This window comes from Acidovorax sp. LjRoot117 (assembly GCF_964252695.1).
GTDB lineage: Bacteria > Pseudomonadota > Gammaproteobacteria > Burkholderiales > Burkholderiaceae_C > Acidovorax.
The window spans coordinates 114,028-169,548 of sequence record NZ_CAXUPO020000002.1 but is presented as its reverse complement, the minus strand read 5'-3'; the positions used below and the strand labels follow the sequence as shown (position 1 = coordinate 169,548).

The window sequence follows — 55,521 nt, the reverse complement described above, 5'->3', positions numbered from 1 at the left end:
GGCTCCCCCAGCCACCCGTCGATGGCCAGGGCCAGCACGGGCACCCAGACCAACACGCGCAGGGCGTCCCACTGCGTGGCAGGAAGAAGCAAGACCAAAACGTCCATGGAATGTGCGGGCGAGCAAAAAGGCTCAGGATACCGACGGCGGCAGGCGCACCACGATGCCGCTGCGCAGGCGCTCGGGGCGTTCGTTGCGGTGGAGCATGCCGTCCACGGCCGTGGCATGCATCGCGCCGCAGTCCAGCACGTGGCGGGCGGTTTCCTCGTCGGGCTTCAGGTCGCCGAACACGAAGGTGTGCTTGCCGGCCGCCTGGAAGGCCACCGAGCAGGCGCGCGAGCAACTGCTCAGGCAGGCCACGCCGCGCACGCGCACCTGGGCCCAAGTGCCGGCATCGTCGCCCAGCTGTGCGGCCTGCACGGCTTCGAACAGCAGTTCGCCGTCGGCCGGCAGATCACGCGATGCGCCCGCCGGGCGGCAGGTGGTGCAGACGATCACGTCGGTGGTGTGGGAAGGCGTCAAGGCAGCAGCGTCGGACATCGGAAAAAGCTCGTTCATGGATCTAGGAAGAAAGGGGTTCAGGCAGGCGGTGCTCGGCCTGCCAGCGTGCGGCCCAGGCCGCGCAGCGGCCCACGGGGCGCAGCGGGTCGTCGAAATCCACGACCACGACGTGCGCGGCAGCGCCCGGCGCGGCGGGCTGCTCGAGCGTGCGGCCATCGGTCAGCAGCCACAGGCACGAGGGCGCGCCCGCGCCCCGCTGGCGGCGCGCCATGCGCAGCAGCCGTTCGGCCTCGGCCAGGCCTGCCACCAGGGGCGTGCCACCACCGCCGCCCAGCGGGCGCACGCGGGCCGTGCCAGCCGTGCGCGCAGCGCTGGGGGGCAGCAGCAGCTCCACCCCCTGGCCGCCAAAACACAGCAGGGCCACGTGGTCGCCGGCGCGCGCGGCCTGCTCGATCAGGCGCGCGGCATAGCCCTTGGCCCAGGCCAGGCGCCCGCCCTGGCGCATGGAGCCCGAGGTGTCGAGCGCAATCAGGTGCAAACAGGGCTGCACGGCGCTGGCAGGGCGGCGGCGCAGGTGCGCAGGCTGCAGGCGCGCGGGGCCCTTGGCCACCAACGTGCGCAGCCAATCGACGCTGGCGCTTTGTGGGTCAGCGGGCCGGGCCATGGCCTGCGGCGTGCGCAGCCAGGCATTGCGGGGGGCTTGCCACCGCCAACCTGCGCTTGCCTTGCCTGTGGCCTGGGGCAAGCGCGGGCCGGGGTGGCTCAGGCTTTTTTTGGTGGCCACGCTCCGGTGCTGCGCACGCGCGCCATGGCTTGGGGTTCGGGCGGTAGCGCGCCCCAGTCGCCCTCGGGAGCATCCTGGGCAGAGCCCGCGCCCTGCCCGCTGGCGGGCGAGGGTTTGGACGGTGACGGCGATGAAAGCGAAGGAGGTTGTGCGGCGCCCGAGGGCGGTGCCGTGCCGGCCGCGCCTGCCGGGCCTGCCGAATTCTCACCACGGCGGTGCGCCAGCGCCAGTTCGGCCACGGCATCCACATGCTCCACGCGCACGCCGGTTTGCTGATCCAGCGCCGCCAGGGCCCGTGCGGCACGCAGCATCACCAGGTCGGCACGGATGCCGTCCACGCCTGCCGCCAAAGCCAGGCCCGCTGCATGCTGCACCACGGCGTCGGACCACTCCAGGCCCGCCAGCGCTGCACGCGCACGCACCACGGACGCCACCAGCACAGCCTGTGCAGCGGCATGCCGCGCCACCACGGCGGCCGGGTCGGCCTCGAACGCCAGCCGCGCCCGCACGATGGCCTGGCGTGTGCCGGCGTCGGCCGGGTTGTGCAGCGCCACCGACAGGCCGAAGCGGTCGAGCAGCTGCGGGCGCAGCTCGCCCTCCTCCGGGTTCATGGTGCCTACCAGCACGAAGCGCGCGGCATGCTGGTGCGACACGCCATCGCGCTCCACCGTGTTCACGCCGCTGGCGGCCACGTCGAGCAGCGAATCCACCAGCGCATCGGGCAGCAGGTTGACCTCGTCCACATACAGCACGCCGCCGTGCGCGCGCGCCACCAGGCCGGGCGCCAGGCGCACCTGGCCGTCGCGCAGCACGTCTTCGATGTTCAGCGTGCCCACCAGTTGCTCCAGGCTGGCGGCCAGGGGCAGCGTGACGAAGGGCGCATCGGGCAACAAGGCCGCCAGCGCGCGCGCCGAGGTCGACTTGGCCGTGCCCCGCGGGCCGCTGATGAGCACGCCGCCCATGCCGGGGTCGATGGCAGCCAACAGCAGCGCGCGCTGCAAGGCTTCGTGGCCGACCAGCGCGGTGAAGGGGAATGTGGTGGTTGGCACCGGGGCCAAAGAGACAGGAGTCATGTCAGTTATCCATAGCTATGTGAGCCGCCCAAGGTCCTTGAACCCGGCGCGGCCGAGGCCAGCGCCCCCGCGCAAGGGCCGCCCCGCCGCGCTGGGGGCGTCCCCCTCCCGACTCGCGCAGCGAGACGAGAGAGGGGGAAGGCGCGAAGCGACTCAGGGGGAGTTTCACTTCAGCGTCCTTCGCCCTGAGTTTCGAGGCGGTGTTCGAGCTCCAGCAGGTGCTCTTCGATGCGCTCGCGGTGCTCGCCGGGCTCGGCCCACAGGCCGCGCTGCATGGCTTCGAGCAAACGCTCGCCGATGCTGCGCAGGGCCAGCGGGTTGTGTTGTTGCAGAAAATCGCGCGTGGCGTCGTCGTGCAGGTAGGCGTCGGCCACCAGCGCGTACTGGTGGTCGCCCACCACGCCGGTGGTCGCGTCGAAGGCGAACAGGTAGTCCACCGTGGCTGCGATCTCGAAAGCGCCCTTGTAGCCATGGCGCTTCACGCCGTCGATCCACTTGGGGTTGACGGCGCGGGCACGCACCACGCGGGCGACCTCTTCGCTCAGCGTGCGGATGCGCGGCGCGCCGGGCGTGCTGAAGTCGCCGTGGTACAGCGCGGCCGGCGCGCCCGCCAGGTGCTGCACGGCCGCGGCCATGCCGCCCTGGAACTGGTAGTAGTCGTCCGAGTCGAGGATGTCGTGTTCGCGGTTGTCCTGGTTGTGCAGCACCGCGTCCACCGCAGCCAGGCGCTGCTCGAAGGCGGCGCGCGCGGCCTCGCCGTGGCCGCCCTGCCCGTAGGCGAAGGCGCCCGCGCGCAGGTAGGCCTGGGCCAGGTCGTCCGACGTGCTCCAGCGGCCGGTGGCCATGATCTCTTGCAGCCCTGCACCATAACCGCCGGGGCGCGGGCCGAACACGCGCCAGGTGGCGCGGCGCTCGGCCTCGTCGGCGGCCATGCCCTGCGCCTGGGCCTCGGCGGCCTCGCGCTGCACGCGAGCGCGGATGGGGTTCACGTCGTCGGGCTCATCGTCTGCGGAAATGGCCGCCACCGCACGCACGGCGGTGTCGAACAGGTCGATCACGCCCGGGAAGGCATCGCGAAAGAACCCCGACACGCGCAGTGTCACGTCGATGCGCGGGCGATTGCGGATCGCCATGGGTAGCACTTCGATGTCCACCACGCGGCTGCTGCCGGGCGCCCATCGGGGCCGCACGCCCAGCAGCGCAAAGGCCTGCCCGATGTCCTCGCCCCCCGTGCGCATGGTGCTGGTGCCCCAGACCGACAGGCCCACCGCGGTGGGAAAGCTGCCATGGTCCTGCAGATGCCGCTCCACCACGCGGTCGGCCGCCAGCGCGCCCATGCCATAGGCCGTGGGCGTGGGCACCGCGCGCGTGTCCACCGAGTAAAAGTTGCGCCCCGTGGGCAGCACATCGGGCCGGCCGCGCGATGGTGCGCCGCTGGGGCCGGGCGGCACGAACCTGCCCGCCAGGCCGCGCAGCAGCTGGCCCATCTCGTTCGGCCCGCAGGCATCGAGCCGCGGGGCCAGCACCGTGCGCATGCGCGCCAGCACCGGCGCGCTGTGCGGCCACTGCGTGGCGTCCATGGGCAGGCCCACGATGTGCCCTTCATCGTCCACCGCCAGGTGCTGCTGCACGCACTGCACGGCCAGCTTTTCGAGCCGCTCGCGCGTGTGGCCCACGTGGCGCCAGGGCTCGTCGCTCAGGGCCTGCAGCGCCGCGGGGCGCGGTCCGGTCCACGGTGCGGCCCACTCGGGGTTCAGCGGGTCGAAATCGCCCAGCTCCAGGTCGCGCGCCAGCGCCACCAGCAGGCTGCCCTGCCCTGGCGCCGAGCCGCCCGGAAAGCGCGCCAGCGCCACCAGCGTGTCGGTGCGCTGGCGATCCCGCGGCGAGCGGCCCAGGATGTGCAGGCCGTCGCGGATCTGCGACTCCTTGATCTCGCACAGGTAGGCGTCGAGCCGGCCGAGCAGCGCCTCGCGCTGCGCATCGTCGGCCGGGGGGGCAAAGCCCAGTTCCTGGTGCAGGCCGTTCTTCAGCACCTGGTCGAGGATGCTCTGGCGCAGCAGCTTGGCGCGGCGCGGGTCGAGCGACAGCGCCTCGTAGTACTCGTCCATGGAGCGTTCGAGCTGCTGCAGCGGGCCGTAGGTCTCCGCGCGCGTGAGCGCGGGCATCAGGTGGTCGATGATGACCGCCTGCGTGCGGCGCTTGGCCTGGCTGCCCTCGCCCGGGTCGTTGACGATGAACGGGTACAGGTGCGGCAGCGGGCCCAGGATGGCATCGGGCCAGCACGCGGCGCCCAGCGCCACGCTCTTGCCTGGCAGCCATTCGAGGTTGCCGTGCTTGCCCACGTGCACCACCGCGTCCACCGCGAACGCGCGGCGCAGCCAGAAGTAGAAGGCCAGGTAGCCGTGCGTGGGCACCAGGTCGGCATCGTGGTAGGTGGCCACCAGGTCCAGGTCGCGCCCCCGCGCGGGCTGGATGCCCACGAAGACGTTGCCCAGGCGAACACCGGGCACCATGAAGCGCCCGCTGCGCACGATGGGGTCTGCGCCGGGCGATCCCCACAGGGCGTTGACCGCTTCCTGGCTGGCCTTCGGCAGCGCGCCGAAGTCGGCCAGGTAGTCGGCCATGGCCAGGCTCTGGCCCGCGGGGCGGTCGGCGTTGGCGTCAAGGTTGTTGGTCACGCCCGCCACCAGCCGCGCGATCAGCGCATCGCCGCCCTCGGGCAGATCGCCCGTGGTGTAGCCCGCGTCGCGCAGCGCCTGCAAGATCAGCACGGTGGAGGCCGGTGTATCGAGGCCCACGCCGTTGGCCAGGCGCGCATCGTCGTTGGGGTAGTTGGCCAGGATGAGCGCCACGCGCTTGCCCGCAGGCGGTTTGCTGCGCAGCACGCACCAGCGGCGCGCCAGTTCGGCCACGAAGGCGATGCGCTCGGGCTCGGGCTGGTAGCGCACCACATCGACCTCGGTGCGCTCGCAGCGCCAGGCCAGGCCCTTGAAGCTGATGGCGCGCGCGCCGATGCGCCCGTCCACCTCGGGCAGCACCACCTGCATGGCCAGGTCGCGCGGCGCCAGGCCATGCGGGTCGTCCTGCCATTGCTCCAGCGAGCAGCCGGCGGTGATGACCTGCAGCACCGGCGCATCGCCCGCCAGGGTGATGGCCTGCGCGTCGTCGTCGTCACTGCCGTCTATGGAGGCCACGGCAAAGCTCGTGGCGTTGAGCACGATGCCCACGCCCTGCGCGGCGGCCATGGCCTGCAGCGCGGCCAGGCTCTCGGGGTTCTTGAGCGAGTCCACGCCCACGGCCAGGGTGTTGAGCCCGACGTCTGCCAGCGCCGCATGCACCGCATCGAACACCGCCGTGTTGCCCGACTGAATGTGCGCGCGGTAGAACACCAGCATCGCCACCGGCGCGTCGGGAATCCACGGCGCCGCGGCGGCCGGGGTGTAGGCCATCACCGGCGGCAGCGGCCGGGGTGGCGCCGGGCGCGGGCCGATGCCGAAGGCCGCATGGCCGATGAGCGCAAAGAACGCCAGCGCGTTGTCGCGCCCACCCTCGCGCAGGCAGCGCCACAGCTGGTGGCAGTCCTCCGGGCTGGCGGTACTGCGCATCAGAAGCTGAGGGTCTTCGATGTTGTCGCCCGAGAACAGGGCCAGCCACTGGCGGTGCTTGCCAGCCAGCGACATCGCTTGCTCCACCACATAGGCCCAGTCGCTGGGGCTGCCCAGGTGGTCGATGACGATCACGCGTGCATGGCGCAGCACGTCGTCCACGTACATGTCGGTGGACGCGGGCTGGCGCAGCCACATCAGGTTGGCCAGGCGCACGCTGGGGAATCCATCGCCCAGGCTGGCCGCCGCATCGGACAGCAGCGACAGCGTGGTGTCGGCCGCGCTCAGGATGACGATGTCGCCGGGCGTCTGCTCCACGCGCACCAGGCCCTGGCCCCCGTCCTCGACGTAGCCACCCGGGCGTGTGGAAAGCAGATGCATGGGTGTCGCCTCAGACGGTGGTGGCAGCGGGTTCGGCCAGTGCCGATTGCAGTTCGGCCTGCAGGGCCGCAGCGTCCAGGTGGTCGCCGATCACGACCAGGCGTGTGGCACGCACATCGCCTGCGCGCCAAGCGCGGTCGAAGTGGCTGTCGAAGCGCTGGCCCACGCCCTGCACCACCAGGCGCATGGCCGCACCCGGCAGGGCCACGAAGCCCTTGATGCGGTAGATCTCGTGGCGCTGCACCAGGGCGACCAGGGCCTCCACCAGGCGGGCGCGGTCGGTCACGTCGAGCGTGACGTGCACCGATTCGAACTCGTCGTGGTCGTGGTCTTCTTCCTCGTCGTGGTGGGTCTTGCGGTCATCGATCACGTCTTCCACCGCATGGCCCAGGCCCAGCAGCACGCTGGGGTCGATGCGGCCGTGCTGGGCGTGCACGAACTTCACGCCCGGCAGGGTCTCGCCGCGCACGATGGCTTCGACGCGGGCCAGGGCGTCGGCGTCCAGCCCGTCGGTCTTGTGCAGCACCACCAGATCAGCGGTGGCCAACTGGTCCTCGAACAGTTCGTGCAGGGGCGATTCGTGGTCCAGGTTGTCGTCGGCGCGGCGCTGGGCGTCCACCGCCACCGGGTCATCGGCGAACTGGCCGGCGGCCACGGCAGGCGCATCGACCACGGTGATCACCGAGTCCACCGTGAACACGTTGCGCAGCGCGGGCCACTGGAAGGCCTGCACCAGCGGCTTGGGCAGCGCCAGGCCCGAGGTCTCGATGACCAGGTGGTCGATCTGGTCGCGGCGCGCGGCCAGTTGCTCCATCACCGGCGCGAACTCTTCCTGAACGGTGCAGCACAGGCAGCCGTTGGCCAGCTCGAACAGCTGGCCGTTCTCCACCCCGTTCTCGTCGCAGCCGATGCCGCAGCTGCGCAGCAGCTCGCCGTCAATACCGAGCTCGCCGAACTCGTTGACGATGACAGCGATGCGCTTGCCCTGCGCGTGGGTCAGCAGGTGGCGCAGCAGCGTGGTCTTGCCGCTGCCCAGAAAGCCGGTGACGATGGTGGCGGGGATCTTGTGGACTTGTTGCATGGAGGTCTCCAGTCAGAAAATGGTGGGAGTCAGGATGTGTGGGTCAACGCAAGGCTTGCGGCAACCCTGAAAGGCAATCGACCAGCATGTGCGCCGCCTCGCCCAGGCGCGGGCCGGGGCGTGAGAGCAGGTCCATGCGGTCGGCATCGAGCTGGCAGACCTGGTGCTGGCGCAGCGCTCTCATGCCCGACCAGCCGGGCCGCTCCGCCAGGTTCATGAGCGAGGCGGCCGGGCCGATGACGAGGTCGGGTGCACCGCGCACCACCATCTCGGCGTTGACGCGCGGGAACAGCCCTAGGTCACCGGGCACGATGTTGACCAGCCCCAGCCGCGCGATGGTCTCGCCGATGAAGCTGGCAGCGCTGGCCGCAGTCGGCCCCACGCCCACCTCGACATACACGCTGCGCCCGCGCAGGTGGGCCGGCATGCGGCGCGCGGCAGCGTCGAGCTCGCGGTCGATGCGTGCCACCAGCTCGGCGGCACGGGCCGATTCGCCGAGCGATTGGCCCACGCTGAGCAGCATGCGCTGGAGGTCGGCATGGGTGCGCGCATCGAACACCTGCACGGGTACGCCCAGGGCCGACAGGCGATCCCCTGCCCTGCTGCGCGGGCCGAGCAGCACCATGTCGGGCCGGAGGGCCACGATGCGTTCGATCTGCGCATCCTGCAGGCCGCCGACCTTGGGCAGCTTGGCGACGGTGCCGGGCCAGCTGGAGTAGCGGTCGGTACCGACCAGCTCGGCGCAGTGGCCGAGGGCGCAGACGGTTTCGGTGAGCGAGGGGGACAGGGTGATGATGCGGTGTTGTTGTGACTGCTGCTGTTGTGCCTGGGCTGGTGCCATGGCGAAGCCGCCCAGCAGGCCGAGCACCGCCAGTGCCGGCACGGTGGGGTGCAGCAGGCGGGTGCGGGTCATGGGCAGGGGTATCGGCATGGGTGCGTGCACAGCGTTCGGCATCAGATCAGATCAGACCAAATCAATGCTTCATCAGTCCTCGATGCCGCGCTGGGCGGGCACGCCGGCCTTGAAGTGGTGTTTGATGAGGGTCATCTCGGTGACGGTGTCGGCCAGCTCGATCAGCTCGGCCGGTGCGTTGCGGCCGGTGAGCACGACGTGCACGTGCGACGGGCGTTCGCGCAGGCAGGTGAGGATGGATTCGAGCGGGATCCAGCCGTAGCGCAGGGGGTACATGATCTCGTCGAGCACGACCATGAAGTGCGCGCCTGCGCGGATGGTGGTTTCGGCCTTGGCCCAGCCGTCGAGCGCGAGTTGCGCGGAGTGGTCGAGGTCGCGGCTCTTCCAGCTGAAGCCGTCGCCCAGGCCTTCGATGGGGACGCCGAGTTGTTCGAACAGGCGGTGTTCGCCGAAGCGGGCGGTGGGGACCTTCATGAACTGGTAGACCTTGATGGTCTTGCCACGGCCGTGGGCGCGCAGGGCGAGGCCGAAGGCGGCTGTGCTTTTGCCTTTGCCGGTGCCGGTGTGGACCAGAATCAGGCCTCGGCGTTCGCCTTGGGGTTTGGGGGTGTCGCGGAGGATAGGGGGGGATTCGATTTGCATGGTTTCGATTCAGGCTCTATTTCGTCCGTGTGGCGATGGCGACTTCTGCTTCTTTGCAGAGGGCGGAGGCCGGGGTGTGCGCCCGGCGGCGCAGTAACTTTCTCTTGCGTCGCCAAGAGAAAGTCACCAAAGAGAAGGCGACCCCCAGTCTGCGTCCCCCATTCGCCCTGGCGGGCGAACGGGGGCAACCTGCGATGCTCGGGCCGGGGGTGGCGTCGCAGAACTCGCTGCGCGGGGCCGTTGGCCCCGCTCCGCTCAAACATCTGCGACGGGCTAGATCACGAAGCGTGTGTGTCCTGCGGCACACACGCCCACCCCCGGCCCTGCGCTTCTCGGCGCAGCCAGCAGGGGGTGAATACCACCCGGCTGCTGCCTGGGCAGCGGCGCCTGGGGTGGGGGACGCGCTGCGCGCTGCCCACGACACTGGCGCAATCGCTCTGCTTAGATCAAAGCGTCGCGAGGTCGCCAAGGCAGAGGGAAACAATAGTTCATCTTCAGACAACTCCCTGCCACTACTCCAACGTAGGTGACGCATCAGATAGCGATGCTTGGTTGCCGCATTGCGCGCTGCCCACAACACCGGCGCGGCCGCTCTGCTCAGGCCGAAGCGCAGCGAGGCAACCCGGGCCGAGCGAAGCAATGGCCCGTGTGGAGCCCGCTCCCCACCCCTGCTGGCTGCGCCGAGAAGCGCAGGGCGTGGGGTGGGTGCGTGTGCCGCAGGACACACGCACTTCGTGATCTGACTCGTCGCAGTTGTTTGAGCGTAGTTTGGCCTGCGGCCAAACGCAGCGAGTTCTGCGACGCCACCCCACGACCGAGCATCGCAGGTTGCCCCCATCGCCCAACGGGCGATGGGGGTCGCAGACTGGGGGTCGCTTTTTCTTTGCCTTCTTTCTTTTGGCGACGCAAAAGAAAGAAGGTGCGCCGCCGGGCTCACATCCCGGCCTCCGCACTTGAAACACCAACCGAAGCAACAACGAGTCACGATCACAAATCAAACAGCCTGATGCAACCGACGCTCAACGAACGCAGAGCCCTCAAGACGGCGCAACAACTTGGCCCCCGCCAACACCCCCAGGTCCACCAGAGGCTCCAACAACACCACCGTCATGTAAGCAGCACCAAAAGTACCAATGCTCTCCAGATTCGCAGACCCAACGCCCGCGCCATAAATAGCCCAGAACGCCACCCAGGCCACGATCCCCCCCTGGTAAGCCACCGACAACTTGAACGTCTGCGCATACGTCATGTCCACATACGCCATGCTCTCCGGTACGATGCGCTTGGCAATCGCAGCAGTGGCAAACAACGGCACCAGCAACGTCGTCACATTCATCCCGTACTGCGGCAAATCCTGCTGCGCAAAAAACACGCTCTGGATCAACAACCCCGCGGCCAACCCGATGCACGCAGGCGCAGCCCCAAACAGCAACAGCAACGTAGTGCCCAAAATCAAATGCACCTCCGACACCCCCACCGGGTGGTGCGGCAGCAACTCGAAGAACGCAAACACCAACGCCGTGGTGAACACCGAGCGCAACAGCAAAGCCACCACGCCCTCCTGCTTCACCATGTCCACCGCCAGCTTGCCCGCATACAGCAGTGCCGTGGCCCCCGTCGCGTAGCTCAGGAAGATCTTGGTGGTATCCACCAGCCCGGGTTCGATGTGCATGTCACGACTCCTTGGTTGAAACAGAACAAAAAACAAAAAACTAAACAAAAAATCATCAGCGCGGCAACGCCACCCACTGCCCCAGCAGCGCGTGCACCGCAATGCGGTCGTCGAACACCGCCTCCAGCGCGCGGTGCGTGGCAGGCTCATCACAGCCGCCCTGGTGCGTGACGCGCCCCTTGGCCATCACCACCAACTCATCGGCCTGCAGCGCCAGCGACACCTCATGCAGCACGCTGACCACGGTGGCGCCGCCGGCCACCAGGGCGCGCACCGTGTGCAGCCAGTCCGTCTGGTGCGGGGGGTCCAGGTTGGCCAGAGGTTCGTCCATCAGCAGCACCTGCGCCTGCACCGCCAGCGCACGCGCCAGCAGCACACGCTGGCGCTCGCCGCCCGACAGCTGCGACAAGGGGCGGTGGCGCCAGTCCCAGGCCTGCGTGGTGCGCAGCGCCTGCTCCACGGCGGCGTGGTCGGCGGGCGATGGAGGGGCCAGCCAGGGCTGGTGCGGCAGGCGGCCCAGCATGGCCACGTCGTAACTCGTGAGGTCGTCGGCCGAGCCTTCGTTCTGGCCCAGCCAGGACAGCGTTCGCGCCCGCTCGCGCGCCGGCACCCGGGTGAGCAGGCGGCCGAGCAGCGCCACCTGGCCGTCGACCTGGCCGCGCGGCAGCAGGCCCGCCAGCACCTTGAGCAGCGTGGACTTGCCCGCGCCGTTGGGCCCGACGATGCTGGTCCAGCGGCCCGCGGGCAGGTGCAGGTCGATGCCGTGCAGCACCTCGGCGCCGCCTACGCGCGCGGTCATGCCGTGGACGCTCAATGCCGCGCCCGTCACAGGCTGCCTCCGCGCGCGGTGCGCCGGTGCATCAGCCACAGCAGGTAGGTGCCGCCCAGCGCGGCGGTGAGCACACCCACGGGCAGCTCCTGCGGTGCCAGCATCCAGCGCGCGAGGATGTCGGCGGCCAGCAGCAGCACCGCGCCCATGAGGCTGGACAACAGGATGTGCCGCTCGTGCGTCACGCGCACGATGGAGCGCACCAGGTGCGGTGCGGCCAGGCCGACGAAAGCGATCAGCCCGGTCTGCGCCACGGCGGTGCCGGTGGCCAGCGCCATCGCTGCCACCAGGCCGGCGCGCATGGGGCCGAGCGGCAGGCCCAGGCTGGCGGCGGTGGATTCGCCCAAGGTCAGGCCGTCGAGCGCGCGCGCCAGCACCCAGGCCAGCAGTGCGCACAGGGCCCAGGCGGCCAGCATCAGGGTGCAGGCGATCCAGCCGACGAAGGCCGTGCTGCCCAGGATGAAGGCCTGCATGGCCTGCAGGATGTCGGGCGAGGCCAGCTCCACCAGGTCGCGCACGGCGCCCAGCACCACGCCCACGATCACGCCGGCCAGCAGCAGCCGCAGCGTGTGCTGCACGCCCTGGGCCAGCACCAGCGTCAGCACCACGGCCCCGGCGGCCCCGACGAAGGCCATGCCGGTGATGCCAATGCGTGCGATCCACTGCGCCGCCACCGGCGACACGCCGAACATCGCCATGGCCACCGCGCCGCCCAGCGCTGCGCCCGAGGCGCTGCCCAGCAGGTACGGGTCGGCCAGCGGGTTGCGGAACAGGCCCTGTGCCACCGCGCCGGCCAGGCCCAGCAGCGCGCCGGCCAGCCAGGCGCCCAGGGTGCGCGGCAGGCGGATGTCCCACACGATCTGGCGCGCCACGGGGTCGTCGCCCATGTGCACCAGGCTCTCGAGCCCCGTGCTGCCGACGGCGGTGCCCAGCACCAGCAGCAGCGCGCTGGCCAGGCCCAACCACAGCGCGCACCACGCGGCGCGGCGGGCGCCTGCGGCAGTGGGCATGGCCGGGTGGGGGGAAGGCGTCACCGGGCCTTCTCCACAAGGCACCGGGCCATGATGCGGGCGGCCTCGGCCATGCGCGGGCCGGGGCGCACGACCACCTCGGCATCGCCGGGGCCGAACACGCACACGCGGTTTTCGCGCACGGCGCGAATGCCCGCCCAGCCGGGGTACGGCACCATGGTCTGCATGCTGCTGTTGCCGATCATCAGCACGTCGGGGTTGGCGCGCACCACGTATTCGGGGTTCAGGCGCGGGAAGGGGCCGAGCGATGCGGGCACCACGTTGCGCACGCCCAGGCGCGTGAGCGATTCGCCGATGAAGGACGACTCGCTGGCCGCATACGGGCCGCGGCTCACTTCGAAATACACCCGCAGGTTGCGCGCCTTGGGCGGCAGCGACTGGGCTGCCGCCTGCACGGCGGCGTCGATGGTGCGCCACTGACGGTCGGAGCCTTGCGCCCGGGGCACACCCAGCAGGTCGCTGATGGTGCCCAGCACGCGCCGCACGTCGGCATGGGTCTTGGGTTCGAGCTGCACGACGGTGATACCGAGCGCCTGCAGCCGGTCGCTGGCGCGGGAGCTGACGGACATGAGCACCACGTCGGGCTTGAGGGCCGCGATGGCCTCGATGCTGGGGTCCAGGCCACCGCCGACCTTGGGCAGCTTGCCGATCACCGCCTCGGGCCAGTTGGAATAGCGGTCCGTGCCCACGATGCGGTGGCACTGGTCCAGCTCGCACACGCTCTCGGTCAGCGATGGCAGCAGGCTCACGATGCGCTGGGGCGGCTGCGCCAGCGCAATCTCGCGGCCACGGTCGTCCTGGATGCGCACCGACTGCGCACGCGCCAGCCCCGCCATCAGCAGGCACAGCGCGATGAGGATCGCCACCACCCACAGGATGCGGCGCACGGGGGTCGGCTTCATGCGGCGGGCTCCTTCAAGGTGAGGGGCAAGCCCGCGGCCATCAGCGTGACGCGGGGGCACACCTGGGCCACCTGCTGGTTGAGGGCGCCCAGCGCATCGACAAACGCGCGCACCTCGCGGCCCAGGGGGATGACGCCCAGGCCGATCTCGTTGCCCACCAGGATCACCGGGCCGGGCGATTGCGCAATTGCTCCTAAAAACATAGATGCTTGCGCTTGCCAGTTGCGCGACAGGGCCTGTTTTTGCTCCAAATTCATGCTCTCGGCGCCCAGGGGCATCGTCCACTGGGTGAGCCACAGCGTGAGGCAGTCCACCACCAGCAGCGTGTGCGCGGTGCTGCGCTGCGCGATGGCGGACGCCACGTCGAGCGGCTCTTCCACGGTCGCGAGGCCCGGCACGCGCTCGGCGCGGTCGCGCTGGTGGCGTGTGATGCGTTCGCGCATCTCGTCGTCCCAAGGCTGGCCGGTGGCGATCAGCACCGCGCGGTGGTCGGCGGACTGCGCCAGCCAGTCGCGCGCCAGCAGTTCGGCGCGGCGGGACTTGCCGCTTTTTTGGCCACCCAGGATGAGCTCGGTGGTGATGGCTTGCGAAGGGTGCGGTGCGGACATGGCCGTCATGATGCCTGCGCACCCAGCAGTTGCGCCACGGCCTCAGGGCTGGAAGGGAACCAGGCGTGGAAGTAGCTGGCGTGGATGCTGCCGTGGTGGTACAGCGCCTCGCCGGCATCCGCCGCCACGGCCTCGCCGGATCGGGCCGTGCGCGCCACCACCGGCGCTGTGCTGGCGGCGGTCGAATAGTGAAAGGTGTGCCCGCGCAGCGTGTGCCGCCCGGCGACGGTCAGGTGCTGCGGCCCCAGCGCGGCCAGGCGCTTGTGCATGGTGACGTGGCCGGGCAGCAGGCCCCACAGTGGCGCCGTGCTGCCATCGGCCAGCGTGATGGCGTCGAACAGCGCCATCATGCCGCCGCATTCGGCCCACAGCGGCTTGCCGGCCGCGACATGCGCGCGCAGGCTGGCCTGCATGGCGGTGTTGGCGGTGATCTGCGCGGTGTGCAGCTCGGGGTAGCCGCCGGGCAGCCACACCGCGTCGCACTCGGGCACTGCGGCGTCGTGCAGCGGCGAGAAATGCACCACGCGCGCACCCAGTTGCGCCAGCGTGTGCAGGTTGGCCTCGTAGATGAAGCAGAACGCCGCATCGCGCGCCACGGCCACCGTGCGGCCTTGCAGCAGCAGCGGCGGCACCGCAGGCGGCTGCGCGGGGGGCGCAAAGTCCGTCACCCACCGCTGCAGGTCGGATGCCGTCATCTGGCCCAGCGGTGTCGCCGCCAGCGCGTCGGCCGCGGCGTCCAGCCGTTCCAGGCTGTCGGGCAGTTCATGCGCCGCGATCAGGCCCAGGTGGCGCTCGGGCAGCAGCGCGCCGGGCTTGCCGGTGCCCGCGTTGGCTGCCGCTGTGCCGGGCTGCACGCGCATCACCGCGCCCATCCAGTCGGCGTCATCGCGCAGGCCCTTGCGCAGCATGTCCGCATGGCGGGCGCTGCCCACGCGGTTGGCCAGCACGCCCGCCCAGCGCAGGCCCGGCCGGTAGTGCTGCAGGCCGAACGCCAGCGCGCCGAAGGTGCCCGCCATGGCCGATGCGTCGATGACGGCCAGCACCGGCAGGCCGAAGCGCTGGGCCAGGTCGGCCGCGCTCGGGTCGCCGTCGAACAGGCCCATCACCCCTTCGATCAGGATCAGGTCGGCCTCTTGCGCCGCGGCATGCAGGCGCTGCGCGCAGTCGTGCGCGCCGTTCATCCACAGGTCCAGCTGGTGCACCGGCGCGCCACTGGCCAGGCGGTGCCAGTGCGGGTCCAGAAAATCGGGCCCGCACTTGAAGACCCGCACCCGCCGGCCCTGGCGCGCATGCAGGCGCGCCAGGGCCGCGGTGACAGTGGTCTTGCCCTGGCCTGATGCAGGGGCGGCGATCAATATCGCCGGACAGCGTGCCGGGGTGACCATTCTTCGGGCTTCTCTCGCTGCTCTCTCTCGTTGATGTTTGGGCTTACTGCGGCGCCCACTTCACGCCTACGTACGCGGTGCGTCCGGCTGTGGCGTAGGTGCGAGCCAGCTCGTAGTGCTTGTCACCCACGTTGTCCACGCGCGCCACCAGCGTGAAGTCGCGGGCGATGCGGGTGCTGGCGTACAGGTTGACCAGCGTGTAGCCGCCCAGCACGTTGGTGTTGGCCACCGTGTCGAAGCGGCGGCCCGAGGCCTGCACCTCGGCGCCTACGGTCCAGCCCGCGAGCTGCGTGTCGGCGCCCAGCGTGCCGTGGCGCTTGGCGCGGCGGGCCAGTTGCTTGCCGGTGTCCAGGTCGCGCGGGTCCTGCAGGTCGAGCGAGCCGCGCAGCTGCACGCCGCCGAGCACACCTGCCAGGCGGTACGAGCCTGCAAAGGTCACGCCCTTGTACTCGGCGCGCGCGGTGTTCACGTAGCAGCCGAAGGGCGATGGGCACGGGCCGGGCGCGCCGAAGGAGATCAGGTCCTGCACGCGGTTGCGGTACACGGTGGCCGAGAAGCTGTTGCTGCCCTGCGCCCAGCGCAGGCCCACCTCGGCATTGCGGCTGCTTTCGGGCTTGAGCGAGCCCACGCCGTATTCGCTGAAGCGCTGGTACAGCGTGGGCGCGCGGAACGCCGTGCCCACCGACGCGGTGGCGCGCCACTGCGGCGCAAAGGTGTAGCCGTAAGCCAGGCTGCCGGTGCCCTTGCCGCCGAACTCGCTGTCGGAGTCATGGCGCACATTGGCCTGCAGCGTGTGGCCGCCGGCGGTGTAGCCGTAGCCCAGGGCGATGGCGTCCTGCGAGCGCGAGCGGTCGATGGGGGCGTTCTGGAGGTTGTCTTCGCGCCGCTCCAGCGCGGCGGTGACCAGGTGCGCGCCCTGGCGCCATTCGTTCTGGAACAGGTAGCCGCGCAGGTGCGTCTCGCTCAGGTACACCGAGGGCGTGGTTTCGTACTGGTCGCGCGAGTCGGTGACCTGCAGGCGCGTCTTGTATGCGGTGGTCCACTGCGCCTGCCAGGTCAGGCCCAGCGCGTGCAGCTGGTGCTGGTTGCGGTCGTCCTTGCCCAGGCCGTTGTCGTAGCCGCTGTCCAGGTCGTTGGCGAGCAGCGTGGCGTCCAGGCGGTGCGCGGCATTGATCTGCAGGCCCAGGCGCGCGTTGGCCGACGTGCTCTCGTAGCCGTCGCGGTCGGGGTTTTGCGTGGCCACCGTGCGGGCATTGAAGCCCTTGCTTTTCTCGCGCGCAATGCCGAGCGCGTAGTCGATGGTGCCGGTGGCACCGCTCACGCCGGCTTCAATCTTGGTGGTGCTGTGGCTGCCCACGCCGATGCCCACGTACGGCGCCACACCGTTTTCACCGCGCTTGGTGAAGATCTGGATCACGCCGCCCATGGCGTCCGAGCCGTAGACCGCGCCCGCCGGACCGCGCAGCACTTCGATGCGGTCGATCTGCGCAAGGGGAATGGCCTCCCACGCGGCGCCGCCGGTGGACTGCGAGTCGATGCGCACGCCGTCGATGTATACCGCGGTGAAGCGGGATTCGGCACCGCGCAAAAACACGCCCGTGGTCGTGCCCGGCCCGCCGTTGCGAGAGAACTCGATGCCCGGCACGCGCGCCAGCACATCGGCCAGGCCCGTGGCGCCGCTGGTCTCGATGGTGTCGCGGTCGATCACCGTCACATCGGCCACCAGGTCTGACAGCGGCTGCGGCGTGCGGGTGGCGGTCACCACCGTCTCGGTGAGCGACGGCGCGCGCAGGTTCTGCGCGATCTGCACCGGGCTGCCGGCCTCGCTGTTCGGCGCTGGCTGCGCCTGGGCCTGCGCAGAACAGGCGGCCACAACGGCCATGGCGGCCAGGGCCGGCTGCAGACACAGCGGCGCTGCAATGCGCGCACGAGGGGTACGGATTTTCATGGGGATCATCGTCAACAAACAAAACCCGAGCCGGCCTCCCCGCCAGCAGATGGGTGATACGGCTGCGCTTTGCCCAAAAAAGGCGTGGGCGCAGCCACCGTGTTGGCCGGTATCCGGGCTGGCGGAACGCCCTCCAACGCCTTCCCACACGCTTGTTCAAGGCGCACAGTGGCTTGTGATGGAGAGAGAATCGGGTGATTCGTCCGCTGACCGTTGCGGGGGCAGCGCAGGCTCGGCGTGCCATGCGTGGCACGCCTCCCTGCTTCCCGTTGAACTGCGGCATGTGAACCACACCGCGAGCACCAACCTCGGGATTTTACGGCCGATTACAAACCGCCACCCTACAATCGGGGGCTCTATGGCAACACCATCGACCACCGACCAGATCGCCGAACGCGTTGAACGCCTGCTGCTGCGCCACGCGGAACTGCAGCGCACCAACGCGCTGCTGGCCGACCAGGTGGCAGCCCTCACGCAGGAGCGCGATTCGCTCAAGTCCCGCCTTTCGGCCGCGCGGGCCCGGGTGGACGCCCTGCTGGAGCGCCTGCCCGCCGCAGCCCCCGCCACGAAAGAATCCGAATGAAGCAAATCGAGGTGCAGATCCTGCAGCAAAGCTACCTGCTGACCTGCCCCGAAGGCCACGAAAGCCGCCTGCTGGACGCCGTGGAACGGGTGGACACGGCCATGACCCGCATCCGCGATGCCGGCAAGGTGCGTGCCCGCGAGCGCATCGCCGTGCTCGCAGCCCTGAACCTCGCATTCGAGATCGCCGACCGCGAAGCGGCTGACCTGGCAGCCGCCAGCACCCGGCCCGCGGTGGACACCGCCCCCGCCCAGCCAGCGGCCGCTGTCGCGGCGACGACAGCGGCCTCGTCCTCGGCCCCGCTGCCCGCCGCCGACGACCAGCGGCTGCAGTCGCTGGTGCAGCAACTGGACCACGTGCTGGGCGAAGACGGCCGGCTTCTCTGAGCGACGGGGCCCGCCCACCTGCCCTGCATCCGGGCGCTGCCGAAGCTTTGCCGACCCTGCCATCCAGCGCACCGCGCACGGTGCATCGCCTTACGGTCTTTACAAAACCGTCTTTCAGCGCAGTGCCCTGGCAGCGCCTACAATGGACGTGTCTGCGATGCCGCCGGGCTTTATATTTCCTTGAACCAATGCTCATTGAGCTCGGGCTTGGTACATCGTCCGGTGAGCGTGATCATCTCGCGTCAGATGAACCCAACACTTGGCTGCCCTCGCCCACCTGAACCCCCGGTTCAGGATGAGGGTTCGGTGGCAATCGCAGACACCTTATTCCCCATGCCCCTGTCACCCCGCCGCCCGGCTGCACCGCGGCGGCGACAGGGCGCAGGCTTGGCGGCCGTGCCGCCCTCACGCTTTCCTTTTGCGCCATGCTGGACCCTCTTCTGATCGTTGAACTTGGTGTCCTGGGCCTGGCCACGGGCTTTCTCGCGGGCCTGCTGGGCATTGGCGGCGGAATGCTACTGGTGCCGTTCCTGACCTACATCCTCGGCGCGCGGCAGGTGTCGCCCGATCTGGCGGTGAAGATGGCGATCGCCACCTCCATGGCGACGATCATGTTCACGTCGATCTCGAGCGTGCGCGCCCACCACAAGCGCGGCGCGGTGCGCTGGGACATCGCCCGGCGCCTCGCGCCCGGCATCGTACTGGGGGGCTTCATCGCCAGCCTGGGCGTGTTCGCGCTGCTCAAGGGCTCGTTCCTGGCCATCTTCTTCGCGCTGTTCGTGAGCTTCTCGGCCACGCAGATGTTCCTGGACAAAAAGCCCGCCCCCACGCGCCAGATGCCCGGCGGCGCGGGCCAGGTGGCCGCGGGCGGGGTGATCGGCTTCCTGTCGGGCCTGGTGGGTGCCGGCGGCGGCTTTGTGAGCGTGCCCTTCATGACCTGGTGCAACGTGCCCATCCACAACGCCGTGGCCACCAGCGCTGCGCTGGGTTTTCCGATCGCGCTGGCCAACGTGGTGGGCTACGCGATCAGCGGCCAGGCGGTGGAAGGCCTGCCCCCCGCATCGCTGGGCTACATCTGGCTGCCGGCCCTGGCCGTGATCGCCACCTGCAGCGTACTCACCGCCCCGCTGGGCGCCAAGGCCGCGCACAACCTGCCCGTCAAGCAGCTCAAGCGCGTGTTCGCCACGCTGCTGTTCGGGCTGGCGGCGTACATGCTCTGGAAGGGGCTGGCCGCGTCCTGACCGGGGCTGGGCTGGCCGCCGGGCGGCTGCGGGCTACGGCGCAGCAAGAGCGTACCCACGAGAGCAGGACGCTACGATATTGATAGCTGCTTGCACTGATCCATCAAGCGGTAGCGGCATTTTTTGCATTGAATCCACCTGCCGGGCCAGGCCACAGGACCCGCATGCAACGGCGCAGTGGCACGGCGCACGACACAGCCACCCGCACAGGCCGCCCCGCGCACACTCTGCGCTCCCACGCCGATGCTCAGATCTGCAACCCGTCGCGCCGGCCCTGCGCCTTGAGCGGCAGCGGCTTGCCCAGCATGGCGCGAAACTCCGGCGCGGGCAGGCCCGGTGCGCACAGAAACCCCTGGTAATGGTCGCACTGCATCTGCAGCAGCACGGCCTGCTGGGTTTCGGTCTCCACCCCCTCGGCCACCACCTCGATGTGCAGCGCACGGCCCATGCTGATGATGGCGCTCACGATGGCCCGGTCGCCATCGTCGTCGGGCAGGCCGCGCACGAAGGACTGGTCGATCTTGAGCTTGCTGATCGGCAGCTTCTTGAGGTACGCCAGGCTCGAATACCCCGTGCCGAAATCGTCGATGGCCAGGCCGATGCCCAGGCCCGCCAGCACACGCAGGCGCTGCTCCATCTCCAGCGCGTCCTGCAGCAAGATGGTTTCGGTCAGCTCCAGCTCCAGCAGCGTGGGCGGCAGCTGGTGCACGGCCAGCAGGCGCGTGATACGGTCCACGAAGTCGGGCTGGCGGAACTCCAGCGCCGACACGTTCACCGAGATCACGATGGGCATGCCGCTGTGCATCCACTGCGCGGCCTCGCGCACAGCCTGCTCCATGACCCAGGCGCCCAGCGTCACGATGTAGCCCGACTCCTCGGCCAGCGGAATGAACTGCCCGGGCGACACCGCGCCGAATTCGGGGTCCGTCCAGCGGATCAGCGCCTCGGCGCCGGTGATGCGGCCGGTGGCCATGTTGACCTGCGGCTGGTAGTGCACGGCCATGCGGTCCTGCCCCAGGGCCTGGCGCATCGCGTGCTCCATCTGCATGCGCGAGAGGAGGTTGGCGTTCATCTGCGGCTGGTAGAAGCCGTAGCTGCCCCGGCCGCGCTCCTTGACGCGGTACATGGCCGTGTCCGCCTGCTTGATGAGCTCGTCGAGCGTGGTGCCGTCCTGCGGGTACAGCGCCATGCCGATGCTGCACTGGATCGAAAAGCCCATGCCGTCGAGCATGAAGGGCTTGAGCATGTCGTCCAGGATGCGGCGGGCCACGCTCTCGGCCACCACCGCGTCGCCGCCGTGCAGGTAGATCACGAACTCGTCGCCGCCCAGCCGGCACAGCATGTCCGTCTGGCGCAGGCAGGCCTGCAGGCGCTCGGCCACCAGTTGCAGCACCCGGTCGCCGAACGGGTGGCCCAGCGAGTCGTTGATGATCTTGAAACGGTCCAGGTCCAGGAACAGGATGGCAAAGCCGGTGTCGCTCTGGCGCGCGCCCTGGATGGCCGTGTCCACGCGCTGCGACAGCAGCAGGCGGTTGGGCAGCCCGGTCAGCACGTCGCTGTAGGCCAGCTCTTCGATGCGCTTTTGCGCGGCGTGCTGCAGCGTCAAGTCGCGCATGAAGCCGATGCTCTGCACCAGGCGGCCTTCGTCGTCGCGCAGCGCCACCCACGACAGCTGCACCGCGCAGTACGCGCCGCTGTCACGGGGCAGCCACAGCTCGCCCTCCCAGAAGCCGTCGCGCGCCCAGCCCTCCAGCACCTGTTCCATGAAGGCGATATCGGCGCCGCCGCCGAACAGCGACGACGCCATGCAGCCTTCGAAGGACTTGGCCGACGGCCCGACCAGGCGCTCGCACCCCGGGTTCATGCGCAGCACGCGGTGCTGGCTGTCGGCGATGAAGATCGCGTCCAGGCTGGACTCGAACACCCGCGCCGCCAGGCGCAGGCTGGCCTGGATCTCGGTCTGGCGGGTGATGTCGCGGTACGAATACACCCGGCCCACCGGACGGCCCTGGCTGAACTGCGGCACCGAGCGCAGCTCCAGCACCACGCCGCTTTTCAGCGTGAGGATGTCGGTGCTCTCCTGCATGGGCTCGCGGGCAATGGCGGCCATGCGGTCGGTGTACGCCGCGGCGTCCTGCACCTGGGCGGCCATGTGCGCGTAGACCGCGGCATCGTCGCGCTCCAGCAGCAACTCCCGCGGGATGCCCCACAGCTGCGCCAGGCGCTGGTTGAACGCACGCACCTGGCCGTGCAGATTGCACACCAGCATGCCGTCGGCGGCCGAGTCGAGCGTGGCCCGCAGCTCGGACAGCAGGGTCTCCAGCTCGCGCTCGGTGGCCGCCTGGATGCTGCGGTCCAGCATGGTCACCATGAAGATCGTGCCGCCATCGGGCCCGTTCGGCACGCGGCTCACCTGCCGGTTCACGGGCACCAGGCTGCCGTCGGCCCGCAAAAGGCTGGTGTGCGAATGGATGCCATCGGCCACCACCTGGGCGGGCTCGCCCCAGAAAGCGACGTCCTGCGGCGTCGATGCCAGGCCGAGCACCGAGGTGCCCACCATGGACGCCACGGGCGCACCCGCCAGCCGTTCGGCGGCGGCATTGGCGCGCAGGATCAGCAGGCTGGATTCATCGACCAGCCACACGGCCTCCTGCAAGCCGTCGAGCCAGCCGTGGGATTGCACGACCGTCACGCGCCGGCCTCTTCGGGGCCGGGGTTGACCGCTCGCTCAAAAAAGTAGCAGATGCGCTGGCGTGGAGACAGGTAGTCCAGCGCATCGCGCGGCAACTGCGCTGGCTTGAGGCTGCGGCGGATGCCCAGCTCCGGCACGGTTTCCAGGTCCAGAATCGGCGCCTCTTCCTTGGGAATGCGCGAGTCGTGCACGATGACCTTGGGCCGCAGCGGGCGCGACGAGTTGACCGACGCGACGATGGCATACCGGTCGTTGACCAGCTGCACGATGGACCCCGGCGGGTACACGCCCATCATGCGGATGAAGGCCCCCAGCACGACGGAGTCGAACTTGGACTTGAGCTGCGCGAAGATGACCGACAGCGCCTCGTGCGGCGTGAGTGCATCCACGCCGTTGGCGGGGTTGCACATGCGGTCGTAGCGGTTGACCAGGGCCAGCACCTGGCTGGCGCGCCCGAGGTCCGGGCCCGACAGGCGCAGCGGGAACCCGCTGCCGTCGACCATTTCATGGTGCCGCGCCACGGCGGTGAGCACCGTGTCCGGAAAGCCCATGCGCATGGCGAATGCCACCGACTCACCCACATGGGTCTCGTAGCGCGAGCGTTCCATCGGGATCATCGACGGCGTGACCTGCCGCAGGTTGGGCGGCAGCTTGAGCTTGCCCATGTCATGGATCAGCGCCGCGACGCCCAGGTCGTGCAGCTCCACGCTCTTCATGCCCAGGGCGCGGCCCAGCAGCAACGAGATGACCATGACGTTGATGGGGTGCAGGGCATTGCGCTCGCCCACGCCCTCGGACAGCAGCCGGATCACCGAGTCGCCGTTTTCCAGCAGCTCGGACACGCAGCCCGACACCAGCGCATCGCCCTTGGTGCGCGCCTGGTCCGGGTGTTCGGACACCACGCGCTCCATGGCCTGGTACTGGCGCGTGGCCTCGCCAAAGCGCTGGTCGCAGGCGGCCAGGGCGCGGTTTTGCGCCTCCAGCAATGCCCGCCTGCGCAGCGCCTCGGGGTCGGCCGCGGGGGTGCCGCCCGCCGCGTCCACCCCGGGGGCGGCGGGCGCGGGCATTTCGGGCACGCGCCAGGCCGCAGGCACCAGCTCGCGCTGGTCGGGGTCGCTCTTCTTGGGAACGTAGCGCACCTCGGTCAGGCCGAGCTCGCGCAAGGTGGCGATCTGCTCGATCGACGCCACGCGAAAACTGCTGACCGGAAACGGATGGTGCATCCAGCCCACATCGAGCTGGATGTACATGCCGACCCGCAGTTGGCTGATGTCGATGAGGATGGAAGAGTTCACTTCAAGGGCGCGAAACATGGAGACGTGAATGCCACCAATAGTTACACAGATTATCGCCCTAAGCCTGCGTGATCAATTCGTTGCTGCCGCGCAGACGCGACACCACAACACTTCATGCCGCACGCCCTGCCGCTACAGTGCAGTGATTACCCGCACGGGCCGCCGTGGGGGGCCGGCTGCCGCACCGCTCCCCCGCGGCACCTGACCCCGCAGCACTTTTCACGACTGGCTACCGGCACCAGAGGGACGGCTTGTAGACCAGATCCATCCAGAGCGCCCAGCCGGCCACCGCGCAGAGCAGGCCGCCGGCCACCCGCGTGCCCCCATCGGCGCGCCAGGTACGGAGCCGCGCCCGGAGCCGGCCCCATGCCCAGGGGCCGGCGGCCAGCCAGAGGCCGCTGCCCACGCCAAAAAGCGCCATGGCCAGCGCCCCTTGCACCGGACCGCCACTGAGCGCGGCCACCAGCAAGGCCGAATACAGCAGCCCGCAGGGCATCAGCGCCCACAGGAAACCCGCCAGCAGCACGCCCCCCGGGGCCTGGACCAGCGGGCGCACACGCGCCCACACCGCCCGGCCCGCCTGCTCCACCCACTGCGGCTGGCGTGCCTGCACCATGAGCATCAGGCCCCAGGCCATCACCGCCACATGCGCCAGGGTCCAGGCGGGGCGCAGCGCCATGGTGTGCTGGGTCAGCCATGCCAGGCTGTCCATGGCCAGGGCCGCGAGGGCGCCTGCCAGGGCATAGCCCGCCAGCCGGCCCGCGTGAAACGCCGCCGTGCGCTGCACCACGCCGCCGCGCGGCAACCACCGCACCGGCTGCGCCACGGCACCCGCCGCAGGCCCGCCCCCCTGCCCCACCAGCGCCCCACAGGGCGCCGCACACATGGCCAGGCAATGGGACCCGCCGGCAAGGCCCATGAGCAGAGCGGTCGAAGCTACCGTGAGCAGCATGGTGGGCAAGCGCCTGAAGGCACCCCGTGGGCGCGGGCGGTGAGGCCGGGCATCAGATGATGCGCGAGAACCGCGCCCGGTTGCGGTCGGCCTGCAGATAGCGGTCGAACACCATCGCGATGCCGCGCACGAAGAACCAGCCCATGGCGGTCACCGCGATGCCGTCCTGGCGGATCTGCACCAGCCCCTGGTCCGCCATCTCCTCCAACTGTTCGATCTCGGCCGCGAAGTAACGCCGAAAGTCGACGAGCCACGCCTGCTCCAGCGGCTCGAACAGCAGCTCGCCCTGGCACATCAGCGCCATGATCACGGCGCGGCGCACCAGGTCGTCGCGCGTCAGCGCCAGGCCGCGCACCACGGGCAGCCGGCCCTGGTTCAAGAAGTCGTAGTACTCGTCCAGGGTCTTCGCGTTCTGGCTGTAGGTGGCACCCACCCGGCCGATGGCGGATACCCCGAGGCCAATGAGGTCGCAGTCGGGCTGGGTGCTGTAGCCCTGGAAGTTGCGGTGCAGCCGGCCCTGGCGCTTGGCCACGGCCAGCGCGTCGTCGGGCAGCGCAAAGTGGTCCATGCCCACGTACACGTAGCCTGCGGCCATGAAGGCATCGAGCGAGCGCGACAGCATCGACACCTTGGCCCCGCCCATGGGCAGCTCGGCCGGGACGATGCGGCGCTGCGGCTTGAAGCGCTCGGGCAGGTGCGCGTAGGCATACAGCGCAATGCGGTCGGGCCGCAGTTGCACCACCTGGGCCAGCGTGCGGTCGAACGACTCGGGCGTCTGGCGCGGCAGGCCGTAGATGAGGTCGACGTTGATCGACTCGAAGCCCAGCGCGCGCGCCGACTCCACCAGCGAGAACACCTGCTCCGCGGGCTGGATGCGGTGCACGGCCTTCTGCACCTCGGGGTCGAAGTCCTGCACGCCGAAGCTCAGCCGGTTGAAGCCCAGCTCGGCCAGCACCGCCAGGCGACTGGCATCCACCGTGCGCGGGTCCACCTCGATCGAGTACTCGCCGCCCGGCGCGAGCGTGAAGCTGCGCTTGAGCATGGCCATGAGCTCGCGCAGCCCGTCGTCGGACAGGAACGTGGGCGAACCCCCGCCCAGGTGCAGCTGGCTCACCACCTGCCCGGTACCGCAGTGGGCGGTGTGCAGGTCGATCTCGCGGCTCAGGTAGCGCAGGTAGACATCGGCGCGGTCATGGTGCTTGGTGATGATCTTGTTGCACGCACAGTAGTAGCACAGCGATTCGCAAAACGGAATGTGCACGTACAGGGACAGCGGCAGCGCCTTGGCCCCGGTGCCCGCGCGGCGCTGCTCCAGCGCAAGCACGTAGTCGTCCTGCCCGAAGGCCTCGACGAAGCGGTCGGCCGTGGGGTAGGAGGTATAGCGGGGCCCTGGCACATCGAAGCGGCGCAGCAGCTCGGGCGAAACAGCAGTCATTGGAAGCATCCTTGCGTACGTTGCCACTGTGCCGTAAGCTGTTCCTCGCGTCCTTGATCTACGTCAAGTGATGTCACCAGCCGACCAGCGACAATTTGATGCATGTCAGTCGCCCACCCCCGGTCCGCAGCGAAGCCTCGCCACCACGGGGTGCAACGCCCGAACCCCAACCAGCTGTACCTATGAACCCGCTCACCATGAAAGTCGCCTGCTCCAACTGCAATCTGCGGGAGCTGTGCATGCCTGTCGGCCTGAGCGATGAGCAGTTGCAGCGCATCGACGAGGTCGTGGCCACCCGCCGCAAGGTCAAGCGCGGCACCACGCTGTTCCGCAACGGCGAGACCTTCACCTCGCTGTATGCCATCCGCACCGGCTTCTTCAAGACCTGCGTGGCGACCGAAGACGGCCGCGACCAGGTCACCGGTTTCCAGATGGCCGGGGAGATCATCGGCCTCGACGGCATCGTGAACGACCAGCACACCTGCGATGCCGTGGCGCTGGAAGACGCCGAAGTCTGCGTGATGCCATTCGACCGCATCGAAGAACTCTCGCGCGAGGTCACGGCGCTGCAGCACCACGTGCACAAGATCATGAGCCGCGAGATCGTGCGCGAGCATGGCGTGATGCTGCTGTTGGGCAGCATGCGCGCCGAAGAGCGGCTGGCCGCATTCCTGCTGAACCTGGTGCAGCGCCTGCACGCACGGGGCTTCTCGCAGTCCGAGCTGGTGCTACGGATGACGCGCGAAGAGATCGGCAGCTACCTGGGCCTCAAGCTCGAGACCGTGAGCCGCACGTTCTCCAAGTTCGTCGAAGAAGGCATCGTCGAGGTCAAGCAGCGCCATGTGCGCATCCTCGATACCGACGCACTCAAGCGCATCGTGAACAGCCAGCAAGCCTGCCACTGAGCACCACCACAGGCCAGGACTTCGGCGCCGGCTTCGAGCCGGCGCTGTCGTTTTCAAAACGCCGTTTTCACCACACGCTGGCTCGGCACACCTCGGCACATCAGGAGCACGATGTCTTGCGGCAATCGTCAGGGCGCTCCCCCGGCGGCACGGGGCAGCGGTTCAGCTCGAACGGCGACATCGCCAGCAGCGTGGTCAGCGCGCTCGATGCCATCGTGACGGCCCAGAACGCGAAGAACGCGAGGGTATAGACCCCCTCGCGCGACAGTGCCAGGGGCTGGCCGAACCAGTGCAGGTCGTGCGGATCGACCAGGGCAAAGACCAGCATCTCCATCACGCCGGCCATCAAAAAGGCGGGCCAGGCAATCCACATCAGGCGTTGCGTCCACATACTTGCAGTCTCCTTCGCGGGGCGAGCGGGCACGGCGGTACCGCAGGGGCCGCCGGTGCTCGCCGGTGTTGTTGTTGTCGTCGTCGCAGCCGGTCAGCCGGTGGGCGACTCAACGCGGCTGGTCCTGCACCGGCGTGGCGGCGTGGTTGCGGCCCTTGACCGCGGGCGCCAGGCTCTTGGATGGGTTTTCCAGCGTCTTGTTGATCTCGATACCCTGGCGGTAGTAGTCCTCCGCCACCACCGGGTCGGGGCGCGAGATGGCCAGCCACAGCGTGACGAAGCCGGCCACGATCACGATGGCGGGCCCGGCGATGACCAGCCAGACGTGGCCGAACTTCCACCACGGGGCGGCGGCGGGCGCGGCGCCCGGACCTGTGGAACTGGCAGAGATGGCTGGGCCGTTGCGGCCGATGGCGGGATTCGATGGCATGTCAGTACTCCTTGCAAATCTTCTCGGGCGGTGCAGCGCCTCAGCGCGGCACCAGGAAAACGGATTTCTCGGTCACATGGGCGGCTCGGTCCACCGCCTGCACGTCAAACTGCACCGCGTGCGAGCCCGGCGCGGCCGATCCGTACGGAATCTGCAGCCGCACCGCCACCCAGCGGGATTCCGCGGCACCGATGTCCACCTCGGCCTCCGAGGCCACTTCGAGCGCGGTCAGCCCGCGGGCGGCGATGCGGTAGCGCTGCGGCCCCTCGGTCGCATTCATGATCTGCAGGCGGTAGATGTTCTCGAGCTTGCCCCCGGCCACGATGCGTGACAAGGCCGCACGGTCGCGCACCACATCCACCTTCAGCGGTGTGCGCGTGACCAGGCTGGCCAGCATGGCAAGACACAGCGCTGCCAGGATCGCGGTGTAGATCAGCACGCGCGGGCGCAGCACCCGGCGCAGCATCTGCGACTGGCTCCACCGGTTCGCCACGCCGTTCTGCGTGGAATAGCGGATGAGCCCGCGCGGGTACTGCATCTTGTCCATCACGGTGTTGCAGGCGTCCACGCACAGCCCGCAGCCGATGCACTCGTACTGCAGCCCGTTGCGGATGTCGATGCCCACGGGGCAGACCTGCACGCACAGCGAGCAGTCGATGCAGTCGCCCAGGCCCTGGGCCTTGTAGTCGATGTCCTTCTTGCGCGGGCCGCGCTGCTCGCCCCGCTCGGGGTCGTAGCTCACCACCAGCGTGTCCTTGTCGAACATCGCGCTCTGAAAGCGCGCATAGGGGCACATGTACTTGCAGACCTGCTCGCGCATGTAGCCCGCGTTGCCGTAGGTGGCAACGCCGTAGAACAGCACCCAGAACATCTGCCACCCGCCCGAGAAAGCCAGCAGCTCGCTGCCCAGCGTGCGGATGGGCACGAAGTAGCCCACGAAGGTAAAACCCGTCCACAGCGCCACCGACATCCACGCCAGCTGCTTGAGCGACTTCTTCACCGCCTTCTCTGCCGTCCACGGCCCCTTGTCCAGCCGCAGCCGCGCGCTGCGGTCCCCCTCGATCCTGTGCTCGATCCACATGAACATCTCGGTGTAGACCGTCTGCGGGCACGCAAAGCCGCACCACAGCCGCCCCGCCACTGCGGTGAACAGGAACAGCGACATCGCCGAGATGATGAGCAGGCCCGTGAGGTAGATGAAGTCCTGCGGGTACAGTACCAGGCCGAAGATGTAAAAGCGCCGCGCACCCAGGTCGAACAGCACCATCTGGCGCTGCCCCCACTCGAACCATGGCAGCCCGTAGAACACGAGCTGCGTGAGGAACACCATGGCCCAGCGCCAGCGCGCGAACACGCCGCTGATGGAGCGGGGGTAGATCTTCTTTTGCGCCTCGTACAGCGAGACGATCTCGCCCTGGGACGACGACGCATCGGCCGCGACCGGCGCGATGGGGATGACCTTGCGGGCAGGCCCGCTGGGTGGCTTCATGGTGTGGCTCGTGGTGCTGGCTTTTGAAACGGTGAGGCCCTGGCTGGCGGGAGGGATGCGCGGTGCGGACCGCAGGGCGGCGCTGGCTGTCGCGCCGCCCGGCGTGGTCAGGTGCCCGGGCCTACCTGGCCGCCGCCACCTGCTTGCCCGACAGGCTCCACACATAGGCCGACAGCACGCCGATCTGCGCTTCGGTCAGCTTGTCCGCCTGCGCGGGCATCTGGTTGGTCTTGCCGTTGTTGATCATGGCGGTGATGGCGGCTTCGCCCCAGCCGTGCAGCCAGATGTCATCGGTCAGGTTGGGCGCACCCAGGGCCTGGTTGCCCTTGCCATCCATGCCGTGGCAGGCCGCGCAGGCACCGAACTTGGACTTGCCCAGCGATGCACGCAGCGAGTCGTGCGGGCTGCCCGACAGGCTCAGCACGTAGTGCGACAGGTTGCGCACGTCCTCGGGCGTGCCCACGGCGGCAGCCATCGGGGGCATGGTGCCGATGCGGCCCTGCGTGATGGTCTCGCGGATCTTCTCGGGCGTGCCGCCGTGCAGCCAGTCGGCATCGGCCAGGTTCGGAAAGCCCTTGCTGCCGCGTGCGTCGGAGCCGTGGCACTGGGCGCAGTTGTTCATGAACAGGCGCTCGCCGATGGCCTGGGCCTGCGGGTCCTTGGCCACGTCCTCGGGCTTCATGGATGCAAAGCGGGCGTACAGCGGGTCGAGCGCGGCCTTGGCCTTGGCCATCTCGGCCTCGTACTCGCCCTTCTGCGTCCAGTTCAACTTGCCGTTGAAGCTGCCCAGGCCCGGGTAGGCGGCCAGGTAGGCCAGGCCGAACACGATGGTGATGACGAACAGCCACACCCACCAGCGCGGCAGGGGGTTGTTCATCTCGACCAGGTCCTCGTCCCAGACGTGGCCGGTGGTGTTGTCGGCGGTGGCCACGACCTTCTTGCGGCCCGCCATCCACAGCAGGATGCCGCAGGCGACGATGCCGACCAGGGTCAGCGTGGTCACAAAGACCGACCAGAAATTGCTGGTGAAGTCACTCATGGGGTGTTCTCGTTCTGGTGAAAGTCAATCTTGTTCGAACGGCAGCTGTGCGGCCTCGTCGAACCGGGACTTGTTGCGGCCCATGTACGCCCAGACCCAGATACCGATGAAGCAAACCATCGATGCCAGGGTGGCGACGATGCGCATGGTGGTGATGTCCATGGCGGATCTCCTAAGGTTCTGTGTTGCTTACTTGAGCGCGCGGCCCATGACCTGCAGGTAGGCGATGAGGGCGTCCAGCTCGGTCTTGCCCTTGACGTCTTCGGCCGCGGCCTGGATCTGCTCGTCGGTATAGGGCACGCCCACGGTGCGCAGGGCCTTCATGCGGGGCGCCACGCCGGCGGGGTCCACAGCGTTCTTTTCCAGCCAGGGGTAGGCAGGCATGTTCGACTCGGGCACCACGTCGCGCGGGTTGTTCAGGTGGATGCGGTGCCATTCGTCGCTGTACTTGCCGCCCACGCGGTGCAGGTCAGGGCCGGTACGCTTGCTGCCCCACTGGAAGGGGTGGTCGTACACGAACTCGCCCGCCACCGAATAGTGGCCGTAGCGCAGCGTCTCGGCGCGGAAGGGGCGGATCATCTGCGAGTGGCAGTTGTAGCAACCCTCGCGGATGTAGATGTCGCGCCCCACCAGTTGCGTGGCGGTGTAGGGCTCCACGCCCTTGACGGCCTCTGTGGTGGACTTCTGGAAGAACAGCGGCACGATCTCCACCATGCCGCCGATGGCGATCACGAGCAGGATCAGCACGATCATCAGGAAGTTGTTGGTCTCGATCTTCTCGTGGGAGAAGCCGGTCGAAGGGTTGGTGTTGTTGTTGGACATGAATGGACTCCTTCGGCTCAGGCGTGCGCCGCGGTCACGGCAGGGATGGTCACCTTGACCGAACGGCCGGAGATGGCGGTCATCCAGACGTTCCAGGCCATCACCACCATGCCGCCCAGGTACAGCAGGCCGCCGGCTACGCGGATCACGTAGAAGGGATAGGTCGCCTTGACGCTCTCGACGAAGGTGTAGGTGAGCGTGCCGTCAGGGTTGATGGCGCGCCACATCAGGCCCTGCATCACGCCGGCGATCCACATCGCGGCGATGTACAGCACGATGCCGATGGTGGCCATCCAGAAGTGCAGCTCGATCGCCTTGATGGAGTGCATCTTGTCGCGGCCGAACAGGCGCGGCACCAGGTAGTACAGCGAGCCCATCGAGATCAGCCCCACCCAGCCCAACGCGCCGGAGTGCACGTGGCCGATGGTCCAGTCGGTGTAGTGGGAGAGCGCGTTGACGGTCTTGATGGACATCATCGGCCCCTCGAACGTGGACATGCCGTAGAACGACAGCGACACGATCAGAAAGCGCAGGATGGGGTCGTCGCGCAGCTTGTGCCAGGCGCCCGACAGCGTCATCACGCCGTTGATCATCCCGCCCCAGCTGGGGGCCAGCAGGATCAGCGAGAACACCATGCCCACCGATTGGGTCCAGTCCGGCAGCGCGGTGTAGTGCAGGTGGTGGGGGCCGGCCCACATGTAGGTGAAGATCAGTGCCCAGAAGTGCACGATGGACAGGCGATAGCTGTACACCGGACGGCCGGCCTGCTTGGGAATGAAGTAATACATCATTCCGAGGAAGCCCGCCGTGAGGAAGAAGCCCACCGCGTTGTGCCCGTACCACCACTGCACCATCGCGTCCTGCACGCCGGCGTAGGCCGAGTAGCTCTTCATGAAGCTGACCGGAATGGCCGCGCTGTTGACCACGTGCAGCAGTGCCACGGCCAGGATGAACGCGCCGAAGAACCAGTTGGCCACGTAGATGTGCTTGACCTTGCGCACGCCGATGGTGCCGAAGAAGACGATGGCATACGACACCCACACCAGCGTGATCAGGATGTCGATGGGCCATTCGAGTTCGGCGTATTCTTTGCCGGACGTGTAGCCCATCGGCAGGCTGATGGCCGCGGCTACGATGACCAGCTGCCACCCCCAGAAGGTGAAGGCCGCCAGCGGCCCGGCGAACAGGCGGACCTGGCTCGTGCGCTGCACGACGTAGTAGCTGGTGGCGAACAGCGCGCAGCCGCCGAACGCGAAGATCACCGCGTTGGTGTGCAGCGGGCGCAGGCGCCCGTAGCTGAGCCAGGGAATGCCGAAGTTGAGCTCGGGCCAGGCCAGCTGGGCGGCGATGACCACGCCCACCAGCATGCCAACCACCCCCCAGACCACGGCCATGATCGAGAACTGCCGCACCACCGTGTCGTTGTAGTGTGCAGCCACTGTTTTTGGAGAATCCATCGGGCACCTCTTTGTATTGCGATCTGAGTTTCTTGCAGTCGGCAGCGGGGCGCATTGACACAAGTCAATCGTCCCGGAGAATCCGCTCGCCTTCTTGTTCGACGCTCTCGAACTGGCCGTGGTGCACGGCCCACCACAGCCCCGCCAGCACCATCAGCACCAGCACGACGGACAACGGGATCAGCAGGTACAGGATGTCCATCAGGCAGGCTCCAGGGGGTGGGTTGGCACGGGCGTTGCGACCGGGCCCTGCGCCAGCGGCGCGGCGTGGTCGGCCCCGCCCAGCGCCGGCAGCTCGCGCGCCAGGCGCGACGCGTTGAGCACCACCAGCAGCGAGCTCAGCGCCATGCCCAGCCCCGCCAGCCACGCGGGCATCCAGCCCGCCACGGCCAGGGGCACGCACAGCGCGTTGTAGAGCGCGGCCCACCACAGGTTCTGGCGCACCACGCGCAGGGTGCGGCGCGCCAACAGCACCGTCTGCGGCACCAGCGCCAGGCTGTCGCCCAGCACCACGAAGTCGGCGCGCGACTGCGCGAGCGGCACGGCGCGGCCAAATGCCAACGAGGCGTGGGCGCCCGCGAGCACCGGGCCGTCGTTGAGCCCGTCGCCCACCATGGCCACGTGGCGGCCCTGCGCCTGCAATGCCTGCAGCGCGGCCAGCTTGCCCTGGGGCGTGCACTCACCCTGGGCCTGCGCGATGCCGGCCTGCGCGGCCACGCGCTGCACCGCGCCACCGCGGTCACCCGACAGCAACTGCACGGCCACGCCCGCCTGCTCCAGGGCGCGCACCACCGGTGCGGCCTCGCTGCGCAGGTCCTCGGAAAGATCGAAACGTGCCAGCTCGCGCAGCGCCCCGTCCGCCCCCTGCTGTGACAGCACCACCTGCAGCCCGTTGCCATCGCCCTCGCTCGCCATGCCCGCATGCAGGGCCGAGCCCAGGCGCAGGCGGCGTGCGGCCTGCCCGGCCCCTACGCGCTGCACTGTGGCGGTGAGGCCGAGGCCCGCGTCCTCCTGCAGGTCCGTCACGGCCCATTGCAGGGTGCTTGTCGGCATGCGGGCGGCGGCCGCCACCAGCGCACGCGATGCGGGGTGCACCGACTGCACTGCCAGGGCGGCGGCAAGCGCCAGCGCCTCGCCGGCCGCCATGTCGCCGGACGTGCGCGTGGCCGACAGCGCCATGCCGTCGCGCGTGAGCGTGCCGGTCTTGTCGAACACGATGGTGTCCACCGCCGCCAGCGCCTCCAGCCCCTGCAGGTTGCGCACCAGCACGCCGTGGCGCGCCAGCGTGCCCGCGGCGGTGAGCATGGCGACCGGCGTGGCCAGCGACAGCGCGCAGGGGCAGGTCACGATGAGCACGGCCACGCCCACCATCAGCGCATGGCCGGGGTCGTACGGCCACCACCACGCCACCGCCAGCGCGGCAGCCAATAGCACGGCGACGAGAAACGGCCGGGCGATGCGGTCTGCCAGCTGAGCCAGGCGCGGCTTTTGCAGCGAGGCGCTTTCCATCAGCGCGACGATCTGCGCAAAGCGCGTCTGGGCGCCGGTGCCCTGCACCAGCACTTGCACCGGCGACTGCAGGTTGTAGCTGCCCGCGGTGACCGTGCTGCCCAGCGGGCGCGCCACGGGCGTGGACTCGCCGGTGAGCAGGGCCTCGTCGGCCTGCGTGTTGCCGCGCGTGATGCGGCCATCGGCCGGAAAAGCCTCGCCCGGCAATACGCGGATGGTGTCGCCGGGCACCAGGCGGCGCGTGGCCACGCGGGTGAAATTACCCTCTGCTCCGCGACGCTCCACGCTGTCGGGCAGCCGGTTCATCACCGCCTCCAGCGCGCCCGCGGTGCGGTCGCGCAGGCGCAGCTCCAGCCAGCGCCCGGTGAGCAAAAAGAACACGAACATGGTCAGCGAGTCGTAGTACACCTCGCGGCCGAAGAGGCCCGTGGGCTCGAACGTGCCCGCCGTGCTGACCACGAAGGTGATGGCCATGCCCAGGGCCACCGGCAGGTCCATGCTCACGCGGCGCAGGCGCACGTCGCGCAGGGCGCTGGCAAAGAAGGGCCCGCACGAGAACACCACCATGGGCAGCGTGATCACCCACGACGCCCAGCGCAGCAGCTGCTCCATCTCGAGCGTCAAGTCGCCCGGCTGCGCCACGTACGCGGGCCATGCGTACATCATCACCTGCATCATGCAAAAGCCGGCCACCAGCCAGCGCCACAGCGCGCGGCGGCTCTCGCGCTGGCGCTGCTCGCGGGCCAGGGCGTCCATGGCGGGCATGGCGCGGTAGCCGGCCCGGTGCACCGCCGCCATCCACTGCGAGGGCAGTACCTGCCCGGGGTGCCAGACCACGCGCGCCCGGCGGGTGGCCGCACTCACGTCGGCCTGCTGCACGCCGGGCACGGCGCGCAGGGCGTCTTCGATGGTCAGGGCGCAGGCCGCGCAGTGCATGCCTTCGAGCACCACCTGCGAGTCCCAGCCGCAGGTGGCAGGGTCCTGCGGGATGCTGCCGGTCGGCGTGAGCGGCCGACCGAAGGCCGACCACTCCTGCGGGTCGTCCAGCAGCAGGGCCTGCGCGGCGGCAGGGGCATCCGCGGGCGGCAGAACCGGGGCGTCGGCTTGAAACATTGACATGGTTCAAGGCTATCGCCCTGCCCCACACGCCACATTGACCTGGATCAAGTCGCGGAACATGATCGGTCTTAAGCTGATGGCGTCACTTCAAGGAGCACACCATGTACAAGCGTATCCTGATCCCCACAGACGGCTCGCCGCTGTCGGACAAGGCAGTCAACCACGGCCTGGCGCTGGCGGCCCTGTCGGGCGCCACGGTGGTGGCGCTGAAGGTGGTGCCGCGCTACCCGCGCAGCTATTTCGAAGGCGGCATGTCGGTGGACCTGAACGATGCCCAGCGCATCGAGGCGCAGTGGGCGGCCGAAGCCCAGGCCATGGTGGACAAGGTGAAGGCCGAGGGCGGCGCCCAGGGCGTCACGGTGAAGGCCGTGGTCGCCAAGTCAGACCTGGTGGCCGAAGCCGTGATCTCGGCCGCCAAGAAGCACAAGTGCCACCTGATCGTCATGGCGTCGCACGGCCGCAAGGGCCTCAAGCGCCTGCTGCTGGGCAGCGAGACGCAGCACGTGCTGACGCACTCGCACATCCCGGTGCTGGTGCTGCGCTAAGGCCCCAAAGTGCTGCTACCGCTTGATAGACAGGCGCCAGCAGCTATCAAATCAGTAGCAAACGCTCCACTGGCCGACATCCGGTCAGTGGTTGCCCAGGTAGAGCTGCGCCATGCGCTGGTCCTCCAGCAGGCCCTGCGCGGGGCCGTCCAGCACGCAGCGGCCCTGGTCCAGGATGTAGCCCTGCTGGCTGATGGTGAGCGCCTGGCGCGCGCGCTGCTCCACCATCAGCACCGCCACGCCCGCGGCGGGGAGCTTTCGCACCATGTCGAACACCTTGCCGACCAGCGATGGCGCGAGCGCCGCAGTGGGCTCGTCCAGCACCATGATGCGCGGCGAAGGCATCAGCGCACGGGCGAAGGCCAGTTGCTGGCGCTCGCCGCCCGACAGGTCGCTGGCCGGTTGCGACAGGCGCTCCACCAGCGCCGGGAAGTCGGCCAGCACCTCGTCCATGCGGCGCTTGACGTGCGGCACGCGGCGCACCACCAGCAGGTTGTCGCGCACGGTGAGCGACGGGAACACGTTGGCCACCTGCGGCACGTAGGCCAGGCCCGCGTCGAACCGGTCTTCGGCCGACAGCGTCGTGATGTCGCGGCCATCCAGATGGATGCTGCCCGTGACCCGCGGCAACAGGCCCAGCAGCGCCTTGACCAGCGTGGACTTGCCGGCCCCGTTGGTGCCCGCGATGGTGACGATCTGCCCCGGCGCCACGGCCAGGTCGATGCCGTGGATGATGTCCACGTCCGAGTAGCCGCCGCGCAGCTGCTCGATCTGCAGCAGATTGGTCTTATTGGTTTTGTTGTTCGCCTCGCTCATACCACCCCTCCCATGTAGGCTTCCTGCACGCGGGGATCGTCCAGCACCGTGTGCGGATCGCCCTCGGCCAGGATGCGCCCGCGGTCCATCACGATCATGCGGTTGGACAGCGCTTTCAGCGCCTGCAGGTGGTGCTCGATCACGATGAACGCGATGCCCTGGCCATGCAGCTCGCGCACGCGGTCGCAGATTTCTTCGATCAGCACCGGGTTGACCCCGGCGAAGGGTTCGTCCAGCAGGATGCAGCGCGGGTCCAGCATGAGCACGCGGCCCAGCTCCACCAGCTTCTTCTGCCCGCCCGACAAGCCGCCCGCCTGCACGTCGCGCACGCGGGCCAGGTTCAAAAATTTCAGGATGCCGTCGGCCTTGGCGGCCAGTTGCTGCTCGTGCTCGCGCAGGCGGCGCGTCTGAAAGAAGGCGTTGACCAGCCGCTCTCCCTGCGGGTTGGCGGCCGCGGCCAGCAGGTTCTCGTGCACGGTGAGGCTCTTGAACTCGCGCGGGATCTGGAAGGTGCGCACCAGGCCCAGGCGGGCGCGGCGGTACGGCGGCACGCGGGTGATGTCCTGCCCGTCGAAGGTGATGCGGCCGGCGTCGGCAGGCTGCTGGCCCGCGATGGCGGCGAACAAGGTGCTTTTGCCCGCGCCGTTGGTGCCGGCAATGCCCAGAATCTCGCGGTCGGCCAGTTGCAGCGAGACATCGTCCACCGCCTTGAAGCCGCCGAACAGCCGCGTCACGGCCTCTACGTTGAGGAGTGTCATTTCGAAGGCCCTCCAAAAAGGCCGTTCGGCCGGTACAGCGTCACCAGGATCAGCGCCAGGCCCACCGCGGCCAGGCGCAGGCTGGCCATGCCCACTTCGGACACGCCCGGCACCCAGTCCTTGGCAAAGCGCGAGCCTTCCAGGAACACCATCAGCAGCAGCGAGCCGAACATGGCGCCGCGCACCGAGCCCGAGCCTCCCATGACCAGCCCCATCCACACATAGAAGGTGATGAGCGGAATGAACTGCTCCGGCGTGATGAAGGTGATGAAGTGCGCGTAGAACGCGCCCGCCACGCCGGCCAGCGCCGCGCCCACCATGAACACCTGCACCTTGAACCAGGCCGGGTCCTTGCCCAGGGCCGACAGCGCCGCCTCGTCGTCGCCGATGGCTTTGAGCAGCCGGCCGAACGGGCTGCGCGTGAGCCGCACCGTGCCCCAGCACACCAGGCCCACGATCACCGCCAGCACGGTGAAGATCGCCACGTCGGACATGCCGCTGGCCAGATGGGCAAACAGCTTGGGCAGGCCCGGCAGGCCCTGCACGCCGTTCGTGAGCCAGCTTTCCTGCTGGATGGTGATGCGCACGGCTTCCGAAAAACCCAGCGTCACGATGGCCAGGTAGTCGTCGCGCAGCCTGAGCGACAGCAGGCCGATGGGCAGCGCGAGCAGGCCCGACAGCACGCCCGCCGCGATGAAGCACACCACCAGCGGCACGCCCTGCAGCGACAGCAGCCCCGACGTGTAGGCGCCCACGGCGAAGAACGCCACGACGCCGAAGTTGACCAGCCGCGTAAGGCCGAACTGCAGGTTCAGCCCCAGCGCGAGCAGGCAGTAGATGAGGGCGATGATGCCGATGGCACAGAGATAAGCGATCATGGTCCGTCCCCTTAGCGCACCAGTTGCACGCGGCCCATGATGCCGGCGGGGCGCAGCAGCAGCACCAGCGCCAGCACCACGAACGACAGCACCAGCTTGTACGACGGCCCCAGCAGCGGCACCGACAGCTCTTGCACCATGCACAGCAGCAGCGCGCCCAGCACCGCACCCAGCGGGCTGCCGATGCCGCCCAGCACCATGGCGGCGAAGGCGGGGATCAGGCTCTCCCAGCCCATCTCGGGCGTGACCACGGCCTTCATGCCCAGCAGCACCCCGCCGATGGACGACAGCGCGCCCACCAGCAGCCACAGGCTCAGCATGAGCCCGCCTGCGCGGATGCCGCTGGCGCGCGCCAGGTCGGCACTGTCGGACACGGCGCGCAGCTGGCGGCCGAAGCTCGTGCGGTAGATGAGCACGAACACCACCAGCAGGCACACCGCGGCGATGGCGGCGATGAGCAGGTCGGTGGGCAGGATGCGGATGCCGCCGAAGTTCCACGCGCGCACCAGCGGCATGTCGAAGGTGCGCTGGTCGTGCCCGGCAAAGAACGAGATCAGGCTGCGCAGCAAAAACCCGAGCCCGATGGCCGCGAGCATCGACGCGACCATGGGCCGCCCCACCAGCTTGCGAAAGATCAGCTGGTACGACCCGGCCGACACCACCGCGGTGATGGCCACGCTGGCAATGGCCGCCAGCCACAGCGGCAGGCCGCCCAGCATCTGCACGGCCACCGCGGCGTACGCGCCGGTCGTCAGGAAGTCGCCGGTGGCGGCATTGGGAAAGCGGTTGACGCCCATCACCAGGGTCATGGCCAGCGCGGGCAGCGCCACCACCAGGCCTTCGATCCATCCGTTGATCAAGAGGTTTGTGAAATCGATCCAGGTCATTGCGTCATCTCGTTCTTGCTCTCGTTCTTACCCTTGCGTTGCCAGAAAGCCCCCTTTGCCGCGACGACCGCAGCCGCCGGGGACGAACAGGGGGATGAGGGCCGTCACGCGGCGATGGACACCACGTCGCGGCGCACCAGCTGGCCCTTTTCGATGATGAACACACCGAAGTCGGGGGTGGCGTCGCCGAACTTGTCGAAGTCGAGCTTGCTGGACGCGCCTTCGTAGTTGACCTTCGCCTTCTTGCCCAGCTGGGCCTTGCCTTCGGCGAACGAGTACACGGCGGTGCCCGGGGCGTTGGACACCTCGCGCAGCTTGGCGTTGACCTGCTCCACCGTGGCCTTGGGGCCCGCGGCTTCCATGGCCAGGGCCAGCGAGATCACCATGTCGTACGCCATGGCGGCATAGATGTTGGTGGACGCGGCCTTGCCCGTGGCCTTGGTGAAGGCGGCATCGAACTGCGCGTACGAGGTGCTCTTTTCGTTGGAGACCGTCTCCACCGAAATGATGCCTTCGCACACTTCGGGGCCCAGGGCCTTGACCAGGTCGGGGTTGGCCGCCCAGCCGGGGATGATCCACTTGTTGTCGGCACCGGACTGGAACCATTCGCGCAGGATGATGGTGGTGTCGGGCAGGTACGAGCCCATCACGATCACATCGGGCTTGGCCGCCAGGATCTTCTGCAGCTCGCTGCGGTAGCTGGGGCGGCTGGGCTCGTAGGTGACGTGTGCGGCCACCTTGCCGCCGCGCTTTTCCCACACCTTGGTGAAGCCTTCGACATTGCCCAGGCCCGAGGCGTTGTTGAACGCCATGGTGGCCGGGCGTTTGAAGCCGCGCTTGGCGCAGATCTCGGCAAAGGCCGCACCGAAGCGGTCGTTGGTGGCCTGAAAGCGCCACACCAGGTCCTTGGTGTCCTGCGTGGAGATGGCGGGCGCACCCGAGACGTTCATCTGGATGATGCCGGCCGCATCGGTCAGCGGCATCACTGCCAGCGTCACGCCCGAGGCCCAGGTGCCCAGCACAGCCTGCACCTTGTTCACTTCGATCAGCTTCTTGGCGGCCAGCACGGCGGCGTCGGGCTTGGTCTGGTCGTCTTCGGTGAAGAGTTCGAGCTTGCGGCCGCCCGCGCCACCGGCGGCGTTGACCTCGTCCACCGCGAGGCGGATGGCCTGCTGCATGCCCGGGCCGTACGGGCTGCCCGCGCCGGTGATGGGCGTGAGCGAGCCGATGCGGAAGACCTCGCCCTGCTGGCTGAAGCCGATGGAGGGAAGGCACTGCAGGGCGGCTGCTGCGCCGCCGAGCTTGACGAAATTTCTACGTTGCATGGTGTTCTCCGGTCAGGTCAGGTCAGGTCAGGTCAGGGGGGAATGTGGAGGGGTCGGGGTCACAGGGTGTTCTTGGCGAACGCGCCGTCCTTGACGATCGCGCGGATGTGCTCGCCCTGGTTCAGCAGGCAGGTGATGTCGGTGAGCGGGTTGCCATCGACCAGCAGCAGGTCGGCGATGGCGCCCGTCGTGACTTCGCCCAGCTGGCCTTGCTGGCCCAGGATCTCGGCGCCGATCAGCGTGGCCTGCTGCAGCACCGGGCCGTTGCCCAGCACGTCGGCACGCAGGCGCAACTCGTCGGCCTGCAGGTAGTGCGTCTCGGCCAGCAGGTCGCTGCCCAGGCCCATTTTCACGCCGGCCTTGGCCAGGATTTCGATGGCCGCCTTGCCCTGGCCGCGCACCGAGTCGATCTTGGCGATGGACACGGCCGGCAGGCCGTAGCGCTCGCCCTCGTTGGCCAGGCCTTCGTAGGTGATGAGCGTGGGCACCATGAAGGCACCCAGTTCGGCCATCAGCTCGGCCGTGGGGGCGTCGACCAGGTTGCCGTGTTCGATGGTGCGCACGCCGCAGCGCACGGCGCGGGCGATGGCGCGGGGCGTGTAGGCGTGGGCCATCACGTAGGTGTTGGCGTTGGTGGCCTCTTCGACGATGGCGCGCAGCTCGGCCTCGGAATAGCCCAGGTTGTTGATCGGATCGTTGGGCGAGGCCACGCCGCCCGAGGCCATGACCTTGATCTGCGTGGCGCCCTTCAGGATCTCTTCGCGCACCGCCAGGCGGCAGGCGTCCACGCCATCGACCACGCGGCCGATGTTGCCCAGCTTGTACGCGCACGAGCACACGTCCAGGTTGTCGTTGCGCTCGCGAAAGTCCGCATGCCCGCCGGTTTGCGACAGCGCCTTGCCCGAGGGGAAGATGCGCGGGCCCTGCACCAGGCCCGTGCGCACCGCCTCCGCCAGCGACCAGTCGCCGCCGCCCGCGTCGCGCACCGAGGTGAAGCCGCGCGCGAGCATGCCCTTCATGATGGGCAGCGAGCGCAGCATGGTGAACACGTTGGGCATCCGCGCCACGCTGCCCAGGTTGAACGAGGAGGCCACGACGTGCACGTGGCAGTCGATCAGGCCGGGCATGAGCGTCATGCCGCGCGCGTCGATGCGGTGCGTGCCCTCGGGCGCCTGCACGTCGGCACCGACGGCGGCAATGCGCCCGTCCTGCACCAGCACCGAGAGACCGTCGCGCAAGCTCAGGCCATGGACATCCAGCACGCGGCTGTTTTCTATCAACAAGGTGTTCATGAAATCGATGAAGAGGTCAAAACGGGGGGTTCTCAAATACTCATGCCCTGCAGGCCGTCTGCATGGGCGGGCCGAACATCCCAAAAATGGTGCATCGCATCACTTCCCGAAGGAGGAATCTGTCACGCTGCCGTCACGGGTTGCATTTAACGGGCCAACCGGGTGCCACTGCAACACCTAAAATCTCACCATCCCATGACCTGTACTCATACCCCCACATGCGCCGCCTGTGCCCGACCATCTCTGAGTTGAACGCCTTTCACTCCGCGGCCAAGCACCAGGCCTTCACCATGGCCGCCAAGGAGCTGTGCGTGACGCAAAGCGCCATCAGCCGCCACATCGCCGCGCTGGAGGACTACCTGGGCCAGAAGCTGTTCATCCGCAAGGCGAGCGGGCTGGAGCTGACCGATGCGGGCGCCACCTATCTCAACGCCACGCGGCCGGCGATGGCCGCGCTGGAGTCGGCGACCTCGCAGCTCATGTCGTACGGCGGCAGCGGCGGCGCGCTGAACCTTTCGGTGCCGCCCACGTTCGCGGCGCAATGGCTCTTTCCGCGGCTGGGCCACTTCAAGCGCACGCTGCCCCAGGTGTCGCTGAACTTCGTGCGCTACCAGCACGCGCACGACTTTGCGGTGCCGTACGAGTTCGACGCGGCGATCCAGTATGGCTACGGCAACTGGCCCAGCGCCAATGCGCGCTACCTGATCGGCAAGGAGACGAGCATCGTCTGCAGCCCGCAGCTGCGCGACGCCCTGCCCCTGCGCACGCCCGCCGATTTGCAGCAGGCCACGCTCTTGCAGCACATCGAGGTGCCCCTGGCATGGCATGACTGGATGGAGGCGAACCAATGCGACACCAGCGGCAGCCGCTTCGGGCCCGGGTTCAACCTGTACTCGCTGATCATCCGCGCCGCGGTGTCAGGGTTCGGCGTGGGCATCGTGCCGACCTGCCTCGTGGAAGACGAGCTGCAGGCAGGGTCACTGGTGGAGCCGCTGGGCGAGCGTTTTCAAAGCCCGCTGGGCTACTACCTGTGCGCCCCCACCGCACGCACCAATCTGTCGGTCTACAAACTGGTGGCCGCGTGGCTGGAGCATTGCTGCAGCCATGGGGCGGTGGAGAGCGGCGGCATTGCAGCGCCCGCCGCAGCGTGCATTTTTTGCGCCGACGAACCCAAGGCGGCGTGAGGGCACAGGGGGTTGATAGCGACCGCGACAGCAGGCGCTGCGCAACCCCGCCGAAGTAGCCGTTGTGGCCCTCACGCCCGGTGGAGGCCGGTGTGAGTTCGACCGGTGCAGGTCGTCCGTGTGTCCGGTGTCCGGTGTCAATCCTCACCGTTGTCCTGCGCGGGCACCGTCTTTTCCAGCTGCAGCTGTGCAGCAGGCGCCCGTGCCGAAGGCGCCGGTGCAGGAAAGCCGTTGCGGTCCAGAAAGTCAGCTACGCGCGGTTGCCACAGTTGCGGTGCGCGGGAGAAGACCAGGTGCCCATCCTCGCCGTGCGGAGGGAATTGGATGAACTCGCCCGTTCCCCCCGCTGCGCGAAAGGCGGCGAACCACTCCCGGGGGTGCGTGGCGCCCATGTAGAGATCGTTTTCCGTGTAGACCCAGAGCGAAGGGATGCGCAGCGTGGCGCCGTACCGCGCGAACATCTGCTCCAGCTGCTGCGGTGCACAAGGCCTGCCGGGCTGCGTCTCCGGGTTGCCGCCGCCACCGCCTGCAAAGTTGATCACGGCCTGCACCCCGGCGGGTTGCAGGGCGCCCACCGCAATGGCGGTAGCCCCACCGTAGGACTGGCCCATCACCACCGCTTTGTCCTTGGCGGCGTCCGGCCTCTGGCGCACCACCTGCAGCACTTGCAGTGTCTGCTGCGCGGCAGCGGCGTACCCGGGTGAGTAGCGTTTGCTCTGGCACGGGCCGCTGTTTTCGATGTCTTCACCGCCGCTGACGCCATAGCCCACGCGGGTGGGCACAGCCACGATGAAGCCGCGGCGTACGAAAAATGCCGATTCCTTGGACAAGCGTGCGCGGCCCAGGCCGGCGCGCTTTTCGGGCTGGGCCGATCGGCCATGGCCCAGCACCATCACGGGTGCCGGGGTCGGGTTGGCGTCGTCCGACCACACGGTGACGCGGATCGGCTGCGCGATGCGCTTGCCGTAGCCATCGACCACCTCGACGGGCACGTCGATCTGCGACTCCTGCAGCCGCGCGTGCACCGGCTGTGCAGTCAGCACCACCGTGAGCAGTGCCACCGCGGCCAGGCTAAGGGGCGGGGACGGGTCTGGGCTGGGCATGGTGGCGGCTCGATCAAATGGTGGTGCGGTGCGCGCCACTGTAGAGCACCGTCAGCGAAACGCCGATGCAAAAAACGGCGCCGTGCGAGTCATTCGCAGCGACGCCGTTCCTTCTTCAGCACCCCACGCTGCCCGCAGCGTGGTAGGCCAGGCCGCCCGGAGCAGCGGGCACCTGGCGGATCAGCCGGTCAGCCGATGCCGATCAGGCGAACAGCCCCTTGTGCTGATCGCGCAGCAGGTTCTTCTGCACCTTGCCCATGGTGTTGCGCGGCAGCTCGGTGGCGACGAAGCAGCGCTTGGGGATCTTGAAGTTGGCCAGTTGGGTCTTGAGCTTGGCCACGATGGCGTCGCCATCGAGCTGCGCGCCGGGCTTGGCAATCACCACCGCCACGCCCACCTCGCCGAAGTCCGGGTGGGGCACGCCGACCAGGGCGCTTTCGGCCACGCCGGGCATGTCGTTGATGTAGCCCTCGATCTCGGCGGGATAGACGTTGTAGCCGCCGCTGATGATCAGGTCCTTGCTGCGGCCGACGATGCTGATGTAGTCGCGCTCGTCCACCTTGCCCACGTCGCCGGTCTTGAACCACTTGCCGCCCTGTTCATCGGCGGTGAATTCCTCGGCCGTCTTCTCGGGCATGCGCCAGTAGCCCTTGAACACGTTGGGCCCCTGCACCTGAATGGCGCCGATCTCGCCCACGGGCAACGGCTGGTTGGCGTCGTCCACCACGCGCAGGCCCACGCCGGGCAGCGCAAAGCCCACGGTGGCTCCGCGCCGCTCGCTCTGGCCGCCGTGGCGGGCGTCGGCCGCATACGGGTTGGAGGTGAGCATGATGGTCTCGCTCATGCCGTAGCGCTCCAGGATGGTGTGGCCGGTGCGCTGCTGCCATTCGTTGAAGGTCTCGATGAGCAGCGGCGCGGAGCCCGCGACGAACAGGCGCATGTTCTTGGCCGCCTCTTTCGTCAGGCCCGGCTCGGCCAGCAGGCGCACGTATAGCGTGGGCACGCCCATGAAGACGGTGGCGCGGCGCATGGCGGCTAGCACCGCCTTGGGGTCGAACTTGGCGAACCAGATCATCTTGCTGCCGTTGATGAGCGCGCCGTGGATGGCCACGAACAGGCCGTGCACGTGGAAGATGGGCAGCGCGTGGATGAGCACGTCGCCAGACTTCCAGCCCCAATAGTCCTTGAGCACCTGCGCGTTGGACAGCAGGTTGCCGTGCGTGAGCATCGCGCCCTTGCTGCGGCCGGTGGTGCCGCTGGTGTACAGGATGGCGGCCAGGTCGTCGGCCGACCGGGTCACCGGCGTGTGCACGTCGCTGTGGTGCGCGGCGCGCTCCAGCAGGCTGCCCGTGCGGTCATCGCCCAGCGTGAACACATGGCCCGTGCCCTGGGTGAACGCGATCTTGCTGACCCAGCCGAAGTTGCCGGGCGTGCAGACCACCACGGCGGGCTCGGCGTTGCCGATGAAGTATTCGATCTCGGCGCTTTGGTAGGCAGTGTTGAGCGGCAGGAACACGTACCCCGCGCGCAGCGTGGCGAGGTACAGCAGCATGGCCTCGACCGATTTTTCGACCTGCACGGCCACGCGGCTGCCCTCGGGCAGCTTCAGCGATGCGAGCAGGTTGGCGATGCGGGCGCTGGCGCGCTCCAGGTCGTCCCAGCTGTAGACCAGCTCGGTGCCGTCCGGCGCCGTGGTTTCCACGGCGGCGCTGGCCAGGTCGGAGGGAAAGGCGGCGCGCAGCGCGCTGAAAAGGTTGTGTTGGCTCATGGCAGTCAGGCGAGGTTGTTGGATTGAATCGGTCGAGTTGTCAAATCGTAAATTCAGGCAGTTCAGGCAGTTCAGGCAGTTCAGGCAAGTCTGGTCTGGTCAGAAAAACTTGTGGGACGCATGCGGGCCGACAGTGCTGCCTTCAGAACGCGGGCGGGCGTTTTTCAAGAAAGGCGGTGATGCCCTCGCGGTGCTCGGCACTGTCGGCATAGGCATACGGTCCAGGCAGGGAATTCACTATGTTTTCGATAGCTGGTGGCGCTTGTCCATCCAGCGGTAGCGGCGTTTTCAATGCCCGAAACGTCTGCTTGTTCATGCGCGCGGCGCGTGGCGCCAGGGCGGCGACGCGCACCGCACTGGCCAGGGCCTCGGTGGCTACCGCGTCATCGGCCACCACGCGGCTCAGAAAGCCGCGCGCGAGCATGTCGCTGGCGTTGAAGGTGGCGGCCTCCAGCAGCATCTGCCGCGCCGTCACATCGCCCACCGCGCCGGCCACCAGCTGCGCCTCGCGCGGGGCCATCGGAAACCCCAGCTTGGCAATCGGCGCCCCGAAGCGCGCGGCCTGGCCGGCAATGCGGATGTCGCAGCAGGCGGCAATCTCCACCCCCGCCCCCATGCACGCCCCGTCGATGCGCGCCACGATGGGCACGTCGCACGCCAGCATGGCGGCCAGACAGCCCCACACGTCGTTCTCGTGAAAGTCGCGCAAGGCAGCGGCATCAAAACGGAACGCCGGGTACTCGGAGATATCGCCCCCCGCACAGAACGCCCCGCCCTCCCCCGCCACGATCACGCAGCGCACGCTGTCGTCACCCCCGTCGGACCGCTGCTGGATGCCCGCAAACACCTCCCGCAACTGCCGCCACATCGCACGCGACATCGCATTCAGGCGCCCGGTGTGCCGCAGCGTGACCTGCACCACGCCGCGCTCACCCGCATCCGCTACCACCACTTCACCCGACATAGTGCAAATCCATCACGTTGTACAAGCCCCTTGGCCTGGAAAACCGGCGCTACGCCATCGCCAGCGCCACCGTGGAACCGGCTTCGCCGGGCCACCGGAGGCGTCCCCCTTGGGGGAAGGCGCGCAGCGCCACAGGGGGTTAGTCGAGTTTCGCGCCGGAGGCCTTCACCACCGCCGCCCAGCGCTTGACCTCGCTGCTGACCATCGCCGCGAACTGCTGCTGCGACAGCCCGCCGTAGTCGGCACCGTTGTTCGCCCAGATGGTTTTCAGCTCGTCGGCCATGCCCAGTTTGCGCACCTCGTCCACGATGCGGGCCTGCAGGTCGGCGGGCGTGCCCTTGGGGGCCCACAGGCCGTACCAGGTGGTCACGGTGTAGTCGGGCAGGCCGACCTCGGCGGCGCAGGGCACGTCGGGGAAGGCGGGGTTGCGCTTGGTGCCGGACACCATCAGCGCCTTCACCCGGCCGCCCTTGATGTGGTTGGCCGAGGAACCCAGGCCATCGAACATCATGTCCACCTGGCCGCCGATCAGGTCCTGCAGCGCAGGGCCGGCGCCGCGGTAGGGGATGTGCGTGATGAAGGTGTTGGTCTGCTGCTTGAACAGCTCGCCCGCCAGGTGGTGCGAGGTGCCCGCGCCGGCCGAGCCGTAGTTGAGCTTGGCGGGGTTGCGCTTGACGTATTCCATGAACTGCTGGAAGTTGCTCACCGGCACGTTCTTGGGGTTGACCACCAGCACCTGCGGCACGTTGGCCAGCAGGAACAGCGGGACGAAGTCTTTCTCGATGTCGTAGTCGAGCTTGGGGTACATCGACGGCGCGATGGCATGGTGCACGGCGCCCATGAAGAGCGTGTAGCCATCGGGCGCGCCCTTGGCGGCAAAGCTGGCGCCCACGGTGCCGCCCGCGCCGCCGCGGTTGTCGATCACCAGCGTCTTGCCGGTGGCCTTGGCGAACTGGGCCGCCAGCGGCCGTGCGAACGCGTCGGTGCCCCCGCCGGCCGGAAACGGCACCACCAGGTTGACGGGCTTGGTGGGCCAGGCCGATGCCTGGGCCCAGCTGCCGCCACTGGCCAGGCCCAGCCCTGCGGCGGCGGCGCCCACCAGCAGGCTGCGGCGTTGCACCGCTCGGTCGTGGAATTGCGTTGTCTGAGTCATGTCTTGTCTCCTGTCGTCGTTGTTGAAATGGAAAGCCGGCACCGCGCACGCCGTGGGTGTCGCTGCCGTCCGCAGCCTGCACTTCTACCAGAACCGTGCCTGGCGGCGCGGACCATCGGGTCGATGTGCAGGCGGTGGGCGGCAGTCGGGCCCCACGTTGTCCAGCGTGGTGTCAGCCGCGGCACAAGGTGTCGATGTCCCCCGACACCGGTACCTTGCCCTGCGCCAGCAAGCTGCGATGCTTGTCGATGCGCTTCAAGTCGTACAGGTAGTTGACCATCAACCCGTACGATTGTTTGACGCCCTTGGTGGACGGATCGCCCGCCCAGTTGAGCCGCTCCACGCGGGCGCCGTTGCCCAGGTGAAAACGTGCCACCGGGTCCACGGGCTTGCCCTCCAGCAGCTCGCGGCCCAGGTAGTGCGCGGCGCATTCGAGCAGCATCTGGCGCACGGGCGACTTGGCGTCCAGCTCCAGCGCCTTGTCGATGGCGGCCAGCAGGTGGGTGGGCTGCGGCGGCTCGAAGCCCACCGCGCGGCCCAGCTCGGCGCGGCGCTTGTCGTCCAGGCGCTCCAACATGGCGCCGGCATGTTTGCCCAGCCAGGCGCGAAAGCCGGGGATGGGCGACAGCGTGGCAAAGGTGCGCAGGCGCGGGAACTCGGCGTTCAGCGTCTCCACCACGTGCTTGATGAGCGAGTCGCCAAAGCTCACGCCGCGCAGGCCCGTCTGGGTGTTGCTGATGGAGTAGAAGATGGCGGTGGTGGCGCGGGTGATGTCCGCAGGCGCCGCCGCTTCGTCCAGCAGCGGCGTGATGCTGGACGAGATCTTGTCCAGCAGCGCCACCTCGACAAAGATCAGCGGTTCGTCGGGCAGGCGCGGGTGGAAGAAGCCGTAACAGCGGCGGTCGCTGTCCAGCCGGTTCTTGAGGTCAGCCCAGCTGCGGATATCGTGCACGGCTTCGTACTTGATGAGCTTTTCGAGCAGCGAGGCGGGCGAGTCCCACGACAGGCGGCGCAGCTGCAAAAACGCCACGTCGAACCAGGTGGAGAACAAATGTTCCATCTCGGCATCGAGCGCCAGCAGGCGCTTGTCGGCCTTGAGCAGCGGCAGCAGCTCGGCCCGCATGTCCACCAGGAAGCGCATGCCTTCGGGAAACACCGCAAAGCGCTGCAGCAGCCGTGTGCGCGGCGTGACCATGGCGCGGCGCAGGCTGATCTCCGCCTGGCCCTCTTCGGCGGTGCCGGCCGCGGCCTCGTAGCGCTGGCGGGCCGACTTGAAACGCGTGGCGTCGGGCGCGAACTGCTCGCACATCAGCAGCCACATGTCGCGGCGCTCTTCGGGCTCGGCCTTGGCGTACCACTCGGCCACGGCCTGGGCGCGGCGCCCGCCTTCGATTTCGCTCACCTGCGGGGCGATGACCTCCTGCAGGTCGGCCAGCAGGCGGCGCAGAGCGCGCGGCGACAGCGACTCCTGCCCGCGCCGCAGCGTGGCCTGCAGCCGCTCGTGCGTGGAGCGCGGCGGCGCAACCTTGGCGACCACGTCGGTCACGGTCTTGTCGATCGCGGCCTTGGATGTGGTCTTGTCGGCGGCCTTGTCAGTGGCCTTGTCGGCCGCAGGTGCTGCGGTGCGCAGGCGCGAGACGCTGCGGGCAATCCATTCAGGGGTGGTGTTCATCATGGTGTCAGCCTCGATTGCTGGTTGCGGGCTACGTCGCGCAGCGCATCGCGCTGGCGCAACAGATGGGTGCGCATGGCCTCTTCGGCGGCGTCGCAGTCGCGGGCCTTCAATGCAGCGAATACGGCCAGGTGCTCGGCCAGGCTTTGCTGCAGGCGGCCGGGCGCGTGCAGCGTCTGCAGCCGTGCCAGGCGCAGGATCTTGCGCAGGTCGCCGATCACCTGGGCCAGCCAGCGGTTGTCGGCCAGCGTGATGAAGGCCTCGTGGATGGCGTAGTTGGCTTCGTAGTAGTCGGTGATGAGGCCGTCGGCTGCGCACTGCTGCAGGCGCTGGTGCAGCGCCTCGAGCGCCGCCACGTCTGCGGCGCCGGCCTTGCGCGTGGCCTCATGGGCGGCACGGCCTTCGAGCAGCGCGATGACGGGGAACAGGTCGTCCAGGTCGCGCTCGGTGATCTGGGCCACAAAGCAGCCCCGGCGCGGCTCGTGGCGCAGCAGCCCTTCGGCCACCAGCACCTTGAGCGCCTCGCGCAGCGGGGTGCGCGAGATCTCGAGCCGCTCGCACAGCGCAGCTTCGTCCAGAAAGCTGCCGGGAGGCAACGCACCCGCAAAAATCTGCTCCCGCAGCCGCGCCGCGGCTTCGTCATGCAGGGAATTGGGGATGGGGCGCATGGTGAAAACAGCTAAATGGTGGGAGCAAGCGGTTGAACCGTGGGTTTCTACCTAGTGGCGCTGTCGGCATCTGGAAGCCATCGTTGTTTAAAAAACAGCCAACCGGATGGTTCCTTCAACAACTCGCATAATTTTCCATAATTATGAGAACGATGAAGGAAAAACACCAGCACAGAATGCTGTGCACCGTCAAAAACCTGTTTTGGGGTGAAAACGAGACATCCGCAGCACCCACTCGCACTGCATTGGCCGCGCCGATATGGCTGCCTGCCGTCCGTCGGACTGTCCGCCTGCTTCCCGCTGCGTTAGTCCCGCGCCAACTGACACCCTTCGCTCTTGCCAAGTACGTACGAACCCCACTTCACACAACGTGTTCGAACCCCTGCACCAGGTGGTCGATCCACACCCGCAGCTTGGCCGGCAAGAACCGGTTGGGTGCGTACAGCAGCCAGGCCATGCCCGCATACGCTGTCTTGTGATCCCAATCGGGCAGCACCTGCACCAGGGCACCACTTTGCAACGCAGCGCGCGCTGCAAATCCCGGCAGGCTTGCAATGCCCAGGTGGTGCAGCGCTGCCTCCAGCCGGACTTCGCTGTGGTTGGCCACGTAGCGCCCGCGCACGGCCACCGTGGCCGCTTCTGCGCCCCGTTCAAAGCGCCAGTGCCGGTCGCGCTCGTCTTCGCCCAGATAGATACACGCATGCTGTTCCAGATCGCGCGGGTGCGCCGGGTGGCCGTGCGCCGCCAGGTACTGGGGGCTGGCGCACACCATGTGCGGCAGCGGGGCCAGGGGCCGGCCCGCCAGGCCGGGGGGCGGTGTGTCGGTCACGCGCAGGGCCAGGTCGATGGGGTCTTGGAACAGGTCCACCACCCGGTCGGTGATGAGCAGTTGCACATCCACCTGCGGGTACTTCTGCAGAAACGACAGCACCAGCGGGTGTACCAGTTGCCGCCCCACGGCCTTGGGCATGCTCATGCGCACCATGCCGGTGGGGTCGCCGGTGTGGGTATCGCTCAACGCCCACACCTCGCGGGCGGCGGCCACCATCGACTGGCAGCGGCTGTAGGCTGCCGCGCCCCCGTCGGTGAGCTTGAGCTTGCGGGTGGTGCGCTCCAGCAGCCGCACGCGCAGCGCGCCCTCCAGCCGGGCCACCTGGCGGCTGACGGCGGATGGGGTGAGGCCCAGTTGCCGTGCGGCAGCCGAGAAGCTGCCGGCCTCGACCACCCGTGCGAACACGGCCATGTCGGAGAGGCTGTCGAGAGGTCGATTGATGCTCATGGCGCACAAGTGATGTTCTACAGCAGCGATTATCAATGTGCAGGCGCAAATGAATAATCGCCCGAGCGTCTTATTGATCTGCCCCGCCTGCGTAGGCACCCAGCCCCATGACCACCGTGACCACCCTTGCCGCCCCCACCCCTTCCCCTCTCGCGCCCCGGCTGGCCGATGCCGCACTGCTGCTGGTCGCCGTGGTCTGGGGCACCAGCTACGGCGTGGCCAAGGGGGCCCTGGTGTTCTACCCGGTGCTGGGCTTTCTGGCGGTGCGGTTCGGGCTGACCTTTGTGCTGCTGCTGCCGGCGCTGCTGCGCGCCAGCCGCGCGGAGCAGCGGGACGCACTGGCGGCGGGGTTGCCGCTGGGCGGTTTGCTGATGGGCATCTTTGTGTGCGAGACGTTTGGGCTGGCGCTCACGCAGGCCAGCAACGCGGCCTTCCTCATCAGCCTGTGCGTGGTGTTCACGCCGTTTGCCGAATGGGCCCTGCTGGGCCAGCGGCCCGCTCGGGCGATGTTTGTGTTTGCCGGGGTGTCGCTGGTGGGCGCTGCGCTGCTGAGCGGCGGCCTTAGCGGCCACTGGGGCTGGGGCGACGCCCTGATGCTGGCCGCCGCCGTGCTGCGCGCCATCACCGTGTGCCAGACCAGCCGCCTTACCCGCCGCCGCAACGCACCGGTGCTGGCCCTGACGGCGGTGCAGGCCGGCGTCATTGCGCTGGGCAGCGTGGCGCTGGCCTTGGCCCTGCCCGGCGGCCTGCCACCGCTGCCTGGTGATGCAGGGTTCTGGCTCGCCTGCATCTACCTGGTGGTCGGCTGCACGGTGTTCGCCTTCGTGGTGCAGAACTGGGCCCTGCGCCACAGCTCGCCGTCGCGCGTCGGCCTGCTGATGGGCAGCGAGCCTGCGTTCGGCGCGCTGTTCGCCGTGCTGTGGCTGGGGGAGAGCCTCAGCATCGCAGGCTGGGCCGGAGGGGCGCTGATCGTGGCGGCGGCGTTGTGGACGATGCTGCGGCGCGGGGCGACTGCACCGAACTGATCACCTACCGCGCGCATACTCGCGCCGATGCTCTCCCACCTGACCTTTGCACCGCCGACCGACGACGATCTGCGCGACGGCACACTGGGCCGCCAACTGCGCCAGTACAACTATCGCTTCGTCGGCGAATACCCTGCCCAGCAGCCCGTGCGCCTGGATGCACGCGATGCTCAAGGGCGACTGGTGGGCGGCATCCGTGGCTTCGTGTTCGTGTATTGGCTGAACATCGACGTGCTGTGGGTCGCCGACGACCACCGCGGTCAAGGCCTGGGCACTCACCTGCTGGGCTGGGCAGAGGCGCAAGGGCGCACGCTCGGTGCGCACCACGCCAGGCTCGACACCTTCGAATGGCAGGCGCGGGGCTTCTACATCCAGCAGGGGTACACAGAGTTCGCCCGTATCGAGGACTACCTTCCGGGGCAGTACCTGGCCTTCATGAAAAAGCCGCTGGCCTCATGAGCGCCCAGCGGCTTTGTTTTCGAATTTGCTATCTAATTGATAGCTGCTGGCGCTTTACCATCAAGCGGTAGAGGCCATTTTCACCTTGCACCCAGCGCCACCACAGGTTGGCGCTGCGCCCACAGCCACAGCGCAATACCGCCCACGATCATCGGCACGCACAGCCACTGGCCCATGCTCATGCCCAGCGACAGCACGCCCAGGAAGGCGTCCGGCTCGCGGAAGTACTCGGCGATGAAGCGGAAGACCCCGTAGCCGAACAGGAAGGCGGCGGCCACCTGGCCTTGGCGGCGTTCCTTGCGGGCATACAGCCACAGCAGAACGAACAGCAGCAAGCCCTCCAGCAAGAACTGGTAGACCTGTGACGGGTGGCGCGGCTGCATCGATCCGCTGTGCGCGAAGACCATGCCCCAGGGCAGGTCGGGGCTGGAAAAGCGCCCCCAGAGTTCGCCGTTGATGAAATTACCCACCCGCCCGGCCGCCAGACCGGTGGGCACGCAGGGCGCCACGAAGTCGGCGACCTGCAGCCAGGGGCGCTTGCGCGAGTGTGCGAACCAGATCATCGCCACGATGACGCCCAGCAGCCCGCCGTGAAAGGCCATGCCGCCCTGCCACACGGCAAAGATCTCCAGCGGGTGGGTGAGGTAGTAGCCCGGTTTGTAGAACAGGCAGTAGCCCAGCCGGCCGCCCACCACCACGCCCGCCACCCCCAGGAAGAGGATGTCCTCGACATCCTTGCGCGTCCAGGCGCCCGGGCCGGTGATGGAGGCAAAGGGCTCGTGGCGCAGGCGCCGGATGCCCAGGAACATGAACAGGCCGAAAGCCGCCAGGTAAGTCAGCCCATACCAGTGAATGGCCAGCGGGCCGAGCTGCAGGGCGACGGGGTCGATGTGGGGGTAGGTCAGCATGGTGGCCGGTATTGTGCCCGCCCGCGCGGGGGCTCCGCGCGAATGGCAACCCCGTGGGGCGTGGGGACAGGCATAATTGATACTGATAGTAGTTCTCATTACCATCCCGCAATGCCAACGGCCCCCGTGCCGGCTGGTATTGCCGCCCTGTTTCGACCCTCCCCTGTCCCGCGCGCGCCCGTACCTTGCAGAGCCTTTACCTGGACCACCACACCTGGCTGCAGAGCCTGCTGAGAAAGCGGCTGGGCAACCGTGACGATGCCGCAGACCTGGCGCACGACACGTTCGTGCGCGTGCTGCGGTCCGACACGCCGGTGGAGGATATCCGCGAGCCGCAGCGCTACCTGGCCACGGTGGCGCGCGGGCTGGTGGCCGACTTTTTTCGGCGCCGCTCGCTGGAGCAGGCCTACCTGGACTACCTGGCCGTGCTGCCCGAAGACATGGCGCCTTCGCCCGAGGAGCAGGCCATCATGCAGCAGACCCTGATCAACGTGGACCGCATGCTCGGCAGCCTGCCGCCCAAGGTGCGCGAGGCCTTTGTGCTGGCGCAGTTCGAAGAGCTGACCTACCCCGAGATCGCCCAGCGCCTGGGCATCTCGCTGCGCAGCGTGAGCAACTACCTCACGCGGGCCATGGAGCACTGCTGCCTGGTGTTGGAAGATTGAGTGCTCCCGCGACCGAAAGATCGAAGGGCGCCAGCGCCGTGAGCAGCCACCCGACCGACGCCGAACGCCGCGCACTGCGCGAGGCCGCCGCCTGGCACACCCGCCTGCGCGACGACACCGCGGCTGCCGCCGACGACGACCACCGTGCCTGGCAGGACTGGCACGCGGCCGACCCGGCCCACCAGCGCGCCTGGCAAAAGGTGCAGGCCGTGGGCGCGCAGCTGGGCCGCATCCCGGCGCCGCTGGCGCGGCAAGCGCTGGGCGAGCGCAGCCGGCCGCCCCGGCGCGCCGTGCTGCGCAGCCTGGCCGCGGGGGTGGGTGTGGGCTCGGCGGCGCTGCTGTCGTGGCGCACCCTGCCCTGGCAGGAATGGCAGGCCACGCACCGCACCGCTGTGGGCGAGCGGCGCGACATCACCCTGCCCGATGGCTCGCTGCTGGCGTTGGACACCGGCACGGCGGTGGGTGTGGAATTCAACGACCGCGAACGCCTGCTGCGCCTGCACACCGGGCGCATCCTGGTGGCCACGCAGCCCGATGCGCAGGGCCGCCGCTTCAGCGTGGTGACGAGCCAGGGCCGCATCGTGGCAATGGGCACGCGCTTTTCCGTGCAGTTGCAGGGCGACGGCCAGTGCCACGTGAGCGTGCAGGAGAAGGCCGTGCGTGTGCTGCCGGCAGAGGGCATGCCACGCGAGCTGCAGGCCGGCGAGCAGACACGCTTCACCCCGCTGGCGGCAGAGCCCCCCGTGGCCGCCGACCCGTTCGACGCCAGCTGGCGCGACGGCGGGCTGATCGCAGTGGACATGCCGCTGGGCACACTGATCGCTGCGCTGGCCCGCTACCGCCCCGGCCACCTGGGCTGCGCGCCGGAGGTGGCGGCCCTGCGGGTGTCGGGCGCCTTCCCGGTGAACGACACCGACCGCGCGCTGGCGGCATTGGTCAGCCGGTTTCCGCTGCAGCTGCGCAGCCACACCCGCTACTGGGTGCGGGTGGAGGCGCTGGAACGGCTTTGACCGCCCGGTGCCTGACACCGGCATTGCTACAAAAATAGTAGCTACAAAGCATTACCAGTCAA

At 68.7% G+C, this 55,521-nt stretch carries 52 protein-coding genes and 1 riboswitch (1 of these 53 only partly in view); of the genes, 10 read left to right on the top strand and 42 right to left on the bottom strand.

The genetic code is table 11. The features are described 5' to 3' along the window. The 15 genes from cbiB to ACSQ3D_RS06105 all read right to left on the bottom strand — a co-directional run. Positions 1-107, bottom strand: the beginning of a protein-coding gene (gene cbiB / locus ACSQ3D_RS06175; RefSeq protein WP_436126259.1) for an adenosylcobinamide-phosphate synthase CbiB. The gene continues 904 nt to the left of window position 1, outside the view; 107 of the gene's 1,011 nt are visible here — the first part of the coding sequence; its start codon is at positions 105-107; its stop codon lies off the left edge, out of view. Between the two features lie 25 nt (positions 108-132). Beyond that, the gene (locus tag ACSQ3D_RS06170; RefSeq protein ID WP_396504414.1) at positions 133-558 is read right to left on the bottom strand and encodes a DUF1636 family protein; all 426 of its coding nucleotides are present in this window, start codon (positions 556-558) and stop codon (positions 133-135) included. A 4-nt stretch (positions 559-562) separates the two neighbouring features. Continuing rightward, positions 563-1,285: a vWA domain-containing protein gene (locus tag ACSQ3D_RS06165; RefSeq protein WP_436126258.1), complete on the bottom strand. Its 723-nt coding sequence runs from the start codon at positions 1,283-1,285 to the stop codon at positions 563-565. Beyond that, positions 1,264-2,358 carry an ATP-binding protein gene (locus ACSQ3D_RS06160; RefSeq protein ID WP_436126257.1) on the bottom strand — a complete coding sequence of 365 codons (1,095 nt, stop codon included), beginning with the start codon at positions 2,356-2,358 and terminating at the stop codon, positions 1,264-1,266. The genes ACSQ3D_RS06165 and ACSQ3D_RS06160 overlap by 22 nt, the downstream gene beginning before the upstream one ends. A 170-nt stretch (positions 2,359-2,528) precedes the next feature. Then, positions 2,529-6,344, bottom strand: a complete 3,816-nt coding sequence (gene cobN / locus ACSQ3D_RS06155) for a cobaltochelatase subunit CobN (RefSeq protein WP_436126256.1) — start codon at positions 6,342-6,344, stop codon at positions 2,529-2,531. 10 nt (positions 6,345-6,354) lie between these two features. Continuing rightward, positions 6,355-7,425, bottom strand: coding sequence for a cobalamin biosynthesis protein CobW (gene cobW / locus ACSQ3D_RS06150; protein WP_436126255.1), 1,071 nt, complete (start codon positions 7,423-7,425; stop codon positions 6,355-6,357). Positions 7,426-7,468: 43 nt separating this feature from the next. After that, positions 7,469-8,338 (bottom strand): ABC transporter substrate-binding protein, encoded by an 870-nt coding sequence (locus ACSQ3D_RS06145; protein WP_436126254.1) that lies wholly within the window; start codon positions 8,336-8,338, stop codon positions 7,469-7,471. Between the two features lie 72 nt (positions 8,339-8,410). Beyond that, positions 8,411-8,980 carry a cob(I)yrinic acid a,c-diamide adenosyltransferase gene (gene cobO / locus ACSQ3D_RS06140; protein ID WP_056169549.1) on the bottom strand — a complete coding sequence of 190 codons (570 nt, stop codon included), beginning with the start codon at positions 8,978-8,980 and terminating at the stop codon, positions 8,411-8,413. 994 nt (positions 8,981-9,974) lie between these two features. Beyond that, complete coding sequence (locus ACSQ3D_RS06135; protein WP_436126253.1) at positions 9,975-10,652, bottom strand: energy-coupling factor ABC transporter permease; 678 nt, start codon at positions 10,650-10,652, stop codon at positions 9,975-9,977. A 55-nt stretch (positions 10,653-10,707) separates the two neighbouring features. Beyond that, a complete protein-coding gene (locus ACSQ3D_RS06130) occupies positions 10,708-11,451 on the bottom strand; it encodes an ABC transporter ATP-binding protein (protein ID WP_436126252.1) in 744 nt (247 codons plus the stop codon). Between the two features lie 26 nt (positions 11,452-11,477). Further along, positions 11,478-12,491, bottom strand: a complete 1,014-nt coding sequence (locus ACSQ3D_RS06125) for a FecCD family ABC transporter permease (protein ID WP_056418539.1) — start codon at positions 12,489-12,491, stop codon at positions 11,478-11,480. Positions 12,492-12,511: 20 nt separating this feature from the next. Further along, a complete protein-coding gene (locus ACSQ3D_RS06120) occupies positions 12,512-13,414 on the bottom strand; it encodes an ABC transporter substrate-binding protein (RefSeq protein WP_436126251.1) in 903 nt (300 codons plus the stop codon). Beyond that, complete coding sequence (locus ACSQ3D_RS06115; RefSeq protein WP_436126250.1) at positions 13,411-14,031, bottom strand: bifunctional adenosylcobinamide kinase/adenosylcobinamide-phosphate guanylyltransferase; 621 nt, start codon at positions 14,029-14,031, stop codon at positions 13,411-13,413. Before ACSQ3D_RS06115 ends, ACSQ3D_RS06120 begins: the two co-directional genes overlap by 4 nt. After that, the gene (locus ACSQ3D_RS06110; protein WP_436126249.1) at positions 14,028-15,407 is read right to left on the bottom strand and encodes a cobyrinate a,c-diamide synthase; all 1,380 of its coding nucleotides are present in this window, start codon (positions 15,405-15,407) and stop codon (positions 14,028-14,030) included. The genes ACSQ3D_RS06115 and ACSQ3D_RS06110 overlap by 4 nt, the downstream gene beginning before the upstream one ends. Before the next feature lie 43 nt (positions 15,408-15,450). Beyond that, complete coding sequence (locus tag ACSQ3D_RS06105) at positions 15,451-17,355, bottom strand: TonB-dependent receptor domain-containing protein (RefSeq protein WP_436126248.1); 1,905 nt, start codon at positions 17,353-17,355, stop codon at positions 15,451-15,453. A gap of 87 nt (positions 17,356-17,442) precedes the next feature. Then, positions 17,443-17,677: riboswitch (cobalamin riboswitch) on the bottom strand. A gap of 36 nt (positions 17,678-17,713) precedes the next feature. Here ACSQ3D_RS06105 and ACSQ3D_RS06100 point away from each other — a divergent pair. From ACSQ3D_RS06100 to ACSQ3D_RS06090, 3 genes are all read left to right on the top strand, one after another. Then, the gene (locus tag ACSQ3D_RS06100; protein WP_056169572.1) at positions 17,714-17,938 is read left to right on the top strand and encodes a hypothetical protein; all 225 of its coding nucleotides are present in this window, start codon (positions 17,714-17,716) and stop codon (positions 17,936-17,938) included. Then, complete coding sequence (locus ACSQ3D_RS06095; protein ID WP_436126247.1) at positions 17,935-18,324, top strand: cell division protein ZapA; 390 nt, start codon at positions 17,935-17,937, stop codon at positions 18,322-18,324. The genes ACSQ3D_RS06100 and ACSQ3D_RS06095 overlap by 4 nt, the downstream gene beginning before the upstream one ends. A gap of 425 nt (positions 18,325-18,749) precedes the next feature. Continuing rightward, entirely contained in the window at positions 18,750-19,565 is an 816-nt protein-coding gene (locus ACSQ3D_RS06090) for a sulfite exporter TauE/SafE family protein (RefSeq protein WP_056169577.1), read from the top strand. A gap of 247 nt (positions 19,566-19,812) precedes the next feature. On the opposite strand, the gene ACSQ3D_RS06085 is transcribed toward ACSQ3D_RS06090, so the two are convergent. The 4 genes from ACSQ3D_RS06085 to hemN all read right to left on the bottom strand — a co-directional run bounded on the left by ACSQ3D_RS06085 (position 19,813) and on the right by hemN (position 25,939). Then, positions 19,813-22,257 carry an EAL domain-containing protein gene (locus tag ACSQ3D_RS06085; protein ID WP_436126246.1) on the bottom strand — a complete coding sequence of 815 codons (2,445 nt, stop codon included), beginning with the start codon at positions 22,255-22,257 and terminating at the stop codon, positions 19,813-19,815. Then, the gene (locus tag ACSQ3D_RS06080) at positions 22,254-23,570 is read right to left on the bottom strand and encodes an HD-GYP domain-containing protein (protein WP_056169582.1); all 1,317 of its coding nucleotides are present in this window, start codon (positions 23,568-23,570) and stop codon (positions 22,254-22,256) included. Before ACSQ3D_RS06080 ends, ACSQ3D_RS06085 begins: the two co-directional genes overlap by 4 nt. 211 nt (positions 23,571-23,781) lie before the next feature. After that, on the bottom strand, positions 23,782-24,504 hold the full coding sequence (locus ACSQ3D_RS06075) for a sulfite exporter TauE/SafE family protein (protein WP_056169586.1): 723 nt from the start codon (positions 24,502-24,504) through the stop codon (positions 23,782-23,784). Positions 24,505-24,556: 52 nt separating this feature from the next. Further along, complete coding sequence (hemN, locus tag ACSQ3D_RS06070; RefSeq protein ID WP_396504399.1) at positions 24,557-25,939, bottom strand: oxygen-independent coproporphyrinogen III oxidase; 1,383 nt, start codon at positions 25,937-25,939, stop codon at positions 24,557-24,559. 182 nt (positions 25,940-26,121) lie between these two features. Here hemN and fnr point away from each other — a divergent pair, with 182 nt between their 5' ends. Next, positions 26,122-26,844, top strand: a complete 723-nt coding sequence (fnr, locus tag ACSQ3D_RS06065; protein WP_056169593.1) for a fumarate/nitrate reduction transcriptional regulator Fnr — start codon at positions 26,122-26,124, stop codon at positions 26,842-26,844. A gap of 100 nt (positions 26,845-26,944) precedes the next feature. Here fnr and ACSQ3D_RS06060 read toward each other — a convergent pair whose 3' ends face one another. The 9 genes from ACSQ3D_RS06060 to ACSQ3D_RS06020 all read right to left on the bottom strand — a co-directional run bounded on the left by ACSQ3D_RS06060 (position 26,945) and on the right by ACSQ3D_RS06020 (position 35,094). Further along, positions 26,945-27,235: a hypothetical protein gene (locus ACSQ3D_RS06060; RefSeq protein WP_056169595.1), complete on the bottom strand. Its 291-nt coding sequence runs from the start codon at positions 27,233-27,235 to the stop codon at positions 26,945-26,947. A gap of 109 nt (positions 27,236-27,344) precedes the next feature. Next, positions 27,345-27,665: a FixH family protein gene (locus ACSQ3D_RS06055; RefSeq protein WP_056418568.1), complete on the bottom strand. Its 321-nt coding sequence runs from the start codon at positions 27,663-27,665 to the stop codon at positions 27,345-27,347. A gap of 40 nt (positions 27,666-27,705) precedes the next feature. Then, positions 27,706-29,154, bottom strand: a complete 1,449-nt coding sequence (gene ccoG, locus ACSQ3D_RS06050) for a cytochrome c oxidase accessory protein CcoG (protein WP_436126245.1) — start codon at positions 29,152-29,154, stop codon at positions 27,706-27,708. 121 nt (positions 29,155-29,275) lie between these two features. Beyond that, positions 29,276-30,193 carry a cytochrome-c oxidase, cbb3-type subunit III gene (ccoP, locus tag ACSQ3D_RS06045; RefSeq protein ID WP_436126244.1) on the bottom strand — a complete coding sequence of 306 codons (918 nt, stop codon included), beginning with the start codon at positions 30,191-30,193 and terminating at the stop codon, positions 29,276-29,278. A gap of 24 nt (positions 30,194-30,217) precedes the next feature. Next, a complete protein-coding gene (locus ACSQ3D_RS06040) occupies positions 30,218-30,355 on the bottom strand; it encodes a CcoQ/FixQ family Cbb3-type cytochrome c oxidase assembly chaperone (RefSeq protein ID WP_056169607.1) in 138 nt (45 codons plus the stop codon). Positions 30,356-30,382: 27 nt separating this feature from the next. Next, entirely contained in the window at positions 30,383-31,015 is a 633-nt protein-coding gene (gene ccoO / locus ACSQ3D_RS06035) for a cytochrome-c oxidase, cbb3-type subunit II (RefSeq protein ID WP_056169612.1), read from the bottom strand. 17 nt (positions 31,016-31,032) lie between these two features. Then, entirely contained in the window at positions 31,033-32,472 is a 1,440-nt protein-coding gene (gene ccoN, locus ACSQ3D_RS06030; protein WP_056169613.1) for a cytochrome-c oxidase, cbb3-type subunit I, read from the bottom strand. A gap of 64 nt (positions 32,473-32,536) precedes the next feature. Further along, positions 32,537-32,674 carry a cbb3-type cytochrome oxidase assembly protein CcoS gene (gene ccoS, locus ACSQ3D_RS06025; protein ID WP_056169616.1) on the bottom strand — a complete coding sequence of 46 codons (138 nt, stop codon included), beginning with the start codon at positions 32,672-32,674 and terminating at the stop codon, positions 32,537-32,539. Next, on the bottom strand, positions 32,674-35,094 hold the full coding sequence (locus ACSQ3D_RS06020; RefSeq protein WP_436126721.1) for a heavy metal translocating P-type ATPase: 2,421 nt from the start codon (positions 35,092-35,094) through the stop codon (positions 32,674-32,676). Before ACSQ3D_RS06020 ends, ccoS begins: the two co-directional genes overlap by 1 nt. 107 nt (positions 35,095-35,201) lie before the next feature. Between ACSQ3D_RS06020 and ACSQ3D_RS06015 the strand changes: the two genes are divergently transcribed. Then, the gene (locus ACSQ3D_RS06015; protein ID WP_436126243.1) at positions 35,202-35,645 is read left to right on the top strand and encodes a universal stress protein; all 444 of its coding nucleotides are present in this window, start codon (positions 35,202-35,204) and stop codon (positions 35,643-35,645) included. Between the two features lie 84 nt (positions 35,646-35,729). Here the strand turns inward: ACSQ3D_RS06015 and ACSQ3D_RS06010 are convergent, their stop codons facing one another. From ACSQ3D_RS06010 to ACSQ3D_RS05985, 6 genes are all read right to left on the bottom strand, one after another. Continuing rightward, positions 35,730-36,461, bottom strand: coding sequence for an ABC transporter ATP-binding protein (locus tag ACSQ3D_RS06010; RefSeq protein WP_396504395.1), 732 nt, complete (start codon positions 36,459-36,461; stop codon positions 35,730-35,732). After that, positions 36,458-37,219 carry an ABC transporter ATP-binding protein gene (locus ACSQ3D_RS06005; RefSeq protein ID WP_056169626.1) on the bottom strand — a complete coding sequence of 254 codons (762 nt, stop codon included), beginning with the start codon at positions 37,217-37,219 and terminating at the stop codon, positions 36,458-36,460. Before ACSQ3D_RS06005 ends, ACSQ3D_RS06010 begins: the two co-directional genes overlap by 4 nt. After that, positions 37,216-38,097, bottom strand: coding sequence for a branched-chain amino acid ABC transporter permease (locus tag ACSQ3D_RS06000; RefSeq protein ID WP_436126242.1), 882 nt, complete (start codon positions 38,095-38,097; stop codon positions 37,216-37,218). The genes ACSQ3D_RS06005 and ACSQ3D_RS06000 overlap by 4 nt, the downstream gene beginning before the upstream one ends. An 11-nt stretch (positions 38,098-38,108) precedes the next feature. Continuing rightward, positions 38,109-38,984, bottom strand: a complete 876-nt coding sequence (locus ACSQ3D_RS05995) for a branched-chain amino acid ABC transporter permease (protein ID WP_436126241.1) — start codon at positions 38,982-38,984, stop codon at positions 38,109-38,111. 104 nt (positions 38,985-39,088) lie between these two features. Next, entirely contained in the window at positions 39,089-40,309 is a 1,221-nt protein-coding gene (locus ACSQ3D_RS05990; RefSeq protein WP_056169635.1) for an ABC transporter substrate-binding protein, read from the bottom strand. A 59-nt stretch (positions 40,310-40,368) separates the two neighbouring features. Continuing rightward, positions 40,369-41,601 carry an amidohydrolase family protein gene (locus tag ACSQ3D_RS05985; RefSeq protein WP_436126240.1) on the bottom strand — a complete coding sequence of 411 codons (1,233 nt, stop codon included), beginning with the start codon at positions 41,599-41,601 and terminating at the stop codon, positions 40,369-40,371. Positions 41,602-41,849: 248 nt separating this feature from the next. Between ACSQ3D_RS05985 and ACSQ3D_RS05980 the strand changes: the two genes are divergently transcribed. Beyond that, positions 41,850-42,785 carry a LysR substrate-binding domain-containing protein gene (locus ACSQ3D_RS05980; protein ID WP_436126239.1) on the top strand — a complete coding sequence of 312 codons (936 nt, stop codon included), beginning with the start codon at positions 41,850-41,852 and terminating at the stop codon, positions 42,783-42,785. 137 nt (positions 42,786-42,922) lie between these two features. Here ACSQ3D_RS05980 and ACSQ3D_RS05975 read toward each other — a convergent pair whose 3' ends face one another. From ACSQ3D_RS05975 to ACSQ3D_RS05945, 7 genes are all read right to left on the bottom strand, one after another. Further along, entirely contained in the window at positions 42,923-43,888 is a 966-nt protein-coding gene (locus ACSQ3D_RS05975) for an alpha/beta hydrolase family protein (RefSeq protein WP_436126238.1), read from the bottom strand. A gap of 202 nt (positions 43,889-44,090) precedes the next feature. After that, the gene (locus ACSQ3D_RS05970) at positions 44,091-45,656 is read right to left on the bottom strand and encodes a malonate--CoA ligase (RefSeq protein WP_436126237.1); all 1,566 of its coding nucleotides are present in this window, start codon (positions 45,654-45,656) and stop codon (positions 44,091-44,093) included. A 142-nt stretch (positions 45,657-45,798) separates the two neighbouring features. Next, a complete protein-coding gene (locus ACSQ3D_RS05965; protein WP_436126236.1) occupies positions 45,799-46,620 on the bottom strand; it encodes an enoyl-CoA hydratase/isomerase family protein in 822 nt (273 codons plus the stop codon). A gap of 139 nt (positions 46,621-46,759) precedes the next feature. Next, a complete protein-coding gene (locus tag ACSQ3D_RS05960) occupies positions 46,760-47,773 on the bottom strand; it encodes a Bug family tripartite tricarboxylate transporter substrate binding protein (protein WP_056169651.1) in 1,014 nt (337 codons plus the stop codon). A 172-nt stretch (positions 47,774-47,945) separates the two neighbouring features. Further along, on the bottom strand, positions 47,946-49,445 hold the full coding sequence (locus ACSQ3D_RS05955) for a malonyl-CoA decarboxylase (protein WP_056418592.1): 1,500 nt from the start codon (positions 49,443-49,445) through the stop codon (positions 47,946-47,948). After that, positions 49,445-50,113, bottom strand: a complete 669-nt coding sequence (locus tag ACSQ3D_RS05950) for a GntR family transcriptional regulator (RefSeq protein WP_056169658.1) — start codon at positions 50,111-50,113, stop codon at positions 49,445-49,447. Before ACSQ3D_RS05950 ends, ACSQ3D_RS05955 begins: the two co-directional genes overlap by 1 nt. A 361-nt stretch (positions 50,114-50,474) precedes the next feature. After that, positions 50,475-51,392, bottom strand: coding sequence for a LysR family transcriptional regulator (locus tag ACSQ3D_RS05945; RefSeq protein ID WP_436126235.1), 918 nt, complete (start codon positions 51,390-51,392; stop codon positions 50,475-50,477). A 107-nt stretch (positions 51,393-51,499) separates the two neighbouring features. Between ACSQ3D_RS05945 and ACSQ3D_RS05940 the strand changes: the two genes are divergently transcribed. Then, entirely contained in the window at positions 51,500-52,417 is a 918-nt protein-coding gene (locus tag ACSQ3D_RS05940) for a DMT family transporter (RefSeq protein WP_436126234.1), read from the top strand. 27 nt (positions 52,418-52,444) lie between these two features. Continuing rightward, the gene (locus tag ACSQ3D_RS05935; protein ID WP_436126233.1) at positions 52,445-52,876 is read left to right on the top strand and encodes a GNAT family N-acetyltransferase; all 432 of its coding nucleotides are present in this window, start codon (positions 52,445-52,447) and stop codon (positions 52,874-52,876) included. An 80-nt stretch (positions 52,877-52,956) separates the two neighbouring features. Here the strand turns inward: ACSQ3D_RS05935 and lgt are convergent, their stop codons facing one another. After that, a complete protein-coding gene (gene lgt, locus ACSQ3D_RS05930) occupies positions 52,957-53,784 on the bottom strand; it encodes a prolipoprotein diacylglyceryl transferase (RefSeq protein WP_436126232.1) in 828 nt (275 codons plus the stop codon). Between the two features lie 185 nt (positions 53,785-53,969). On the opposite strand from lgt, the gene ACSQ3D_RS05925 reads away from it, so the two are divergent. Further along, positions 53,970-54,449 carry a sigma-70 family RNA polymerase sigma factor gene (locus ACSQ3D_RS05925; protein WP_436126231.1) on the top strand — a complete coding sequence of 160 codons (480 nt, stop codon included), beginning with the start codon at positions 53,970-53,972 and terminating at the stop codon, positions 54,447-54,449. Between the two features lie 38 nt (positions 54,450-54,487). Continuing rightward, positions 54,488-55,459: a FecR domain-containing protein gene (locus ACSQ3D_RS05920; protein WP_436126230.1), complete on the top strand. Its 972-nt coding sequence runs from the start codon at positions 54,488-54,490 to the stop codon at positions 55,457-55,459. The last annotated feature ends 62 nt before the right edge of the window (positions 55,460-55,521 follow it).

What these genes read in the sequence shown, in the direction of transcription:
- ACSQ3D_RS06170 (WP_396504414.1), bottom strand. Translation starts at nt 558, where the DNA reads ATGAACGAGCTTTTTCCGATGTCCGACGCTGCTGCCTTGACGCCTTCC.
- ACSQ3D_RS06160 (WP_436126257.1), bottom strand. Translation starts at nt 2,358, where the DNA reads ATGACTCCTGTCTCTTTGGCCCCGGTGCCAACCACCACATTCCCCTTC.
- cobN (WP_436126256.1), bottom strand. Translation starts at nt 6,344, where the DNA reads ATGCATCTGCTTTCCACACGCCCGGGTGGCTACGTCGAGGACGGGGGC.
- cobW (WP_436126255.1), bottom strand. Translation starts at nt 7,425, where the DNA reads ATGCAACAAGTCCACAAGATCCCCGCCACCATCGTCACCGGCTTTCTG.
- ACSQ3D_RS06145 (WP_436126254.1), bottom strand. Translation starts at nt 8,338, where the DNA reads ATGACCCGCACCCGCCTGCTGCACCCCACCGTGCCGGCACTGGCGGTG.
- cobO (WP_056169549.1), bottom strand. Translation starts at nt 8,980, where the DNA reads ATGCAAATCGAATCCCCCCCTATCCTCCGCGACACCCCCAAACCCCAA.
- ACSQ3D_RS06135 (WP_436126253.1), bottom strand. Translation starts at nt 10,652, where the DNA reads ATGCACATCGAACCCGGGCTGGTGGATACCACCAAGATCTTCCTGAGC.
- ACSQ3D_RS06130 (WP_436126252.1), bottom strand. Translation starts at nt 11,451, where the DNA reads ATGACCGCGCGCGTAGGCGGCGCCGAGGTGCTGCACGGCATCGACCTG.
- ACSQ3D_RS06125 (WP_056418539.1), bottom strand. Translation starts at nt 12,491, where the DNA reads ATGCCCACTGCCGCAGGCGCCCGCCGCGCCGCGTGGTGCGCGCTGTGG.
- ACSQ3D_RS06120 (WP_436126251.1), bottom strand. Translation starts at nt 13,414, where the DNA reads ATGAAGCCGACCCCCGTGCGCCGCATCCTGTGGGTGGTGGCGATCCTC.
- ACSQ3D_RS06115 (WP_436126250.1), bottom strand. Translation starts at nt 14,031, where the DNA reads ATGACGGCCATGTCCGCACCGCACCCTTCGCAAGCCATCACCACCGAG.
- ACSQ3D_RS06110 (WP_436126249.1), bottom strand. Translation starts at nt 15,407, where the DNA reads ATGGTCACCCCGGCACGCTGTCCGGCGATATTGATCGCCGCCCCTGCA.
- ACSQ3D_RS06105 (WP_436126248.1), bottom strand. Translation starts at nt 17,355, where the DNA reads ATGAAAATCCGTACCCCTCGTGCGCGCATTGCAGCGCCGCTGTGTCTG.
- ACSQ3D_RS06100 (WP_056169572.1), top strand. Translation starts at nt 17,714, where the DNA reads ATGGCAACACCATCGACCACCGACCAGATCGCCGAACGCGTTGAACGC.
- ACSQ3D_RS06095 (WP_436126247.1), top strand. Translation starts at nt 17,935, where the DNA reads ATGAAGCAAATCGAGGTGCAGATCCTGCAGCAAAGCTACCTGCTGACC.
- ACSQ3D_RS06090 (WP_056169577.1), top strand. Translation starts at nt 18,750, where the DNA reads ATGCTGGACCCTCTTCTGATCGTTGAACTTGGTGTCCTGGGCCTGGCC.
- ACSQ3D_RS06080 (WP_056169582.1), bottom strand. Translation starts at nt 23,570, where the DNA reads ATGTTTCGCGCCCTTGAAGTGAACTCTTCCATCCTCATCGACATCAGC.
- ACSQ3D_RS06075 (WP_056169586.1), bottom strand. Translation starts at nt 24,504, where the DNA reads ATGCTGCTCACGGTAGCTTCGACCGCTCTGCTCATGGGCCTTGCCGGC.
- hemN (WP_396504399.1), bottom strand. Translation starts at nt 25,939, where the DNA reads ATGACTGCTGTTTCGCCCGAGCTGCTGCGCCGCTTCGATGTGCCAGGG.
- fnr (WP_056169593.1), top strand. Translation starts at nt 26,122, where the DNA reads ATGAACCCGCTCACCATGAAAGTCGCCTGCTCCAACTGCAATCTGCGG.
- ACSQ3D_RS06060 (WP_056169595.1), bottom strand. Translation starts at nt 27,235, where the DNA reads ATGTGGACGCAACGCCTGATGTGGATTGCCTGGCCCGCCTTTTTGATG.
- ACSQ3D_RS06055 (WP_056418568.1), bottom strand. Translation starts at nt 27,665, where the DNA reads ATGCCATCGAATCCCGCCATCGGCCGCAACGGCCCAGCCATCTCTGCC.
- ccoG (WP_436126245.1), bottom strand. Translation starts at nt 29,154, where the DNA reads ATGAAGCCACCCAGCGGGCCTGCCCGCAAGGTCATCCCCATCGCGCCG.
- ccoP (WP_436126244.1), bottom strand. Translation starts at nt 30,193, where the DNA reads ATGAGTGACTTCACCAGCAATTTCTGGTCGGTCTTTGTGACCACGCTG.
- ACSQ3D_RS06040 (WP_056169607.1), bottom strand. Translation starts at nt 30,355, where the DNA reads ATGGACATCACCACCATGCGCATCGTCGCCACCCTGGCATCGATGGTT.
- ccoO (WP_056169612.1), bottom strand. Translation starts at nt 31,015, where the DNA reads ATGTCCAACAACAACACCAACCCTTCGACCGGCTTCTCCCACGAGAAG.
- ccoN (WP_056169613.1), bottom strand. Translation starts at nt 32,472, where the DNA reads ATGGATTCTCCAAAAACAGTGGCTGCACACTACAACGACACGGTGGTG.
- ccoS (WP_056169616.1), bottom strand. Translation starts at nt 32,674, where the DNA reads ATGGACATCCTGTACCTGCTGATCCCGTTGTCCGTCGTGCTGGTGCTG.
- ACSQ3D_RS06020 (WP_436126721.1), bottom strand. Translation starts at nt 35,094, where the DNA reads ATGTTTCAAGCCGACGCCCCGGTTCTGCCGCCCGCGGATGCCCCTGCC.
- ACSQ3D_RS06015 (WP_436126243.1), top strand. Translation starts at nt 35,202, where the DNA reads ATGTACAAGCGTATCCTGATCCCCACAGACGGCTCGCCGCTGTCGGAC.
- ACSQ3D_RS06010 (WP_396504395.1), bottom strand. Translation starts at nt 36,461, where the DNA reads ATGAGCGAGGCGAACAACAAAACCAATAAGACCAATCTGCTGCAGATC.
- ACSQ3D_RS06005 (WP_056169626.1), bottom strand. Translation starts at nt 37,219, where the DNA reads ATGACACTCCTCAACGTAGAGGCCGTGACGCGGCTGTTCGGCGGCTTC.
- ACSQ3D_RS06000 (WP_436126242.1), bottom strand. Translation starts at nt 38,097, where the DNA reads ATGATCGCTTATCTCTGTGCCATCGGCATCATCGCCCTCATCTACTGC.
- ACSQ3D_RS05995 (WP_436126241.1), bottom strand. Translation starts at nt 38,984, where the DNA reads ATGACCTGGATCGATTTCACAAACCTCTTGATCAACGGATGGATCGAA.
- ACSQ3D_RS05990 (WP_056169635.1), bottom strand. Translation starts at nt 40,309, where the DNA reads ATGCAACGTAGAAATTTCGTCAAGCTCGGCGGCGCAGCAGCCGCCCTG.
- ACSQ3D_RS05985 (WP_436126240.1), bottom strand. Translation starts at nt 41,601, where the DNA reads ATGAACACCTTGTTGATAGAAAACAGCCGCGTGCTGGATGTCCATGGC.
- ACSQ3D_RS05975 (WP_436126238.1), bottom strand. Translation starts at nt 43,888, where the DNA reads ATGCCCAGCCCAGACCCGTCCCCGCCCCTTAGCCTGGCCGCGGTGGCA.
- ACSQ3D_RS05970 (WP_436126237.1), bottom strand. Translation starts at nt 45,656, where the DNA reads ATGAGCCAACACAACCTTTTCAGCGCGCTGCGCGCCGCCTTTCCCTCC.
- ACSQ3D_RS05965 (WP_436126236.1), bottom strand. Translation starts at nt 46,620, where the DNA reads ATGTCGGGTGAAGTGGTGGTAGCGGATGCGGGTGAGCGCGGCGTGGTG.
- ACSQ3D_RS05960 (WP_056169651.1), bottom strand. Translation starts at nt 47,773, where the DNA reads ATGACTCAGACAACGCAATTCCACGACCGAGCGGTGCAACGCCGCAGC.
- ACSQ3D_RS05955 (WP_056418592.1), bottom strand. Translation starts at nt 49,445, where the DNA reads ATGAACACCACCCCTGAATGGATTGCCCGCAGCGTCTCGCGCCTGCGC.
- ACSQ3D_RS05950 (WP_056169658.1), bottom strand. Translation starts at nt 50,113, where the DNA reads ATGCGCCCCATCCCCAATTCCCTGCATGACGAAGCCGCGGCGCGGCTG.
- ACSQ3D_RS05945 (WP_436126235.1), bottom strand. Translation starts at nt 51,392, where the DNA reads ATGAGCATCAATCGACCTCTCGACAGCCTCTCCGACATGGCCGTGTTC.
- ACSQ3D_RS05940 (WP_436126234.1), top strand. Translation starts at nt 51,500, where the DNA reads ATGACCACCGTGACCACCCTTGCCGCCCCCACCCCTTCCCCTCTCGCG.
- ACSQ3D_RS05935 (WP_436126233.1), top strand. Translation starts at nt 52,445, where the DNA reads ATGCTCTCCCACCTGACCTTTGCACCGCCGACCGACGACGATCTGCGC.
- lgt (WP_436126232.1), bottom strand. Translation starts at nt 53,784, where the DNA reads ATGCTGACCTACCCCCACATCGACCCCGTCGCCCTGCAGCTCGGCCCG.